This is a genomic window from Pedobacter mendelii (assembly GCF_014635725.1).
GTDB classification, from domain to species: domain Bacteria; phylum Bacteroidota; class Bacteroidia; order Sphingobacteriales; family Sphingobacteriaceae; genus Pedobacter; species Pedobacter mendelii.
In genome coordinates this window covers 1-57,671 of record NZ_BMDJ01000010.1, presented here as the reverse complement: position 1 = coordinate 57,671, position 57,671 = coordinate 1, and the positions used below count along the sequence as shown (strand labels likewise).

The window sequence follows — 57,671 nt, the reverse complement described above, 5'->3', positions numbered from 1 at the left end:
TAGAACAAGAATGTAAAATCTTATCAACCAATGTAGTTTTACCGTGGTCAACGTGTGCTATAATAGCTATATTTCTAATCTTTTGCATAAAATGCGCCTCAAATTTGGCGCAAAGATAGTGTTTAGAAATGGATTTTCTACTATATAGCTTGCTATTTAATGCTAAGATAATATTGTAATTATCTCATTTTTAATTAGAAAAGCAGCCAAACGATCTTTTCGGTTTGTATTCGTATTGTTTTCCATTCAAATCTATTTTATAAAAATTTAGACGGCACAAATATTTCAAAGTTGTAGTGAGGCAAAAAACTATAATGAGTGAAAAGCTAAACCGTTTTAAATATGTTGATATTAATCAATATTTTATAACTAAATGAAAAACAACACATTATAATAAAAATATTTTTTAACTTCAATAAACCTTAATTCTAAATTAATTATGAAAAGAACAATTATTTCTAGAGGCGCACTCCTAATTGCGTTATCTGCATTATCATTCCAAAGTTGTAACAGCGAAAAAAAAGCTGAAACAACGGATACAACAACCATTATCTCAACCGATACAACAATTGTAGATAGCACGGCTTCAATGTCAAAAAAAATGACAGACACTACAGACACAGGTGGCAGAGCAGGGCAAGCGCCACCAGCTGTTAAGAAATAAGATTTATAGATAGAGTTTTCAGCTATTTTCTGAATTTAATGCAACGTCTTCAGCCGTTTCTTTTGTCTGCAATTTTTGTTTACTTAAAAAGTGTTGTTCCCTGAATTTAGTTAGTTTGTTAATTAACCAATGCTCTACTCTATGATGCGTTGGCGTTAATAAAGAAGCAATAATCACAAAAACGATAATTTCGATGATTGGAGAATGATGTGATTTTTCGGCTACAAATGGATGAATAAACAAAGTAAGATATTCAAATAACATTAGTAAGGATAAAATACCTGAAAACTCTATTACTTTTTTTGAAACTTTCCTCCGGCTTAAAAATATACTTACAAAAAATAGAATTGGTATAAATATGCCGATGGCGAGTAATTGCAATTTTTGCTTCCTGTCTTCGGCCTCTTTTAATTTTGATTCTTCTATTTCCTTTTGCCGAAATTCTTCTGCAATTGTAATACTCTGAACTTCCTTCGCTCTTTCTTTACTGTCTATTGAATTAGAAAGGTTTACGGCAATTTCCTGATAAGCAAAAGCACTATCGATTTTATTTTCTCCTTTATATAGTTTTACAAGAAATGTACTTGCATCTACAGCTCTTGCGAAGAATTCATTTTTAATTGCTAAATCATAAACCTTTCTGGCATAATAAACCGCTGAATCAATTTTTCCTTCTTCTTTGTAAACCTTCGCCAAGCCCAAATTACATTCTGCCAAAGTGTTTAAATCACTTACTTTTTCTAAAATCGGCATACTCTTCCTGTAATAGTTGAGCGCATTTAAATAATCTTTGCGTTTCAAATAAATGTTGCCAAGGTTGTTTAATGATGTTCCGGTAATAAGATCGTTTTTTTGAAGCAGTGAGAGTTTGTAAGCACTACGTGTATAAATCATTGCTGATGAAAGCTGGTTAGATTTCTCATAAATATCTCCAATATTTAGTTTCGAATAAAGAATTAAACCTGCAAAACTATTCTTCTTGGCAATTTCTTCGGCTTTAAATGCATAAGAAAGTGCTTTTCCATATTCCTCTTCGCTACTATAAACCAGTGCCATACTAATATAAGTGTTGGCCATATTTTCAGGCAGACCTCTCTTTTCATGAATCTTCAGTTCTTCTATGAAATATTCTATAGCCCGGGGATAATTATGCAAAGAATGAAAAGCATTAGCCAAACCGTTTAGTGCCCATGATTCACCTTTTAAAAATTTAATTTTCTTTGCTAATTTATAAGCTTGTTGCGCAAGAATTAATGCAGAATCGGGTTTTGATTTATGATAAGAATAACTCAAATCATACAGTACGCTAACTCTTCCGCTATCTGTTTTTTGAGAAGCTAAATCTTTGTACAAACTATCCAAAACTTGTTTCTGAGAAAAACTTGTAACTGAAACAAATAAAAAAAGACTTAAAAGAGCTATTAATTTCATTTTTAGAGATTTATAAGTTAAATTTAATACATATAAATATGTTTATCCTTATAAAATCTGGATATTTTATAATCATAATCTTTTACTTTCTGCCTAATTTGTAAAAGACAGTACTCTAAAATTAATCTTTCTCGAAAATGAAAACACCCCTGTTTTTATCACTTTTATTTTTCTCCACTATATTGAGCTTTGCTCAAAATAAATATGCAGTTATTGTTGGCATTAATGAATACTACGATAAGCCCGGTGTAAAGAGCAATGAATACAGTTTAAAAGGCTGCGTAAATGATGCTATTAGCATGAAATCACTTTTAGTAAATCGCTTTACTTTTCCTAAAGAAAACGTAAAAACATTATTGAATGCTCAAGCTACACAAAAAACGTTTTTAGCTGCAATGGAAAATATCCTCGAAAAAAGTAAACCCGGAGATGTTGCTGTTTTCTTCTTTTGTGGCCATGGTGTTTATACAATCAATCCGGAAAATAAAGCCGACTCGGTTAAACAAGGTTATAATCAGGCGATTTGTATGAGCGATTTATATTCGCCAAACTATGAATGCCTGGTTAGAGATAATACCTTAAAGATACTTTTCAATCGATTTGTTCAGAAGAAAGTTACCTTAACCAGCATTCTCGACTGCTGTTACAGCGAAAATATCCCCATGGCACCACTACCACCCGTTTACCATAACCCTTACCGAGTGGTAGATGTTAAAACAAACAAAGTTGTTCCAACAGGCGTAATTGATTTAAGGTCATTTAAACTCAACAAAACCCTTACAATCGCCGACAAGACCATAATCGAAAGACCGTCAGAAACCCCTAATTCTCGTTTTGCGAATTTGGCTGCCTGTTCATGGGCAGAAAAGGCCGTAGAAATTTGGGATGAAGGGGGTAGGCCACATGGCGCATTTACCAAAACAATTATAAATATTTTCGAGAAAAGTAAAGTCGATTTACCCCTATCTGAAATTATTGCAAGGATAAAAAATGATATCGATGTGGTTCAGAATTTACAGCAAAGGCCCGGATTTCGCTATGATACACTATCGCGAGACAAATTAAATTTTATCGGCTTACCGGTTCAGTCGACTATTCCTTTACTGCAAACCCGGGTTGTTAGCAGCCTGCCCGGAAAAGTTATTGTAGATGTTGGCGCTAAAGACGACATTATGATTGGAAACATTTTTTCGACAAAAGACAAGGCGATTAGTTTTACGATTTCAAAGGTTTTTCCTGATAGCGCATTAGGTGTAATCGACCCAAAAATTACGATCAAGAAGGACGATGTGTTTTTTATTAGGGATAGATACCGGGTCTCTAATCCGATAATAAAAGTTTATGTTCCAGCATCAACACTTAAATCTGCAGCGTATATGGATATGTTTAATAAGCAGGTTTTGCCATTTACGAAAGAAAAAACATATCAGGATTATTTTAATTTTAACGACAACCAAACCGCAGCAACTTTCTTATTCAATAACCAGGAAAATTCGGGTCTGGAAATTTCAAAAATCATAAAGCAAAACGAGTTTTTTGTACTAATGGCTCTACCTTCAGATATCGCAAGCGCAATCAAATCTACACTCCTGAAAGAACAAAGCCTTAAACTTGTAAACACACCAGGTGAGTCAGATTTCGCCTTATATGTAAATTATGCAGCGATATCAGAGGATAATAAAAGCCCAAAATTCGTTTTCAGTTTCCGCAAGCCTTTGCCCGCCGATGTTAATGTAAAAAAGAATGCTGAAGTAGTTTTTTGGGCTGATAACGTAGCTTTTCCTAGTCTTAACCTAAACAAAACTCAGTTAAACCAGCTTAGTAAAGGCATACGGAAATTAAGTTATGCGGCTATTCGCAGCAGAGGAACTCAGTGGATTAATACATATCCGAGAAGATAGACATTATTTCATGAACCAGCTTTATTTAAGATACTTTAGTTTTGATTGAAGCTGGCAGGAATAATTACAAAATTAATGAGCTTTTAGTTTTCAGACTCAGAATAATACATCGAATTATAAGGATTTGATTTTTTTAGTGTTAACGCTATAGCTAACGTCATAAAAGTCTGATAAATAAGCCCGGCAACGCTAATGCCTCCCTCCTCTATTGTTACAACTGAAAATTTTTGTTGCAGAAAATACGTTAACCATGAAGAAATCAAACCAAGCATTAAAATCATTAAAACTTGAATAAATTTTATAGTTATATCTTTAATAGTTAGTTTAACAACAGTTGTAACCATTAAAAATGTAATTAAACCAACATACATAAAACTTAAATGTTCCAGTCCTAAATCCTCAAAGACCTGATAAAATATTGGACTTCCAACAAGAAAAATAAAAAAGAAAAGTACAAGTATTACAGCACCACTATATTTATATTTAAGATAAGCATGGTTAGTTATAATTAGAGAGGTTGCAAATAGAATTGGAAAAAGAAAAATGGCTGGAGGAAAAAAGAATGCCAATGGTGTATTTACAAAAGTCGTGATCCATAACCACAAAATTGTTTGTTTCTGCCTTTGATTAAGGAAAACATTTATTAACCTTAAATTTTTCAAACCTCAAATGCCCAGTTTAAAAATGCAGGCATTGCATTTTCCCAGGTTGGCACATCGTGTTTACCGCCAACTTTTTCGTAATAAAAAATATTTTCAGGTCGTTTGTAACCTTTCTTCATCAGTGATTTCACCACGTCGATGGTATCATCTATAGAATCAATAATCAAATTTTTATTACGATCTGCCTTTTCATCCTCCGTTCCTGTCATTAACCAGAATTTCATATCTGCTTTGGTAGAAGAGGTATCAATAAGCGAATGCATAATCCGGTCGGCATCGGTATAACCATCAGCCAAATCTTTTTTGCGCCACCAAAAAGCTCCGGAAAAAACACCAATTGAATCAAACACTGATGGATTGTTCCAGGCAATATCAAAAGCAGATAAGCCACCTAAAGAAAAACCACCGAAGGCAACTTTACCAGTTATTGGCATTGCAATTTTCTTTTTGACAAACGGAAGTAGTTCTTTTATAATAAAATCGCTGTAAAGATTGGCTTTCGCTCCGCGACCTTTAAAATCTGGAACACCCGCAACGCCATATTCCATTAATCGCTCTGAAGATGCTTTAATGGCAACTACAATTAACCTATGGTTTCTTTTATTTTGATGTGCTTCTTCTAAAATCCTTGTAAAATCCATTTTCGCTACATCCTGACCATCATTTAATAAAAGAAGTTCTATTTTTTCGTTGCCTAAAATACCTTCGGGCACATAAATATCTATATCAACCTCACGCTTTAAAAAAGCCGAAGGAACTTTAAATGAAATGGAATTAACTTTAACTGATAATATTGTTGTGTACATAATATTCAAACTCACTAAAATTAGGCATAGCCATAATTATTGCAAAGGTACAAATCCTTATAAATTATCAATTAGCAGCCATCAATTTTTACATTAAGCATAATTTTGATGCATTTAGATTCATTTTATTAAATTTAATTTATACCTTAAAACATTAAATTTTATTTATGGTTAAAGAAGAACATAAAAAGTGGTACAGCCCAAATTTAGGTACTGATATCGACATGCTCATCTTTGGTCACGGTGGTATCCCTATTCTACTGTTCCCAACAAGCATGGGTAGATATTTCGAAACTAAAGACTTCAAATTAATTGATTCTGTAGAAGGATTTATAAATGAAGGTCGAATTAAGATTTATTGTCCGGATGGTATTGATAAATTAAGCTGGTATAACAAAGGCGTACATCCCGCAGATAGAGTTAAAAATCATATTTGGTATGATAAGTACCTGCTGGAGGAGGTTGCCCCTTTAGCCAGACATGAAACCGGACATAGCAAAATCATTACTGCGGGTTGCAGTTTTGGAGGTTACCATGCTGCCAATTTTGCATTCAGGCATCCCTGGTTGGTTAGTCACATGTTTAGCATGAGTGGCGCATTTGATATTAGTGGCCAGATGGATGGGTTTTACAATGATGATGTTTATTTTAACAATCCTGTGGATTATTTGTTAAACAACAGCAACCCAGAGTTACATTATTTGAAAATAGTTTTAGGCACATCCGATAGAGATATTTGCCGCCCAGAAAACGAAAGACTGTCGCAAATTTTAGCTCAAAAAGGGATTAATCATTGGTTGGATGTAAGACAAAATGCCGATCATGATTGGCCAATATGGCGAGAAATGTTCCCGAATTATATTGCACAACTTTAAAAAATAAACGTTTTTCGTTGCTCGTTATTCGAAAAACGAATTAAAAAACAATTAAAACTTATGAAAAAAATAGGTATTTTATTTGGCCAGGAACGCTCCTTTCCTGAAGCCGTAGTAGAGAGAATCAATCAAAAAGCAGAAAAAGGCATTACCGCCGAACCTGTTCAAATAGAAAAAATACTTCAAAATTCACCATTAGATTACGCTGTAATTATCGATCGCATTTCTCAAGATGTGCCCTTTTATCGTGCATCATTAAAAAATGCGGCTATTACCGGAACTGCTGTTATCAATAACCCATTTTGGTGGAGTGCCGATGAAAAATTTTTTAATAATGCTTTAGCCGAACAAATCGGTGTGCCGGTACCTAAAACTGCGTTAATTCCATCAAGACAACATCCAACAGGTACAACAGGCGAATCGTTTTCTAATTTAACAATGCCTTTAAACTGGGATGCCATTTTTGAATATACTGGTTTTCCTGCTTATATGAAACCTTATGATGGCGGTGGATGGAGAGATGTTTACAAACTTCATGATAAGGAAGATTTTTTTGATAAACATGCCGGAACCGAGCAGTTAGTAATGCTTTTGCAGGAAGAAATCATTTTTGATGAATATTTTAGGTGTTACTGCATTGGTGGAAAGCATGTGCGCATTATGCAATACGAGCCTCGCAACCCACATCATTTACGTTACGCAGTAGATGGTAAAAGTCCAGACCCAAAATTGCTAAAAACTGTTGAAGAGTATACATTGAAATTGTGCCAATATTTAGGTTATGACTTTAATACAGTAGAATTTGCGGTGAGAGATGGTATTCCAATTGCTATCGATTTCTGCAACCCTGCGCCTGATGCAGATATTAAAAGCGTTGGTCAAGAAAATTTTGATTGGGTAGTAGAAACAACCGCAAACTATGCCATTGAGAGAGCAAAAGCACAAAAACCTGGTCAAGACAACTTAACTTGGGGGGAATACATAAAAGCTTCAGTAGCTGGCAGACCATTAATTGCAAAAGCAGAACCAAAGGTAAAGGCAGAACCAAAAGTAAAAGCAGAGAAAGCGCCTGAAAAGCCAAAAGCTGCACCAGCTAAAAAAGCACCAAAAAAATAAAAGGGATTTTAACCAAATATCACTAAAATGAATGAATTCACGCTTGGTATAGAGGAAGAATACATGGTAATTGATCCCGTTACCAGGGAGCTTACTTCGCATGACCAAAAAATTGTTGAGGCCGCACAAAAAATACATAAAGATCAGGTTAAGGCAGAAATGCATCAAGCTGTTGTAGAAGTTGGAACAGGTATTTGCAGGACAACAGAAGAAGCCCGTAAAGAAATTTCTCAATTACGATACACCGTTTCGCAACTTGCAGGAGAGCAAGGTTTAAGAATTGGCGCTGCAGGCACACACCCTTTTTCACATTGGGAAAAACAGTTAATAACAGAACATCCCCGTTATAACGAAATTGTAAATGAGTTGCAGGAAGCAGCCCGTTCAAATTTAATTTTTGGTTTACATGTTCATGTTGGTTTTCAATCTCGTGAATTGGCTATTCACATTGCAAATCAGGTACGATATTTCTTACCACATGTATTTGCATTGTCAACCAATTCTCCTTTTTGGGAGTCAAGAAACACCGGTTACAAATCGTTCAGAACTAAAATTTTCGATAAGTTTCCACGTACAGGCATTCCTGATATTTTTAACAGTATTGAAGATTACGACAATTACGTAAAACTCCTTATTAAAACCAATTGCATGGATAATGCAAAGAAAATTTGGTGGGATATTCGCGTACATCCATTCTTTGATACGGTAGAATTTCGTATTTGCGATTGCCCGATGTTAATTGATGAAACCATGGCTTTTACAGCTTTATTCCAAGCTTTATGTGCTAAATTGTATAAACTTCGTTTGCAAAACATGGAATTTATAAGTTATTCAAGAGCCTTGATTAATGAAAATAAATGGCGTGCGGCTCGTTACGGAATTGATGGAAATTTAATCGATTTTGGTAAAGAGATGGAAGTGAATTGCCGAAACTTAGTTTTAGAATTATTAGATTTTGTAGATGATGTTGTGGATGATTTGGGATGTAGAAATGACTTAAATTACGTCCATAAAATACTAGAACATGGCACAGGTGCAGATAGGCAGTTGGCGGTTTACGCACAAACTGGTAACTTTGAATCGGTAGTAGATTACATTACTACTCAAACACTTATAGGCGCTAAGTAATTTTACAATGGATAAAAGCAGTTTAAAGGTCGCCGTTATTGACATGAATAACGGCGCTCCAAATCAGGGTATGCGAGGAATTCAGGAAATTTTATCCCGGTTTGGCAAAGATCATAACATTAATCTTTCTTTCGATATTTTTGACTTAAGGCAGAAAGGAGAAATTCCAGGACTTGAGTATGATGCTTACATTTCGAGTGGTGGTCCGGGAAGTCCAATTGCAAGTAAAGGCGAACAATGGGAAAATGAGTTTTTTAATCTTCTTAATGAAATAGAAGCTTTCAATCTTAGTAACGACGATCAGAAAAAATATGCCTTTCTCATCTGCCATTCATTCCAGCTGGCTTGCAGAAAATTTGAGTTGGGAAACGTAACCGAAAGGCGTTCTAATGCTTTTGGAATTTTTCCAATTACATTAACTGATGATGGTGAAAAAGAGCAAATTTTTGAAGGCATTACAAACCCGTTTTTTTCTGTAGATAGCAGAGATTGGCAGGTAATCGAACCCGATTTTGCAGCTTTTGAAGCTAAAGGCGCTAAGCTATTGGCAATAGAAAAAGAACGAAAACATGTTGATTTAGAACGCTGTATGATGTCTATCCGCTTTACTGATGAAATTATAGGTACGCAATTCCATCCAGAAGCAGACCCCATTGGTATGAAAATGTATTTGCTGCAAGATGAAAAGAAGAAAGCAATTATATATTTGCATGGAGAACAAAAATATTTAGACATGTTAAATAGTTTGGATGATCCAACTAGAATTGTACTAACTCAAAGCGTTATTCTTCCTAACTTCTTAAACAAAGCAATAGGAAATTTACAAGAAGCATAAGCCCGAATTCATAACTAAAATTGAACTATTGATGAGCAAGTTAGATTTATTTTAATTTGCTCATTTTTTATAAACCGAATATTATGATACCTGCTCAACGCCAAAAGTACAACCAGCAATTTACTACAGAAAAGTATAAAAACTTCATAAATGAATTAGAAAGCGGCTTTAAAGAAATTCCATTTCGAGTTGCAGAAACACCTGTATTTGTACCTAAAGCTTTAAAAGAAAAACTAATTACAGCGGGTAAGGAAATTATAGAGCTGATAAAACAACCAAATTTTAAGGAATTAACTCAAAAATCTATACCATCAAACTGGAATGTTCCAAATGAAAATAAACAACCACATTTTTTAACTTTTGATTTTGGAATTTGCAAAAACGAAGCTGGTGAATTATCGCCAATGCTGATTGAAATGCAGGGATTTCCATCACTTTATGCTTTTCAAATACATTTAGCGAATACTTTTCGAAAATGTTTTGACATTGATAATTCTACAAACCATTTTTTAAGTGGTTTTGATGAAGAAAAATACATCAAACTTTTTAAAGAAGTTATCATAGGCAAGCATCAACCATATGAAGTTGCAATAATGGATGTTGATGCATTAAACCAAAAAACTGCTATCGATTTCTTTGTAACCCAAAAGATGCTTGGCATTAAAATCCTTGCCTTGGAGGATATTAAAAAAGTTGATAATAAACTATTTTACGAGGAAAATGGAAAACTCATTCAACTGAAGCGAATATACAATCGGTTAATTTTTGATGAAGTTGCTGATAACGAAGATATTTTTAAAAATAGTTTCGACCCGCGTGATAAATTGGAAATAGAATGGGTAACGCATCCAAATTGGTTTTACAGAATTAGCAAATACACCATGCCATTTCTTAAAAGCGAATTTGTACCAGAAACCAGATTTTTAAATGAGATTACAGAGATTCCTGCTGATTTGGAAAATTATGTGCTAAAACCTTTATTTTCATTTGCAGGTATGGGTGTAATTATCGATGTAACGGAAGCAGATATAAATAAAATCTCTGACCCTGAAAATTGGATTTTACAAAGAAAAGTAAATTACGAAGCAGTAGTTCAATCTCCGGATGGTGGTGTAAAAGTAGAAATTAGGATGATGTATTTATGGCCAGATGGTGGTCAGCCACAACTTTGCACCAATTTAGCCCGGTTAAGTAAAGGTAAAATGATTGGTGTAAGATACAATGCCGATTTTAATTGGGTTGGTGGCACCGTTGGTTTTATGGAAGAATAACTTTTCTTTTGACCGCAAAGCACTCAATGCTATAGCGCAGAGTACACAAAGTATCTTAATAGCTTTATTCCTATATATAAATTTGGTAAAAAATATCCATTAAACTTAGCGCTTCTTAGCGAAAACCTTTGTGTATTTTGCGGTTAAATATTGATAGAAATCCAATAATTTACATTCAACTGAACTCAAAAGTGTAAAAGCAACTTATATTTGTTTTATGAACACGCAAACAATTTTAGTCTTTTTGCTTTTTGCAGTTGCATTAATTTATGTTGCCCGTTTGGTTTACAAATCTGTACAGGTTAAAAAGGATGGTTGCGGTGGCAACTGTAAGTGTGGGGTTGATTTTTCTGATATCAAACCCATAAAAAAATAATACCACTACTTATGATCAATCAGTTTAAAAATTATTTTCAATCTAAAATAGAGATAACTGATGAGCAATTTGATAGCATTTCATCTACATTAAAAGTAAAAAAATTCGATAAAAACGAAATTTTGCAATACAAAGGCGATATGCTTAAATATGGCTTTTTTGTAGGAAAAGGCTTGCTTCGTTCTTATTCTATTGATACTAAAGGCAAAGAACACATTCTTCAGTTCGCTCCAGAAAACTGGTTTATTGCCGATAGAAACCAAATGCATGAAGAGCCATCAGATTTTTTTATCGAAGCAATTGAAACTACGGAATGTGTTATATTTCCTGATAATTTTATGAGTGAGGCATCGCGAAAGGTTCCATGCTTATTAGCATTAAATGTAAACATGCTTCATAATTCTATCCGTTTTATGCAAAAAAGAATAAATATGCTTTTGAGTGCAACGGCAGAAGATAGATATCTTGATTTCATAAAGCTTTACCCAAGCCTTACCCTACGCGTTCCGCAATGGATGATTGCATCCTATCTAGGTATAACCCCAGAATCATTAAGCCGAGTTCGAAAAGAATTGGCAAATAAACACTTCAGGCCTTCATAAATTTTGAATGTATGAATTTTGATTGAGTGAGTTATAAGGTTTGATAACATTCAATCTATCATTCTCAAATTCACTCATTTAATTACCATACATCAATTCAATATTCTTATCTGTGCTATACTTTTGTGTTGTTATTTTAAACACCTCAAAAATAAAATTTATGGCAACTACAAAATGGATTTTAGATCCAACCCACAGCGAATTACAATTTAAAGTAAAACACTTAATGATAACTACTGTTACCGGTAGCTTAAAATCTTTCACTGCAGATTTAACTTCAGAAGGTGATGAATTTGAAAACGGAGAAATTGCCTTTAGCGGAGAAATTGCTTCTTTAGATACAGGAAACACCGATAGGGATAATCATTTAAAAAGTGGTGATTTTTTCGATGCAGAAAAATTTTCGACAATAGAATTTAAATCTTCATCAATTGAAAAAGACGGTGTTGATTACCTGGTTACAGGCGATTTGACAATTAAAGGCGAAACAAAATCAGTGAAATTAACTGCTGAGTTTGGTGGTATAGCAACTGACCCATGGGGAAATACTAAAGCAGGCTTCACATTAAGCGGCAAAATTAATCGTTCTGATTTTGGCTTAACCTGGAATGCTGCCTTAGAAACTGGCGGAGTAATGGTTAGCGAAGAAGTACGCATTTTAGGCGAATTACAGTTCGTTAAACAAGCATAGAGTTTCGGGCATAGCTCTATATGCCCAAAACCCCTTGCCTTAATTATAAAAGGTAATGGAAACTAAACAAATCTCAAAAATACTAAAAGCACCGGCGCCACACATGGTTGGCGATGATTTTAGGGTACATAATTTTTTTCCCAAGGGATATAAAATTGATATGAATCCGTTTTTTTTAATGGATTATGGCTCTAAAATAGAATTTTCTGCAAGGAAAGAGCCTCGTGGAGTAGGAGTACATCCGCATCGTGGTTTTGAAACTGTTACCATTGCTTATCATGGGGCAGTTGCTCATCATGATAGTGCCGGAAACAGCGGTGTTATTTATTCTGGGGATGTACAGTGGATGACAGCAGCAAGTGGCATTTTGCATAAAGAATATCACGAAGAAGCTTATAGTTTAGCTGGTGGTCCTTTTCAAATGATACAGCTTTGGGTTAATTTACCAGCTAAAGATAAAATGAGTAAGCCAAAATATCAGGCAATAAAACAGGCTGATATGGCCAGCTTTAACTTACCAGAAAATGGTGGAAAGATTGAAATTATTGCTGGTAACTACCAAAACATTCAAGGTAATGCAAGCACTTTTACTCCTATTGAATTGTATAATGCAAGGTTAAATAAAGGCGGAAAAGCTGATTTTAACTTTTCGGCAAACTTTAATACCGGCTTCATAGTAATTGAGGGTAACATACAAATAAATAATACCGAAATCGTTTCTGCTGATAATTTCATCTACTTCAAAAACGAAGGAACCGAAATTAGTATCAAAGCTTTGGAAAATTCCGTTGTATTAATTTTAAGCGGTGAACCAATTAATGAGCCTATTACTCAATATGGTCCATTTTTAATGAATACGGAAGAAGAAATAAACGAAGCAATTTCAGATTATAACCAGGGGAAATTTGGTTATTTAGAAGAGTAAAATAGGTTTATAATTTATTTTTTTTGAGCCGGCATCTTTTTTATAATTTGTCGGCTTTATTGTATTTTCTTAAGTTTTGATGCTTAACTACTCAATATCTAAAATTACATTCTATTTTCATACAATCTTCATTTAGCATCATCATATTTGTTACATAAATCAGAACGGAAAAATGTCTGGAAAACAAGTATTTCAAACTGAGACTAAAAGACGCTGGCATGCTTTTACATGGGTTAGCAGATCATTTTTCTTGGTTTTTTTAGGTGCCATAATTTGTGTTGCCTTAACTTTATCATCAGTTCAATACCCTAATTTACCTTTTATAAATACAAATAGGACATTAACTGAAAAGCAATTAGAAAAGTTAAAAAAATCTCAGCAATACAAAGACTTCACTATCGAGAAATCGAAGTTGCAGAAAATCAAAAAGGACAGGGCGCAAAGAATTTTAACCAAGCATGGTGATAAAAAACGCATCAACATGGCATTTTATGTTAGTTGGGCAGGAACTGTTAACAAATCATTACCTGATCTTAAAAGGAATATCGGTCATTTAGATATGGTTGCAACAGAATCTTTCTTTCTAAATGGCGATTCGATTGTAGATAAAGCTGATACCGCAGCATTAAGAGTAATTCATGAAGGTAAAAAAACAGCCATTGCGGTAGTTTCTAACTTCAATAAAGATCACTGGGATGGTGAAGCAGTTAGAAGATTATTGGTTGATATGCCTGCACAGCAAAAACTAATTTATAATCTGATAAGCATTACGAAAAAGTATGGGTATAAAGGCATAAATATAGATTTTGAAGAATTAAACCTCGAAAATCGTGATGGTTTTAATAATTTTATGAAAAACCTTTACGCACAATTTCATGCCGAAAAATTAATTGTTTCTCAGGATATTTCTCCTGAAAATGATGATTATAGTCCTGAAATATTACAAAACTACAACGATTATATTGTGCTAATGGCCTACGATCAGCATACTGAAAGTAGTAATGCCGGCGACATTTCACATCAGGAATGGGTTGAAGAAAAGCTGGATGATATTTGTAGTAAAATGGATGCCAGCAAAGTGATTTTAGCTTTGGCTTGTTACGGTTATGATTGGCCGGATAAAAGCATGGGTACATCAGTTACTTACGAAACAGCAATGACACTAGCTGTTAATTACAAAAGCAAAGTAAACTATAATACCGCTTCTGCTAACTTAAATTTTAGCTATAAAGATGGTAGTGGTATAAACCATAAAGTTTATTTTACTGATGCAGCAACTAACTTTAACTTAATTCGAAAAGCGGATGATTGGGATATTGCTGGTATTGCTTTGTGGCGATTAGGATCTGAAGATAAACGTCTATGGCAATTTATTTCTAATGATTTGAGCTTAAAATCTTTAAAGAAAAAACCTATAGATTTTAGAAAAATATCACCACTAACCATGGGTGGAATTGCATATATCGGTGATGGTGAAATTCTTGATTTAATTTCAACACCTAATCCTGGTACTGTTAGATTTACACTTAATAAAGATGATTTTACAATCGCTAATCAACAATACATGCGTTTGCCAACACAATACGTAATTAAAAGGTTTGGCGAAGCAGATAAAAAAATTGTTTTAACATTCGATGATGGACCAGATCCGGTTTACACACCACAGGTATTAAGCATTCTTAAAAAAGAAAATGTACCAGGCTGTTTCTTTGTAGTTGGAATTATGGCCGAGAAAAACATGGAATTATTAAGGCAAGAATATGATGATGGTTATGAAATCGGAAACCATACATTTTTCCATCCTGATATGTCTTCCATCGGACCAAGGAGAGTAAAATTTGAGTTAAATGCCACTCGCCGCTTAATTGAGGCCGTTACAGGTCATAGTACCATTTTGTTTCGGGCGCCATTTAATGCCGATGCCGAACCTCAAAATACCTCAGAGATTTTGCCAGTGGCACAAAGCAGAAAAGAAAATTACATCAACATTGGAGAGTTGATTGATCCAGAAGATTGGGAACCAGGCAAAACCGCAGACCAAATTTTTAATGACGTTGTTAAACAAAAAGACAATGGCAACATCCTTTTATTACATGATGCAGGCGGAAATCGCGAAGCTACTGTTGCTGCTTTGCCAAGAATTATAAAATACTTTAAGCAAAATGGTTACACTTTTACTACTGTTGGCGATTTAATGGGTAAGAAGAGATCTGAATTGATGCCTGCTGTAAAATCAAGCGCAAATAGTGGTTTTCTTAGTTCTGGAGATTATTTTTTTATTAATTTCTTTTACTACGGAAATATGATTTTAAATATCATATTTAGTGTTGCCATCGTTTTAGCAATTCTAAGAACGATTTTTATTACCTATTTAGCAATCAGGCAGCGAGAAATATCTAAACGAAATGCTTACAAACTCATTAAAAATCCATCAGAGAAAGTAAGTATCATTATTCCAGCTTATAATGAAGAGATAACGGCTTTACAAACCATTAATAGTTTATTAAAGACAACGTATCCCAATTTTGAATTAATATTTGTAGATGATGGCTCCAAGGATAAAACCTTTGAAATTATTAATGAACATTTTGGCCATCATCCACTAGTTAAGGTTTACCGAAAAGAAAATGGTGGTAAAGCTTCTGCTTTAAATTATGGCATAACAAAAGCAAGTGCAGAGTTTATAATCTGTATTGATGCAGATACGCAACTAAAAACAGATGCTGTAAATGAACTAATGCGCTATTTTTATAGTCCAAAAATTGCTGCCGTTGCAGGAACCGTAAAAGTAGGTAATGCGCACAACATCATTACAAAATGGCAGTCTATCGAATACATAACCGCTCAAAACATGGATCGCCGTGCTTTCGATTTATTAAATACAATTACTGTTGTTCCTGGTGCAATTGGCGCTTTCCGTAAAGATGTAGTTTTAGAAGTTGGTGCATTCACAGTAGATACGCTAGCTGAAGACTGTGATCTTACAATGCGCATTTTAAGAGCAGGTTATAAAGTTAAAAATTGTGATGTTGCAATTGCCTACACAGAAGCGCCTGAAACAGTAAACATGCTTTTAAAACAACGGTTTCGTTGGAGCTTTGGTGTAATGCAGAGCTTTTGGAAAAACAGAAAAACGCTGTTGAACAAAAAATACGGTTACTTCGGTATGGTTGGAATGCCAAACATCCTGATTTATCAAATCATTTTACCACTGTTTTCGCCACTGGCAGATTTGTTTATGCTGATATCTTTAATCAGCGGATTCTTTTCTTTAAGTGCGATAAATAACTTAACACTTACAGGTTTCTCTGGAATTTTAAGCCTGCATAATGGTTTTGGCCAGGTATTATTCTATTATCTAATTTTCATTTTTGTAGATATGATCTTCGCTGCAATTGCCTTTAAAATGGAAAATGAGAAATTCAAAAACCTGTTGTACATTTTCCCTCAACGTTTTTTCTGGAGGCAGTTAATGTATCTGGTTTTATTCCGTTCTTTCCGCAAAGCGATAAAAGGAGAGTTAGAAACCTGGGGAACACTTAAAAGAACCGGGAACGTTAAGGAAGCAACAACTTAGTAAGCTGTGTATAAATTTTTGTCACATGAGCTTGTCGAATGCATCAGAAGGTACTTTTTGTAAGACCTTCGACAGGAGGATGACATTTCGTATTTATGATAAAGCCTCTTTTGATTTTTTTATCAAAAACTATATTTTTTCAATCAAACAAACAGCATAGGCAACAACACCTTCTTCTCTACCGACAAAGCCCATCAACTCATTTGTAGTTGCTTTAATTGATATCTCTTCGGTAGAAATACCAATGGCAGCCGCAATATTTTCTTGCATTGCAGGTATATGAGGATTAATTTTTGGTGCTTCTAAACACAGCATTGCGTCAATGTTACCAACTTGCCAGCCTTTTTCGGTTAATAATTCAACAGTTTCTTTTAACAAAACTATACTACTAATGCCTTTCCAGCGGTCATCAGTGTTTTTAAAATGAAATCCAATATCTCGTAAATTCGCTGCGCCTAAAAGGGCATCGCAAATAGCATGTAATAAAACATCAGCATCCGAATGGCCAAAAGCGCCCTTATGATGTTCGAGTGTAACACCCCCAACCACAAAAGGATGTTGATCTTTTAACTGATGGACATCAAATCCAAAGCCTACTCTGATTTTCATAAAAATGATTTTTAAAAATTATTGCCACGAAATTGACTAAATAAATCTGAATTGAGTTTTATTTTAATCCTTTTTTATCACCGAAATTAAACAAAAGGCTAAAACGCAATGTATTCGCCAGCGGACTTGTTTGTGCGTTTGCAATTAGGTAAGCGAAATCAATATTAAAAACATTGTATTTTAAGCCTGCGCCTAATGTAAAGTAGCGACTATCACCTTTCTGTGGACTCTGATAATTATAACCTCCCCGAATAGCGAACTGTTGATTGTACCAATATTCAAAACCTGTAGAAATTCCAACTTCTTTTAATTCTTCACTAAAACCTCCTGGTGCATCAGAAAACGACCCAAATATACCTGCAGGAACTGAACGATTTGGATCTTTACCGCTTACGATATTATTATTCGAATCGTAAATCGGTTGGGTTGGAACCAAAAGCTTGTTAAAATCTAAAGCCAGCGTAAAAGTATTAAAGTCATCGATAGCAATCGTTCCTGCGCCTCCTAATTTAAAATTAGTTGGCAGAAAATAATTTTCTCCACCGTCAGAATAATTCATTTTAGTGCCAATATTTGAAATGTTTGCACCTGCAGAAAGAATTGTATTCTTATCGAATAAAGTTGTGGAAGTCTTATACAAACCAGCAATATCAATCGATACGGCATTTCCGCCGCGAACTTGACCTGTTGAAGAGAACTGACCAGAAGCTAAATTAGAATAGATGTATCTTAACGAGCTTCCTAATGAAAACTCCTTACCAAAAGAACGGGCAAAGGTAAAATCTAATGCTAACTCATTAGGGTTTGATATTCCTAAATCTTGTTGATTAATATCAGTTAACTGAATTTGACCTAAAGAAAAATATCTTAGAGATGCTCCAATAGTATTTCTGTCGTCTAATTTATAAAAACCAGAAACATATGCTAGGTTAATATCAGGAACCAGGCTTTTTAACCATGGGCTATAAGAAAGTGCAAAACCGTATGGCTTATCTAAAAAGGCAAGTTTTGCGGGATTTATACTTGCAGAATTTACATCCCCTGTAACAGCAACACCTGCATCTCCCATCGCCCCTGCCCTCGCATCTGGTGTAATTAATAAAAATGGAACTGCAGTAACAATATTATTAGATTCACTACCATTGGTTTGGGTACCTGAAATAGTTGCCTGGGCATTTGCCTTACCAAATACTAGAGCAACAGATAATACAGAAAAAGCAAGTTTACCGATGTACTTGAAATTCATCCTTAAAGGTACGTGATTTAAGATTTTTGGTAAGTTAATATTTTTGTAGAATATATTTATCAAACGTAGTAACTGTAGTTATATTTTACAGTAAACTTACTATTTTTCGCAATTCTACTAACTAAATCTACGCCTTTTCTTTTGAATTTTTTATACCATTTATCAATCTTTGATTTTATTACTGCTATAACATTTTTTAGTTCTTCTTTTTAAAAAAATTATTAAGCTTATCATTAATTGCATCTTTAACTTTTTCTGTAGCATCTGCTTTTACTGTATCTATTTTCGCCTGTACCCTGGTTTGCATCTCGGCCTTCTTATCTGCGATTGTACTATTAATTACATCTTTTACTAAAGTTTTGGTATCGCCTGCGCCATATTTTAAATTAATTGTTGGTTTTAAGAATGTTCCGGCTAATACTGCATTCACCTTTATAGTTTCACTTATTGAAACATTTGTACCTACTTTATTATTTAACTTCGCAATCATTGCATTAGCCGTTTCATTTGCTTTAGCACCAAGCATTGCACGTGGTAAATTCAAGCCTAAGTTATAATCCATAGTTTGATCTAAGCCGTTCGAACCCTGAACATTCATCACGATTCCATCCTTTTTTACATCAAAAGGCGAAACATTTAATCTTCCATCTTTAATTTTAAATTTAGTGATTACGTTATTTAGCTCTAATCTTTTGAATTTATCAGAGCCCAAAGAAGAAGCCAATCTATTTAAGGGTTCGAAACCATTTACTACCGCTTGTACAATATTTGTTAAACCTTCAGCATTAATGCTAGAATAAACAGGCATCATATGTTCATCCAAATCAGAATCGAATTTAAGGTTTGTGGAAAATTTTCCCTTCGTATATTTTGCTACAGGAGCAAGTAATTTAACCGTATTAAAGGAAGTAAAGGCTTTCTGAATATCCATTTTTTCGATATCAAAATTTACATCAACCTTCGGTTTTTTAAGATCTAAAGTTGTATAAGAACCATTCATTTTCAACGCCCCATCGAGCATATTCATACCCATATCTTTAAAAGTGATGGTTTTATTTTTTACTAGCAAAGCACCTTGCGCATTGGTAATATCATAAGTGTCGTACAAAACTCTGCCTGCTTTTGCCGTAACCGTAAAATCGATATTTCCTGGCACTTCAAAAATAGAAAGTTTTGTATCTGATTTAGATTTATTGGCAGCTTGATCAACTGTTGATTTCGAACCCATTAATTCATTAACATCAATCAAATTTGAAGACATATTAAAGTTGCCCCGTAAAGACTGATTTTTTTTGAAAAAATAGCTTAAATAATTGTTGAGTGATCCGCTTGCCGCAAAGTCACTTTTTCCAACTTTTGCAACTAAATTACTAAGCGTAATATTTTTCGGACTAAAAATCATTTTTGCGGTTGGTACACTCACTGGCATTGGAACATTTTTACCTGCGTAATTAAAATTACTCGCTAGCATTTGTCCTGATGCTTTAAAATCTTCATACTTGCCTTTATCAATCGAAGATTTTCTACCTACTGCCTGAACATCAGCGTCTAAAATCCCACTCAACGTCATATCTTTCATTGGAAAAATAGTTGTCAGTTGTTTTAAGTCAAGCTTTCCTTTTAAAGCCATATCTATGAACGGATCAGAAGTTGGATTCTTCAGTAATAGCCGGCCATCGACTGGAGCGTTTCCAAATTCAAGATGAAAAGCTGGCACATTTACAACGGTATGATCAATAATACCATCAGAATTAATTATCTGCGATTTAACCTGAATATTATTAATAGCTGAAGGCAGTGTACGATATTTGATCGTACCGTTTTCGATAGCTAAATTCACATTAAAAGCAGGTAATGATTTATCATTGTAGGTTCCCTTTGCCGTTCCATTTATAGCAAATTTACCCGTTGCTTGCATATCTTTAAAATTGTACGTATAAATTGCAGGTATAAGTGAGAGAAAATTTTTAAGTTCAGATTGTTTTGCATCAAACTTAAAATCCATTACCATATCTTTCGAATTTGGCATTGCCAGATATCCTACAGCCGATAAAATCAATTCGTTTAACTTAATCTTATTCTCTGCAAAAGTAAATTTCATGTTTTTCATATCAATATTGATAGGTAGATCTGCATCTAATTTTACCCTATTTAAATATGGAATTCCGCCATATTTAACGGTAAGTTTTTGTATATCCGATTGAGTTTTTAGTGTAAATAGATCTTGTGTAAAATCACCACTCCCTACATGATTTAAACTATCTAGTTCCATGAAAAAACCAAGTGATGCATCGTCGTAAACTATTTTACCATTTTCAATTTCATATTTTTGCAGTGCTACTTTAAAAGCAGTTTTTGATGTATCAGTTGTTTTAGATACAGAATCAGGCTTCATTATGTCCCAATTTGCTTTTCCACTTTTTAAAACATGAGCAAAAATACTTGGCTCATCTAATTTTATAGATTTGATTTCATAAGTATCTCCTTTAAAAACGCTCAATAAATTAACATTTAATTGAAATTGTTTAACATTTGCCAATGTATCTTTAGCAAAAAGATCCATCCCAATTATGGTTAAATTGTTGATTTTTATACCCAAGCTGGGGAATGAAGTGATTAAGCTTAAATCCATACCTTTAAAATCTACTTTTGCATTAACACTATTATTTATCGAAGATTTAATTTTAGACTCGATTTTCTTTTTGAAAAATATTGGAACGGCAGTTGCAGCAGCGATAAGGATAATAAATAGGGCAACGATAGTAAAGGCAATTTTCTTTAGCATGATTTAATCATTTAAAATTAAAATGTTTGGAACTATACGTAACGCAATAAACACACCAAAACTTGAGTAAAACCCACATTAATATTGCCTAAAGAAGTATTTTAACGTTTGCACAATACATTAAATATTAATTCGTTTTGCTTAAAAAAACATATTCAAAACATTTATTAACTCAAATTTTACTAAATCATATAAATTTCCGTAAATTTATCTGTTGAATAAGCCCTAATTCACGTTATAAAGCATTTATGAAAAAACTATTACTATATTCTTTTTCTTGTTTTGCACTTGCAACTATCCTTTCTTCGTGTGGAGGAAATAAGGGTGGTGCATCAAGTAAAACCGGGATTCCGTATGCTGATAAGAACAATAAAACTTACGGCAGTTTCGCTGTAGCCAGCAATTATAAGCGTGCACCTGGTCCAGGGTTAATTCCTATAGAGGGTGGTGTACTGGTTGTTGGTGGAAGCGCAATTGAAGTTCCAGGTGTTGAGCCAAATATTTACAACTATAAAAGACAAGTTACCGTTCCTTCATTTTATATGGATGAAACTGAAGTTTCTAATACAGATTGGTTAGAATATTTGCACTGGATTAGAACGAGCTACCCTGAAGATCGTGAATTTTATTACAATGAACTTCCTGATACTTTAGTTTGGCGCAGAGCTTTGTCATATAACGAACCTTATGTAGATAACTATCTACGTCACCCTGCTTACAGAGATTACCCTGTAGTTGGCGTGAGTTGGGAACAGGCTTCTCGTTTCTGCGAATGGAGAACTTCGCAGGCAAACGAATACATTTTACGCCAAAAAGGTATTTTAACGGATTACAAAACTTTAGCTAGTAATAATAAAGCAGGTGGTGGAAACACAACAACAGGAGCTACGACTGCAGCCAGACCAGATAAACCATTTAATACTGATGCATATTTAAACGGACAATACGACGATAAAGGTAAAAATGCACCTAAAGATTATAATGCAAAAGCAGGTGCATCTATCGGGGCCGCAGGCGGAAGAGGTGGAAACGCAGTTCCAACAAGAAATGCAACCTTAGAAGATGGTGTAATTATGCAACCTTATCGTTTACCAACAGAAGCAGAGTGGGAATATGCTGCCTTAGGTTTAATTGGTAATACTGAATACGAAAACATTAATCAAAATAAAATTTATCCATGGAATGGTTTAGGTGTTAGTTCAGCAAGTAAAAAAACCAGAGGTTTAATACAAGCCAATTTTAAAAGAGCACAAGGAGATTACATGGGTGTTGGCGGCTCATTAAATGATAAAGGTGATTTAACAGTACCGGTTATATCATACAATCCAAATGATTTTGGTTTATATAACATGGCTGGAAATGTTAATGAATGGGTAAATGATGTTTATCGTACAGGAACATTTACTGATGCGGAAGCTTTTAATCCATATCGCGGTAATCAGTTTCAGGATAAGCAACTTGCTGATGCTGCTAATGGCAAAATTGCATTAGATAAATATGGTAAACCGATTAAAGAAAATGCTTACTCTGGCAAGAAACTAACCTGGGCAGAAAAACAAGCTTTAGCTAAAAGATCAGATTCGATTTCAAAATCCCCTGATCCAAAAACTATGGTAACAACCTATCAAGCTGACGAAAGAGGTTATCGTGACAGACAGAATAAATTATTAAATGAAGAAGGTGTTTCTTTAGTTAACGATAAATCCAGAGTTTACAAAGGTGGCTCATGGAATGATATGCCATACTGGTTAAACCCGGCAACACGCAGATTTTTGCAACAAGACGATGCTTCAGCTGAAGTAGGTTTTCGTTGTGCCATGACCATGCTCGGTGCTCCGGAAATCAGTACTGCTGGTAAGAGAAATTTTAAACAGGCAAAAGCTAAACCTTTTAATCCAAAAAGATAAAAAACCAAAAAAATCCCGATGCAAATCGGGATTTTTTTTGAAAAGCTATTTATATTATTTGAATTGAATCAGTATCTGATTCTTTTCCACCTTTTCCCCTTTCTTTATCAGCACTTTTTTTACAATGCCATCAGTTGATGATTTTAGAATATTTTCCATTTTCATGGCTTCTAATACCAACAAATTATCACCTTTTTTTATTTCAAAACCTTCCTCAACCATTACGTTTAAAACCAAACCTGGCATTGGTGCTTTTATTTCAGCTACTTTATTTGCTGCTAAATTATCAAAGCCTAGTTGCTTTAATAATTGATCGAACTGATCTGCTACTGAAACCTGATAAATATTTCCATTAACTTTAATAAGACAAATCTTATCAGCTCTATTAAGTTCAACAATTTCTGTATTGAATGATTTATTTTCATAAATAACATTCGCTAAATTATTTCCTAAATCACTAATATCAATTTTTATTACCTCACCATTAATTAATATATCAGACCCTTTTTTATCAACATCAAATTGAAATTTATCATTAACTTTTACCTTATACATTTTTATTGAGTTAAAGCATACTGAACTAAATTAGCGCCCATTTTTAGCGCTTTTGTCCTCGTTTCCTGTGTATCTTCAGGATAAGTCCCGAAATCTTCCCATCCATTACCTAAATCGCATTCGAAAGTGTAATAACAAACTACTCTTCCTTTATAAATTAACGCAAAACCCTGTGGCCTTTTATTATCATGTTCATGAATTTTTGGTAACCCATTAGGGAATTTAAATTTCTGATTGTATAAAACGTGATTAGCAGGTAATTCTACAAATTCTAATTCAGGAAATACTTTTTTCATCTGTGGTCTGATAAATTTATCAAGCCCATAATTATCATCTATATGCAAAAAGCCACCTCCTGTTAAATACTGCCTCAAATTTTTAATTTCTTGGTCGTTAAAAACAACATTACCATGGCCTGTCATGTAAATAAATGGGTAATTAAATATTTCTTTACTGCCAGCTTCAACAATACTTTCTTCTGCGTAAAAATTAGTTTTAAGGTTTGCATTGCAAAATGCAATAAGATTTGGAAGTGCCGTTCTGTCCGCATACCAATCTCCACCACCACTATATTTTAGTTTTGCCATACGGTAAGAAGGAACAGAGCTGAAAGACAAAAGACCAAAGACTAAAGCCAAAAGACTAAAGCCTAATAGCACCCTTAATTTAGAAAACTGAATATTACGAATGGAAAATCTCAAAAGTTTAGCGATTAAGGTGATTAATTTCGAAACAAACAGATAATGCGGCGGTTTCGGTTCTCAATCTGTTATCACCTAAAGTTAGGGCTTTAAAGCCTTTATTCAAAGCAATATTAACTTCATCGGATGTAAAATCTCCTTCGGGACCAATTAAGATTAAGTATTTACCATTTGGTTTAACCAAATTTGATATGTAATCTTTTCCTTCATTATCATTACAATGTGCGATTAATTTATCTCCTTCGACAGGAATTTTCATAAATGCATCATAAGAAATTGCATCATTTAGTTTAGGATGATAAGCTTTTATTGATTGTTTAACAGCTGAGGTAATCACTTTATTTAGCCTATCTTCCTTTACAATTCTACGTTCTGATCTATCAGAAATAATGAGCGTAATCTCATCAATGCCAAGTTCAGTTGCTTTCTCTAAAAACCATTCGATGCGGTCGATATTTTTTGTAGGCGCAACAGCTATATGTAAATAGTGATTTCTTTTTTGGAATTCAGTTTCTACCTTTAAAATAGATAGACTTACTTTTTTAGGATTATCAGATGTGATTTGAGCCGTATAAAAACTGCCTTTACCATCTACAAGATTTACTAACGAACCAACAGGCAAACGCAAAACCCTTACGCAATGTTTACTTTCTTCTTCGTTAAGGGTGTAGGTATTTTGGGTTATGTCAGGAGTATAAAAAATATGCATTGTTGAAATTAGTGATTATCAACCATATCTGATTTATTAATAACCAATTCTAACTTAATTGTTTCGATATTTTGTTCTGTTTTTTTAAGAATGGTAAACAAATAACCATAAGACTCATTACTTTCTCCAACTTCAGGAATGCGCTCGAATACGTGAGAAACTAAACCACCAATCGTATCAAAATCCTCGTCTTCAGGCAAATCGTGAGGTAAATGCTCATTTACATCATAAACTGTTGCAAAGGCATTTACGATAAATTCGTTATCAGATATTTTTTCTACTAAAGGTTTCTCCTCATCGTATTCATCTTGAATCTCCCCAACAAGTTCCTCAACAATATCTTCAAGTGTTACCATACCAGCAGTACCGCCAAATTCATCCAAAACGATTGCAATCTGAATGCGATTGCTTTGCAATTCACTCATTAAATCGTTAATCTTTTTTGTTTCAGTAACGAAATATGGTTTACGAATGATATCGTTCAATGTCCAATGTTGATTACCAGCAGCAACTAAAGGCAGAATATCTTTTGCATGAATAATACCAACAATTTTATCCATGATTTCATCATATACAGGCAAGCGGGAATATCCTTCTTTAATAATTGTATCAATAACTTGTTCTTTTTGGGAAGTTAACTCTACACCAGAAATTTTGGTTCTTGGCACCATGATATTTTTAACAACTCTTTCATTAAAATCGAATACGTTTTTAATTAATTCGTGTTCATTATTATCCAAAGCACCACTTTCTTTTCCCTGATCTAACAAATATTGTAACTCCTCGCTACTATGCAAAGATTCGTGTCCTGCTGAGGTATCAATACCAAATGGTTTTAGAATAATGGCAGCCAAGTTATTTAATGTCCAAATAAATGGTTTAAAAACAACGTAAAATATTTGAAGTGGAATAGCTATAAACAGCGTTGTTGCAACAGGCCTTTGTATTGCAAATGATTTAGGTGCTAATTCACCAAAAACGATGTGCATAATGGTAATAACAGAAAAGGCTACCACGGTTGATGCCGAATGAATAAACGCATCGCTAAAGCCCCAATGTAAACTATCAAAAAGGTTTTTAAATATTGTATGCATAACGCCTTCACCTACCCAGCCCAAGCCAAGTGATGCAAGCGTTATACCAAGTTGTGTTGCGGCGAGGTATCCATCTAAATTATGGATAATACCTTTTGCCATTTTACCAACGCGACTGCCAGACTTTGCTTTAATTTCTATTTGAGATGCCCTGACTTTAACAATTGCAAACTCTGCAGCAACAAAAAATCCATTTAGTAAAACTAAAAATAATGCGAAGAATAGTCTCCATCCAACTGAAGCGGTATCAGGCTCCTGTAAAGCAACCAAAACTACATTTGTTGGCAGAATTGCACTTAGCTCTAAATTTAAAAACAAACAGACCGTGGGTAAATCCATTAAGCTAATTCTCTAAATGTTGTGTTATAAAGTTCTATGCTTTCTTTAATTACTTTATGTGCATAACGAACACCAAGTAAATGTTCGATGGTAACGTTTTTCTCTTCTAAGGCTTTATAATCTTGAAAGAAACGAACTATTTCTTTCATTTGGTGTGGTGGCAATTCATCTAAATCATTAATATAATTTACTGACATGTCGTGAGCAGCAACAGCAATAATTTTATCATCCTGTTCGCCATTATCCACCATGTGCATTACACCTACAACTTTAGCTTCAATTAATGTCATTGGGAAAACATCAACTGAACAAAGTACTAAAATATCTAATGGATCTTTATCATCGCAATAGGTTTGTGGGATAAAGCCATAATTTGCAGGATACATCACTGATGAAAAAAGAACCCTGTCCAACTTAATTAAACCCGATTCTTTATCTATTTCATATTTGGCTTTTGAGCCTTTTGGAATTTCAATGATTGCATTTACAACTTCCGGAACGTTTTTACCCGGAGATACACTATGCCATGCGTGGTGATCGTCTTTTGCCATTTTTAATTTAAATCTGTCTTTTCCTCTTCAGAACTATTAACTTTACTTTTCACAAAGGTAATCAATAAAGGGATAGTTGTTATAATGATGAAGCCAATAATAATATATAATAAGTAATTGTTTATTTCTTCTTTAAATTTTATTCCTAAAAAATACCCCAATAAGGTTAATGAACATGCCCATAAAATACCTCCAACGATGTTGTAAAATGCGAACTTTTTAAAATCCAACCTAACAACCCCAGCAAAAATCGGTGCAAAAGTTCTAACTATAGGAACAAACCTACCCATGATAAGCGCAAAAGCGCCTTGTTTATTATAATAAGCCTCTGCAGACTTCAAATATTTTTTCTTAAAAAAGAAACTGTCTTTGCGATGGTATAATGTTGGCCCAGCTTTGTGTCCAAACCAATAGCCAATAAAATTACCCAATATTGCAGCGATACTTAAGGATATAATCAGAGTAATTATGTTAACATCAAGTTGTTTATTAGCAACAAACATGCCTGCCAGGAATAATAAATAATCACCAGGAAGAAAAAAGCCGAAAGCTAAACCTGTTTCTGCAAAAATTACAAACACAACAAGATAAAAGCCACCTTCTCTCAATAAAGTTTTGGGGTCAATTAAATGCTGTAGGCTATTCCAGAAATCCTGCATATTTCGATTATTCGTAAAACTACAAATAATTTTTAAAGAAAAATGAGTGGGCGTTATTATTATAGGCAAAGATTATAATTTGAAACTTTTTAAGTAGATATAAAACACCATTTCATCATCCTGATTCTAAATTTATCTACCTTAATTAGGGTGTTATGATAATTATATAATAATTAAACTAGGTTTTAATAGTGATAACAAATTTATAGTGTATACCTGTAATGACGATTCATTTTTTACACAATACTTAAAAATTAGTTATTGAAAAAAAAATTGTACAAAGTATGTACAGACAACACTAATAAGAAACTCTTAGAATATTTTTATTCACACTAAAGAAAAATCAATAACTACACTTCAAAAAATTTCTGATATTGAAATAAAATTAAAAGACAGTTCTTATTTCATCAGAATTCACAAATCTTTTATAATATCTATAAAACACATAGAAAAACTTAAATCAGATTTTATCTATCTCAAAAATGGAACACAATTATCTATAGGCGTTAGCTATAGAGTGCATATTAATGAATATTTAAACTTGATATAGTTCTTATATCAGGTTTAAAATAATAGCAGGATAAATACCTAAAATTAACGTAATCGCTACCGACACCAATAATACTACTTTATATTGAGCCGGTGTAGAAAGTTCGATTTCTGCTCCATCTTTAAACCACATGGCCACTATAACCTTGAAATAATAGTAGAAACCTATTAATGCATTTAAGATTGCAAAAGCAACTAATATCATATGATAATCGCCCATTACATTTAGGAACATTAAATACTTACCGATGAAGCCTGCGGTTAGTGGAATACCTGCTAATGATAACATGGCAATAGTTAACGATATAGCTATTAAAGGATTTTTCTTTCCTAAGCCATTAAAACTTTCAAAGCTATCGCTACCTGTTTTTTGTTTAACCAAAATTAAAACTGCGAATGCAATAATTGAAGCAAAAGTATAAGCCGCAGCGTAAACCAAGACGTTGTTTTCAGAGTTTTTAGTTAAAACGATTAAAGAGAATAACATGTAACCTGCATGAGAGATACTCGAATAAGCTAACATGCGCTTAAAGTTTTTCTGGAACAAGGCTGTAACGTTTCCTATGAATAGGGTTAAGCAAACAATAACCATTAAAGGAACAGCATAAAAATCATGAAGTGGTGCAAAAGCGCCAGCAAATAATCTTAAAAATGCAGCAAAACCAGCAGTTTTAACCACGGTACTCATGAAGGTCGTAATCAATGTTGGCGAACCCTCATAAACATCTGGAGTCCAGAAATGGAAAGGTGCGGCACCAACCTTAAAGCATAAGCCTATCATCATCAATATTACACCCGGATAGAAGATTGGCGAGATTGATTTGCTATCGATTAAATAATCTTGAATTTTATCTAAATCGAATGAACCTGTCGCACCATAAATTAAAGTGATACCGAACAACAAGAAACCTGTTGAAAAGGCTCCCATCAGGAAATACTTCAATGAGGCCTCATTTGATGCAAAATCCCTTTTACGAATACCCGCAAGAATATATAAACTTACCGACATAATTTCTAACCCTACAAATAACATCGCCATGTTTTTATACGATACCATCATGATCATCCCAGCAAGGGCAAAAAGAATTAAGGTATAGTATTCGGCTATGTTATCACTTTTTGCGTGGAAATAGTTTTGGGTTAATAAGAAAATCAATAATGTTCCAATGATGCAAACACCTGAAAATGCCAAAGCAAAATTATCAGTTTGCATCATTCCGAAATGAACAGCATTGCCATTCCACGCAGCAAGAGTAAATCCTAACGCAGTAAGTAAGCCAACAACGGTAAGCGGTAATAGTGCTTTATTTGCTTTAAACAAACCTGCATAAAGCACAATAAAAGCTGTTATACTAATGGTTATTATAATATTCATTGCTTATTTTACTGATGTTAATTTTTGATTTATCTGTTCTAATAAATGTTGTACAGATGCCTCTGTTAAATGCAATAATGGTTTTGGATAAACACCTAAAATGATAATTAATGCACAAATGATATAAAGAACCAATTTTTCAGTTCCCTTAATGTCGGTGAAAGTAATGGTTAACTCGTTTGTCTTGCCAAGCATTACGTTCTGATACATACGCAACATATAAACTGCTCCGAAAATGATGGTTAATCCGGCGATTGCTGCTGCCCAGATGCCGTAATTATAAACACCCATCAATAATAAAAATTCACCAATGAAACCATTCGTTCCTGGTAAAGCTACAGTTCCTAAAACGATGATAAGGAATGAAATCGCCAGCTGAGGTGCAACTTTAGCAATACCGCCTAGTTCTTCAATTTTGTAGGTTTTCAATCGAGAGAAGATAATATCTAAAACGAAAAATAAACCTACAACATTAATACCGTGACTTAACATCTGAATCATTGCCCCTTGCATACCTTGTTGATTCAATGCGAAAATACCAGCAGAGATTAATCCTACGTGAGCAATAGAAGAGTAAGCAACCAAACGTTTCGCATCTTTTTGAGTGAAAGCAATTAGTGATGCGTAAACGATACCTATTATTGAAAGTATCATCGCTAAACAAGACCAATCCTGAACACCTGTTGGCACAATCGGCAATAACCATCTGATAACACCATAAATACCCATTTTCAACATGATACCTGACAACAACATCGTTCCTTGAGTTGGCGCAGCTGTATAGGTATCAGGCTGCCACGTATGGAAAGGGAAGATCGGCATCTTAATTGCAAAGGCAATAAAGAAAGCCCAGAAAATCCATCCTTGTTGTGCGCTATCTAAGTTTAAAGCATAAAACGCTTGAATATCGAAATTTTGAGCAGGGTTTTGTAGGTACAAATAAATTATCCCCATCAACATAAACAAAGAACCTGCAATCGTGTAAACGAAAAACTTCATGTTGATGCGAACTCTATCTTTTCCACCCCAGAATGCACAGATGAAATAAATTGGTATTAATGCAGCCTCCCATCCAATGTAGAATAAGAAAGCATCCATTGCCGTAAATACCAATAATAAGCCTGCTTGCATGAATAAAATTAATGCATAAAAAGCAGCAGGATTTTTATAATCGTGTCTGTAACTCGAAAGAATAATAATTGGCACCAATAAGTTAGTAAGCAATACTACCAACATGCTAATACCATCAATGCCTGCATGAAAGCGAATGCCTAAATCTGGAATCCATGGTAAATTTGCCTCGAATTGTGTACTTGAATTTGGTATAAAATTACAAGCGATAAACAGAGCCAGCCCTAAGGAAACAACCGAAACTACGGTTGAAACTATTTTAGCAGTCTTACCCGAAAATGCTGTAATTAGAGCACCAACAAGCGGAAGAAATATAAGTAGTAAAAGTTGTTCCATTATTTATTTTTGAACCCTTTTTATATGTAATAAAATGTATAAGCAAGCAATGCGATGATACCAAATACCATCATAAATATATAGAAACCAACGTTTCCACTTTGTAATAAACGAACACCTTTACTGGCCTCATTTGTACTCCATCCTAATCCGTTCACAATTCCATCGATGAATTTTGTATCGATAATTCTGTAGAAAAATCTTGAAAAAGCATCCAAAGGTTTTGTGATGATAAAATCGTAAATCTCATCCAAGTAAAATTTATTGTACGATAATTTCGCAAGCACCGAACGTGGCGCTTCATCAGCAACTGGAACGCGAGCGCCTTTTACGTATCTGGTATAAGCGTAAAACAAAGCGATTATTGCCACTAAAACCGATACGGCCATTAAGGTAAATTCTGTTGAATGACTTAAATCTAATTCATGTTGCGCAACTACGGGTGATAACCAATGTGCCAACCACTCGTTTCCACCGAAAACGTGAGGGATGTTAATTGCTCCACCAATCGCAGCTAAAATTGCCAAAATGATTAATGGAACGGTCATCGCTTTTGGCGACTCATGAACGTGACTTTCTGCGTGATGTGTTCCTCTGTATTTTCCAGAGAAAGTAAGGAACATCATTCTGAACATATAGAAAGAAGTTAAGAATGCTGTTAGCACGCCAACTCCCCAAAGAATTGGGCTGTATTGGTAAGCATTTGCTAAAATTTCATCTTTCGAGAAGAAACCTGAAAATGGTGGTAAACCTGCAATTGCAATCGTACCAATCATCATGGTTAAGAAAGTAATCGGAAGTTTCTTCCTCAATCCACCCATGTGGCGCATATCTTGTTCGTGGTGCATGGCATGAATAACCGAACCTGCACCCAGAAATAATAATGCTTTAAAAAATGCGTGGGTTAATACATGGAAGAATGAACCAGTATAAGCACCAACGCCTAAGCCTAAAAACATATATCCTAATTGAGATACAGTTGAATAAGCCAGTACTTTTTTGATATCTGTTTGTGTTAATGCGATAATTGCTGCTACTAATGCTGTGGCAATACCTACGATGGCAATGATATGCTGTGTAAGTGGAGCAAGGTCAAATAATACACTCGACCGGGCAATCATATAAATACCCGCCGTTACCATTGTTGCTGCGTGAATTAAAGCAGAAACCGGTGTTGGTCCGGCCATAGCATCAGGTAGCCATGTAAATAATGGCAACTGTGCTGACTTACCGCAAGCGCCAATAAATAATAAAATCGTAATTAAAACTAATGTATTGTTTCCTGGCAACATGTTTGCAGCCTGAGGAAAGATTTTAGAAAATTCAACGCTTCCGAAGAAATTAAACATTAAGAAAACACCTAGCAAAAAGCCTAAATCGCCAATACGGTTCATTACAAAAGCTTTCTTGGCTGCCGATGCGTAAGCAGTGTTTGTATACCAGAAACCGATTAGTAGGTAAGAGCATAAACCTACGCCCTCCCATCCGATAAACATAACGATGTAGTTTGAACCCAATACCAATAATAGCATGAAGAAAACAAACAAGTTTAGATAAGAGAAAAACTTACCTAATCCCTCATCATCGTGCATATAGCTGGTAGAATATAAATGGATTAAAAAACCTATTCCTGTGATAATCAAAAGCATGATTGAACTCAGCGGGTCAACCAAAAATGATAGAGGAATATGTAAGGTTCCTGCGCTGATCCAATCGAATAAAAATACTTCGTGAGATTTTTGTGTATCGCCTTGTAAACTAAAGAAAATAACTATGCTGATGATGAAGGAAGCTAAGATTACGCCACTCCCAATGATACCAACAAGTCCTTTAGATAAAGAGTTTCTGCCCAGTCCGTTAATTACAAATCCTAAAAAAGGGAGTAATGGAACTAACCAAATCAATTGTTCTATTGTCATTCTTAATATATATTTACCACTTAAGGCGATTTAAAACATTAATATCTATCGATTTCGTATTTCTATAAACCATTACAATAATCGCCAAACCAACTGCAACTTCTGCAGCTGCGAGCGCCATAATAAAGAACACGAAAACCTGTCCGGACGGGTCATTGCTGTGAACTGAAAAAGCTGTTAAAAGCAAGTTTACGGCATTCAACATTAACTCAACCGACATAAAAATCACGATTGCATTTCTGCGGGTTAGCACGCCAATTACACCTATTGTGAAAATAATAGCACATAAATAGATATAGTGGTTTAATGGAACGCCTGCCATTTGTGTAGTTAAATTTTCCATTATGCCTCTACCTCATCTCTTTTAGATAATAAAACTGCTCCAACCATTGCTGCCAACAGTAATAGAGATGATAATTCAAACGGTAATAAGAATGGCCCGAAAAGCTCTTTACCCAAATTTTCTACCAATCCTAATCCTTGGTTTTTTAAAATTAAAGGACTATTAATGCTGGCTGCTTTAAAAGAACCAACTAAGGTTACTATTAAACAACATCCTGCAACTACGCCTACGATTTTAATCAATGGAGATTTTGATGGCTCGGTTTCCTTATTCAGGTTGAGTAACATCAGTACGAATAAGAATAATACCATAATGGCACCCATGTAAACGATAAAGTTTACAACGGCCAAAAATTGAGCATTCAACAGTACGTAATGTACCGTAAATGTGAAAAAGGTAAGGATTAAGTAAAGTACGCTATGGATTGGATTTTTTGCAAAAATCACCATAAGCGAAAAGATGATACTTAATGTGGCTACGAAATAGAATACCTGTGTACTCATTAATTTATTATTTTAAAACTCCTCGTCATTGCGAGGTACGAAGCAATCTTATTAGTTTAACGTCTATCGCATTAGGATTGCTTCGTTCCTCGCAATGACGGCAAAATTAAATTATTTTTTCATCTCCAATGGAGCCTCTACCAATTTATCTTTTCCGTATATGAAATCCTTACGTAAATAATCAGCTGGCACAATTGGTCCATCTAAGTAAATTGCCTCTTTAGGACAAGCTTCTTCACATAATCCACAGAAAATGCAACGCAACATGTTGATTTCATAAGTTGCGGCATATTTTTCTTCACGGTATAAATCTTTCTCTTCAGGCTTGCGTTCTGCAGCAATCATAGTAATTGCTTCGGCAGGGCAAGATAATGCACATAAACCGCAAGCTGTACAACGCTCTTTTCCGTTCTCATCACGTTTCAGAGAGTGCATACCTCTAAAGTTTGCAGAGAATTCACGCTCTACTTCTGGATATCTTATTGTAGCCTCTTTTTTGAATAAGTGGCTGATGGTAATGCCCATACCTTTCGCAATTGCAGGTAAGTACATTCGTTCCATAAAGCTCAAAGGCTTTTGCTCCAGTACTTTTTTCTTGTTACTTAATGATTCCATAACCCCAAATCCCCAAAAGGGCTTTTAAATGCATGTGTAAATCTATGTATAAACCTTAATGGTTTTTAAACTTTGTTTTTCCGCTTTGCCCTACCCCTTTAGGAAGTTGGAGGCTAGAACTTCTCAATAATCGCAATCACAACTCCAGTTATAATAATATTGGCAATAGCCAAAGGTATCAAACCTTTCCAACCCAAATTCATCAATTGGTCATAACGGAAACGAGGGATTGTCCAACGTACCCACATGAAGAAAAATATAAAGAAGAATATTTTAGCGAATAAAATAGCTGTTCCGAATAGTGGTGCCCAGGTTGGCCCCAACAAAGTTGCCATGTAATCCATTCCCGGATAGTTGTAACCACCGAAATATAATGTTGCCATTACTGCCGATGAAACAAACATATTAATGTATTCAGAGAAAAGGTAAAAACCTAGTTTCATCGAAGAATACTCTGTGTGATAACCACCAATTAACTCTGTTTCACATTCAGGTAAATCGAATGGCGCACGATTGGTTTCGGCGAAAGAACAAACCATAAAGATTAAAAATCCTAACGGCTGATATAGAACATTCCAATGCCAGCCATGTTGCTGCTCAACAATAGTTTTTAAGCTTAAAGTATTCGTCATTAAAAGCAAAGCGATAATTGATAACCCCATTGCTATCTCATAACTGATATTTTGTGATGCAGCACGAATGGCACTCAATAATGAATATTTGTTATTGGATGCCCAACCACCAATCATTACTCCATAAACACCCAATGATACTACTCCGAAAATATATAAAACACCTACGTTAATATCAGAAACTTGCAAAGGGACAACTTTACCACCAATTAACATCGGGCTTCCCCATGGAATTACTGCTGTACCTATACAAGCACAAAGTAATGCCAAACCCGGACCAGCGATGAATAACCATTTGTTTGATGTTGTAGGAATAATTTCCTCTTTCATAAACATCTTTAATCCATCGGCTAAAGGCTGCAAAATACCAAAAGGACCAGCTCTATCCGGCCCCAAACGGTCTTGAAGATAAGCCGCAACCTTACGCTCAGCATAAGTAGAATACATGGCAATTACCAAGCTGATACCGAAGATTACCGCTACCAGAATAAATTTTTCTATGATAAAACCTGTATCCATTAGTATTTAACTGTTTTATGTAGTTCAATTTCATTTGCAGCTTGCAAAGCCAAATTTGGCTGAATTACATGCAAAGGTTTTAATGTTTCGTAGTGGTTTGATGCTATTACAGAAGTATCATCAATGTGTGTAGGATGTTCGATTGTCCAATCTGAGGTCGCTTTTTTATCAAAACGACAAGTATTACAGATGAATTCTTCTACTTCACCAAATTGATCTTTACGAGCCGTAACACGTAAAACGTCTTCTCCTTTATACCAAAGTGTTACCTTACCGTTGCATTTTTCATGATCGCAATTGCGATGTGCATCAACTGGTTTGGTAAACCAAACACGGTTTTTAAAACGGAAAGTTTTGTCTGTTAAAGCACCTACAGGACAAACATCGATTACATTTCCAGAGAAATCATTATCAACAGCTTGTTGGATATAAGTAGAAATTTCTGAGTGGTCGCCACGATTTAAAATACCATGAACCCGTTTATTTGTAATTTGGTCAGCAGTAAAAACACAACGATAACACAGAATGCAACGATTCATGTGCAACTGGATTTTATCACCAATATCAATACGGTCAAAAGTACGACGCTCAAACTCATAACGAGTTTTTTGCAAACCGTGCTCGTAACCTAAATTTTGCAAATCACATTCACCTGCCTGGTCGCAAACAGGGCAATCTAACGGATGGTTAATCAATAAAATCTCTACCACACCTGCACGTGCCTCTAAAACTTCTGGAGAAGTAATATTTAACACTTCCATACCATCCATTACTGTTGTACGGCAAGATGCAACCAATTTTGGCATTGGCCGAGGGTCTTTTTCCGAACCTTTTGTTACCTTAACAATACAGGTACGGCATTTACCACCACTGCCCTCTAACTTAGAATAATAGCACATCGCTGGCGGAACAATATCACCTCCAATCTGCCTCGCAGCATTTAGGATAGTGGTTCCGTTATCAACCTCTAATGTTATCCCGTCTATCGTAACCTTAACTTTTTCACTCATGGTTAATGATAATCTTTATTTTTTTATTTCTCCTCGGTCTTTGTCCCCACAGACCGAAAAGTTTTATCTAATGGTCTGTGAGGACACAGACCATGGCTAATTATTTTTCTTCCGTTACCGGCGCTTTTTCAATCGGAGCCGCATAATTTGCGATGCCATAGTTTTGCGTCTGGCTTTTAATTGGTTCTTTAATGTGCCACTCAAATTCATCTCTGAAATGACGAATTGCACTCGCCACCGGCCAAGCTGCTGCATCACCTAATGGACAAATCGTATTTCCCTCTATTTTGCGTTGAATATCCCAGAGCAAATCTACATCTTCCATTTTACCATGGCCATGCTCGATTTTGTGCAATACCTTTTCCATCCATCCCGTACCTTCACGGCATGGCGAGCATTGTCCGCAACTTTCGTGATGATAAAAACGAGAAAAATTCCAAGTATTTCTAACAATACACTGGTCTTCATCAAAAGCGATAAAACCTCCCGAACCCAACATGGTTCCAGTAGCAAATCCACCTTCTGATAACGACTCGTAGCTCATTAAGCGAGGCTCGCCATTAGCTAACTTCAAAGTTAAATTTGCCGGCAAAACCGGAACTGATGAACCACCAGCAACTGTAGCTTTCAATTTTTTACCATTAGCAATACCACCGCAATACTCGTCAGAATATATGAATTCTTCAACTGGTAAACCTAATTCTATTTCATAAACACCTGGTTTAACTAAGTTACCAGATGCTGATATTAATTTTGTACCCGTACTTCTACCGATACCAATTTTTGCATATTCTTCACCACCATCGTTGATAATTGGAACAACTGCAGCAATTGACTCTACGTTATTTACAACTGTAGGGCAACCATATAAACCTGCAATGGCCGGGAATGGTGGCTTAATTCTTGGATTGCCTCTTTTACCTTCAAGTGATTCTAACAATGCGGTTTCTTCTCCACAAATGTAAGCTCCACCGCCTGGCTGAACATATAATTCTAAATCGTATCCTGTTCCTAGTATATTTTTACCCAACCATCCGGCAGCTTTTGCTTCGGCAATTGCTTTTTCCAAGATGCGAATTTGAGGCATCATTTCTCCGCGAACGTAGATGTAGGAAACCTTTGCGCCCAAGGCAAAACTAGCAACAATCATCCCCTCAATTAAAGCATGAGGAATGTGAGTCATTAAATAGCGGTCTTTGAACGTTCCCGGTTCAGATTCATCAGCGTTGCATACCAAATAACGTGCAACACCTTCTGGTTTTGCCAAAAAACTCCATTTCATCCCTGTTGGGAAACCCGCACCACCACGACCGCGTAAGCCCGATTTTTTCACTTCTTCAACAATCTCTTCAGGTGTTAAAGTTTTAAGGGCTTTTTCCACAGCACGATACCCTCCTTTTTGGCGATAGACCTCAAGTGTATTGATGCCTGGTACGTTAATATGCTCAAGTAATAGTTTGCGACTCATTTTATCTACCCCTAAATCCCCTAAAAGGGCTTTTCTCCCTCGTTTTTAAACTCCCCCTTCAGGGAGCCGGGGTTATTTATTTTTTAAATCTTCAATCAATTTATCTACACTAGCCACAGTAAGGTTTTCGTAGAAAGTGTATTCCGGACTAATTTGTAATACCGGACCGAAACCACAGGCTGCTAAACATTCAACTCCTCTAAAGCTGAATAAACCATCGTCAGTAACTTCACCTTCTTTTACCCCCAATTTATGTTCTAAGTGGTCTAATATTTTTTCAGCACCAACTAAGCAGCATGGGCCTGTGCGACAAACTTCCAAAGCATATTTACCTTGGGGTTTTAAAAAGTACATGCTATAAAAGGTAGCTACTTCGTAAACTTCAATAGGCTGGATTTTTAAATATTCAGCAACTTTATCCATTGCGGAAGTACTTACCCAAAGAAATTCTGCCTGCACCAAGTGTAATAGCGGCAGCAAAGCTGATTTACTCTTATCTTCCGGATAGCGCGTTATCACATCATCAAACTTGGCTAACAATTCTGATGAAAACACTACAGGTTTTTGTTCTTCTATTTTAAGCATCTAATTCTCCTGCAATAATATTCATACTACTCATGTTTATAATGGCATCAGATAATAACATACCCTCACTCATTGATGCAAACATTTGGTAATTTACAAAACTTGGTCTGCGGAAGTGCAAGCGATAAGGTGTACGCCCTCCATCATTTATTAAATAAAAACCCAATTCACCATTTCCACCTTCTACAGCATGATAAACTTCAGCTTTTGGAGCATCAATTTCACCCATCACAATTTTAAAGTGATAGATTAGTGCTTCCATATTATTATAAACTTCTTGTTTTGGTGGAAGATAAAATTCAGGAACGTCTGCATGAAAAATACCTTTAGGTTCTGATTTTATTTTTTCTAAAGCCTGTTCGATAATGCGAACACTTTGCCACATTTCTTCATTACGCACCAAATACCTATCATAGATATCGCCACTTGTACCAACCGGAACTTCAAAATCGAAATCTTGATAAGAAGAGTATGGATCGCTCACACGAACATCATAATCTACTCCGGTCGCACGTAATAGCGGGCCGGTCCAACTATATTCCAAAGCAGTTTCTTTAGTTACTTCTGCAACACCTGCTGTTCTGTCTATAAAAATACGATTACGGCTCAAAAGGTTTTCAAACTCTCTTAAAGCCACAGGGAATTCTTTTAAAAATTTATTAATTTTTGCGAAAGCGATTTCGTTAAAATCTCTTTCAAAACCACCAATACGACCAATATTTGTTGTTAAACGAGCGCCACAAACTTCTTCAAAGATTTCGTAAATATGCTCGCGGAACTGGAAAAGGTAAAGAAAAGTCGTTGTTGCTCCAGTATCCTGACCTATAATTGTATTACAGATAATATGATCTGAAATGCGTGAAAGCTCCATGATAATTACCCGAAGATAATCTACACGTTTTGGTAATTTAATATTCAATAACTTCTCAACCGTCATATGCCAGCCCATGTTATTAATGGGCGAAGAACAATAGTTTAAACGATCGGTAAGTGGTGTAATTTGATAGAATGGGCGATGCTCGGCAATCTTTTCGAAAGCACGGTGGATATACCCAATTGTAGAAACGCCGCTTACAATCCGCTCGCCATCTAATTGCAAAACGTTTTGAAAAACGCCGTGTGTTGCAGGGTGGGTTGGACCTAAATTTAAGGTTACCAGCTCACTTTGCGGGTCGTTATCTATAAATACCGGATGGTTATGATTCATATGTTACCTTCCAAAAAATTCGTCTTTTTTATCTACTCTATTTGGGTCTTCCAAAGGATACTGTTTCAACATCGGATGAACACCTAAATCATCCATATTTAAAATACGGCGTAAATCAGGATGGTCTTCAAATTTAACCCCAAAAAAATCGTACGTTTCTCGCTCCATCCAATTTGCTCCTTTCCAAACCGTTGTTGCAGTTGGAATAGTTGGATTTTGCTCAGAAGTGAAAACCTTAATTCTAATTCTAATTTTCTCTACCATATTATGTAGATGATAAACAACGGCAATACCATGATCTTTTTCAGGATAATGAACCGCAGTAATATCAGTAAGGAAATTAAATTTCAATTCTTCTTTAAGATATGAAAGCACATTGATGATAACATCTTTATAAGTTACAAAAGTTAATAAACCATAAGGCTCAGAAACTGCAGTCACCTTTTCGCCAAACTTCTCAGTCAGCTTAACGTGGATGTTGTTATTTAGTGTCGTTTCTTCCATTATTTAATACCATATTGACCTAAAAGTTCTTTATAATAATCAGAGTTTCTTCTTCTTCCTGATTCATTTCTAACTAAATCCTGAATACGTTGAAAACCGTCTAAAATAGCTTCTGGCCTTGGTGGACAACCCGGAACGTAAACATCCACAGGAATAACTTCATCAATACCTTGTAAAACAGAATAAGTATCGAATATACCCCCACTACTTGCACAAGCACCAACAGCCATTACCCATCGTGGTTCTGCCATTTGGATATAAACTTGTTTCAACACAGGTGCCATTTTCTTAGCAATAGTACCCATAACCATTAAAACATCTGCCTGGCGAGGAGAAAAACTCAAACGCTCTGCACCAAAACGACCCAAATCGTAGTGAGAACCCATGGTTGCCATAAACTCAATTCCACAACAAGAAGTTGCAAAAGGCAATGGCCATAATGAATTCGAACGAGCCAAACCAATCACTTTGTCCATCGAAGTGGCAAAGAAACCTGATCCTTCAATTCCAGGAGGCGCATCAACTATATTAATTTCACTCATGTCTATAAACAAAAAATGCTCATTCCTTTGCAGAATGAGCAACAAATTTACAATATTTTAAAGGCAAATTAAGTAGTATAACTTGATTTAGAACCTTTCTAAATAAATTGAAAGTTCTGGAGTAAGTGTAGTTGATACACTTCAATTTTCAGTACACAGTTTTCGGTTTTCAATAGCCTATAAATTATCAATTGAAAACTGGTAACCGCCAGCTGATTAGTTCCAGTCTAAAACTTTCTTCTTAATTACATAAACAAAACCTAATAATAATGTTCCCATGAAGATAAACATCTCTATCATCCCATCCATTTTTAAAGCTCTAAAATTTACTGCCCAAGGGTACATGAAGATTACCTCAATATCAAAAAGCACGAATAATATAGCTACCACAAAATATTTAATGGAGAAAGGTTGACGAGCATTACCAATAGACTTAACACCTGCCTCAAAAGTTTCTAGTTTATCGCTTGTTTTCCGTTTTGGCCCCAAAAAGTGTGTTGCAACTAATGTAGTTACAACAAAACCTAATGCAACAATTACTTGAAATATAATTGGTAAAAAATCTATTGATGTACTTTGCGCTTGCATAATCTTTATTTTTCTGATGCAAAAGTAAAAGAAAAAGGCAGAGTAAACAAACTCTGCCTTTTCTAAATTATTTAACTGTTGTAATTATTTACCTTTTCCTTTTGGAGCCGGTGCTGCTAATTCTTTCAATTTAGCCGCTGCAAACGTTCCGGTTGGATATACAGCTACACTTTTGTCGAAATATTCTTTTGCTTTTGCTTTGTCAGTATTGAAATAGTAACCGCCAAGGTTATCATAAGCTTCAGATAATTTCTTTGCATTAGCTGTAACCAATTCTGGTTTCTCAGTTACTTTTTGAACAAAAGTTTCAAAGAATGGAACTGCTAATCCCTTAGGAGCTTTTTCATCATCTAATAGATTATTAATACGTGCTCTGTATAAATAAGCATCAGTGGTTTCAGGTGCAAGTTGTGCAACTTTCGCAATAGAAGAATCAGCTTTTACAAGAAGATCTTTTGATGGGTTTTTCTTTGCAGAATACTGAGATGCATATTCAAAGTAATAAGCTAACCCGTCATAGAAATAACTATATAAAACACCTTTAGAATTAGGTCCTGCAGCAATTACTTTATCATAAATTTGAGCAGCTTTAGCATATTTTTTAGCATCGAAGAATGTCTTAGCAACTTCAGCTAACGCATCGGTATTTGCGGAGTCCTTTTGAACGGCTTTAGTAATATTTATCAAAGCTAAGCTATCCTGACCAGCTTTTAATTGAGCTTTACCTAAATAAAGATAATCAAAACCTAAAAGCTGCGTAGTATCTTTCTGTTTTGCAAAATATTCAGTCATATTCGTTAATGCCTGCGGATAGTTTTTATTTTCGTAAGCAGACCATCCTTTTAAACGAGAAACAATAGGTGCTTTTTGATTATTTGCAGGAACCTGAATTGAAGACGCAACTTGTTCTAATGCCGGGAAATCCTTCGCATAGAATAAGAATTGCATGTAACGCAACTGGGATTCTAATGATTTATCAGTTAAATCAAGGTATTTCTTGTAAAACTCAACACCTTTAGCTGCTTTCTCTTTATCTGTACCAAAACTACTCCACTGTAAATATAATTCACCTAGTTCACGGTAAGCAGGGCCGTAATTAGCGTCTGCTGCAATTACTTCTTGAAGTTCCTTCTCACCTTCGGCAAATGCACGAGATTCTTTATACATTTTACCTACCTGAGTTTTTGCTCTTCTATTAGTTGGGTCGATACTTCCAACTGTAAAGTATGGTGTTAAAGCTTCAGAGTTTTTCTTTTGTAACGCATAAGCATCACCTATTGCAATAAACACTTCAGCATCTTTATCCTTTGAATCTAATTCATCAGCTTTAGTAAGATTTGCAATTGCATTTGCGAAATCAGGTTTAGAAGTAACATCACCTGGTTTATCTTGGGCTAAATACGCTTTACCAATTGATAAATAAGTTTTATAATCTTTAGGAGCCACGGATAGCGCTTTATCAAAATTAGTTTTAGCAGATGATGGGTTATTAGATAGTAAGTCTGCTTCGCCCAATCCGGCATAATTTGATGCGTTTTTAGCATCAGCTGCTACGCCCTTATTAAAAACTACTCTTGCCGAATCAATATATCCGGTTTTTAAATAAACCAGTCCTAGGTTATAAAAATTATCACCATTAGATGCCTGGGATGTTGTTAGTGATTTAAGCATTGATGATGCTTTTTGGTATTGTTCAGCATCAATTGCTTTTTTCGCATCGCTTAAACTTTGAGCAAAAACTGCAGAACCCATCAACACCAAACCTACATTTAAGGTTATTGCTTTCTTTGAAATTTTCATAGTTCTTTAATATGTTTTTTTAATGGTTGTAAAGTTTACATAAGCCATGTAACCTTCATCTGATATTCTATTTATTAATTTTTGATTGCTTTTAACAATCATGGTTCTATTTATTGCCTTTCGTTATATTTAATGTTCTTGGCATAAGCTTATGTGGCGCTAAGGCTGATTTAAGCACAATTAACTGCCCCCTCTGACTTCGTAACCATACAGCAAACCCCGTGCCTAAACCATCTCTACCTTCACAATCAATTATATTTATGTTTCTCAAAAACGGATAATCGCCATTAATTAAGTTTATTTGAGTTGGTTGGTAGTATTTGTCGGCTCCAGGTTTCCCTTTGGAATTTTTTACGCCTAATGTTTTTATTTTATCTTGATACTTCAAAAATTCAGGATTTCTGTCAGAAACCCAGTTAACGCCTAAAATACCAATAAAATTTTTATCTTCCGCAATTAGCTTAATCACCTCATTACTTGAGTTTTTTGAATAAACACCACTAGCAGGAAACTGGCTTATATTGGCCAGTTGCATGAAATATTGAAATGTGCTGGAATAAGCGTTATCAAATATTAATTTTCTTCCCGAACCCTTACCCTGTAATATATCAACAACATCTTTAACGTTAATTGTACTGTCAATATTGTTTTTATTTGTAATTAATGCTATCCCATCAACTGCAAACCTGGATGTATTGATTTTAATACTTCTTTGGTTATAGTATTTTTCTTCCGCTTTTGTTAGCATCCTTGGCAAAACAATTACCCTTGCCGTATCGTTTAAAAAAGCTGGTAATAGCTTTAATTCAGGCTTAAAAATTGTAATAAATGTTGCCTGTGGATAATCCATTTTAAATACATCGATTTCTTGCTGAACAATTGGCCCAACACTTTCATCAACAAGTATTTTTAAGCTTCCACTTGTACGGGTTTCTTCAACTTTAACTTTTTTCTCTTTACGATTGCAAGAAAAAAGGGTTAGTACAACAAATAATAAAAGAATGTTTCTCATTAATAACTAGTCTCGCCTTCCAAGGCTTAATAATCTTACAAAAGCATAAATTATTAAAAATATTCCAATACCTATTTTATACGGCCTTCCGATGTTTAAAGGTAAATTTGCCCAGAAAATACATGCCAAGCCGATACCTAAGTAAAACACAAACATGATAAGCCCTAAAATGAGCAAAAACCGCTGTTTAGGCGATTTTTGCTTAAAAATATCAAAATTTAACATTTACTAATTAAGCGTAAAATTAATATTGATGTTGTATTTTACACGTACAGGTTTACCATTCTGGATTCCCGGAACCCAACGAATACTATTTTTTAGTACACGTTTTGCTTCCTCATCAGTTCCGCTACCTAAACCGCGGGTAACCTGAATATCTGTAAGTTCACCATTACGCTCAACAACAAAAGATAAATAAACTTTACCCTGAACATTGTTTTCCTGAGCCATTGGAGGGTATTTAATTGCTTTACCTAAATATTCATAAAACTTTTTCATACCTCCTGGATAATCCGGTTGTTTCTCAATGCTAACAAAATCATAAATTTTATTATCATCAACAGCAACTGCAGCCTCACGTTTAGGACCTTCACCAACTGGCTCGGCAATAACGATGTCAGCAGTCGGGTCACCTTTAATATCTTTCTGACCTGGATCTGCCTCTTTCAATTTTTCAACTGTAGGAGGTTCCTCATTTACTTCGATATCCGGTTTTACAATCGGAGGTGGCATTTTCACCTGATCCACTTTTGGTGGTGGTGGCTCTACCGGTGGTGGTGGCGGTGTTTCTGGGTTAACCGGTGGTGGTGGAGCTAAAACCACTTCTTGTGCTTTCAACTGCTCTTCTTCCGGAATTGCCCCTTTAATTAAACTGTAGATTTTTGGAGCGAAAAACATCACCAAGAATACAACTGAACCCCACAACAGGGCTTTCGCTGTATTACTAGCACTACCTTTTCTTAATTGGTAAGCGCCATAAGCTTTGTTTTTATCAGCAAAAACGACTTCCAGCCATTCTTTTCTAAATATATCTAACTTTGACATAATTCCTGATTTTATTAATTATAAAATTCCCTGCTCTTTCATGAAGGCCTTTTCACTATCTAAGATATTATCATCATCAATCTGACGAGATTTAACCTTAAGAATTTCCAATTCATCCATCATATCAACGAAATTTTTAAAGTTTGAGCCAGATGTAGGCTTTACCAAAACGGTAAATTCTCCTGCAACACCCGAAGCGTTTGCTTTAGTTCTATTTTCGTTAATTGATTTTTCAATTTGAGAAAAGGATTCGATTGTTGGAGCACTTTTTCCAGCTTCCCCCATATACCAGGCTACTTTATCGTTTTTACCCAATAAAACAGTCATGGTTTTGGTTGCTTTTAGTGCCAATCTGTTCTCTGGCAAATCATCTTCCTTATCTGGCTTGGTAATATCCATTGCTTGCGGCGTAGATATCGATGTAGTTAAGATAAAGAAAGTAACCAAAAGAAACATTAAATCCACCATCGGAGTCATGTCGATCCTTGGTGTGGCTTTCTTCCCGCCTGTGTTTAATTCTGCCATTTCTTAATTCGTCTTTTTAGCCTCTGCGTTTGTAACTAACAGAAACTTGTTAACCTTTTGTTTTTGCAAGATATCAACAACCTTCTTCACTGTAGGATACTCCTCTTTGGAGTCTCCTTTAATACTGATTCTCATATCAATATTGTTCAGTTCTTTAGTCGCTTTACGGGCATTTAAAACCCAAGCGTTTAATTGATTGTCTGTAGAATCTGTAGGGATACCTGTTTGTACACCTGGCTTCATGCGCTCATCGCCTGCCATTGCGATAAACTGTTTTAAGCTAGATACAGGAACGCCAAATGATGAGATTGAAGAAAATCTTTTAATCTCATCTGGTGTGAAAGTAACTTTATACTGTTCACCCATTAATTCTAAAGTTCTTGCCCTTACTTTATTTCCTGCTACTTCAAAGAAAACCTTTTTTTGGCCAATTGTTAATATGGCATTATTTTCTGCTGGCACCTTAAATTCATACGTTGATGAAGGAGTAGATACCGCCAGTGGTTCTGGTTGCCTTGCTGTAGCAGTTAAAATGAAGAAGGTAAGTAACAGCGCAGCAACATCACACATGGCGGTCATATCTGTTACGGTACTTGTTCTTTTAACTTTAATTCTAGGCATAATTTTTTTACTAGTTTTTAATAATGATGATCTTTTTTCCGGTTTTCCATAAAACCGGTAAAAATTATTTCAAAATTCTTACTTATGTGAACTAGCGTATGTTTGAACGATGCTAAATCCTGCTTCGTCAATTGCATAAGTTAATTTATCAATTTTAGAAGTTAAGATGTTGTACATAATAATTGCTAAAGTAGATACAGCGATACCCGTCATTGTATTAATTAACGCCTCAGAGATACCTACCGCTAATGCTGATTGATCTGGAGCACCGGAGTTTGCTAAACCAGCGAATGCACGAATCATACCAGTTACAGTACCTAATAATCCGATTAATGTACCAATTGATACTAAAGTTGCAATAATTGTTAAGTTTTGCTCTAACATTGGCATTTCTAAAGCTGTAGCTTCTTCAACTTCTTTTTGGATAGCAACGATTGATTGCTCAACATCCATATTTGTATCAGCTTCAACTTCACTATATTTTTTCAAGCCAGATTTAATCACCGCAGCAACTGAACCTTCTTGTTTATCGCATTCTGCTTTAGCAGCTTCGATATTACCCGAGTTTAGTAATCCTTTTACTTTAATGATAAAAGTATCTAAACTAGTTTTACCGCTTGCTTTACCGATTACAATTAAACGCTCGATAGAGAAAACAATTACAGTTAATAATAAACCGATTAGAACGGCTACGATTGGACCACCTTTATAAGCTGTACCCGGATAGTTATTAGGTAATGGTAAATTGTTGTGGTCTCCTCCGATAAAGTTGCTAGAAGCTCCTAATACGAAATTCCAGATCACAAATCCAATAACGATACAAATTGGAATTACAAGTGTTGCAAATACATTTGAAGCGCTTGACGAGCTTTCTTTTTTAACAGTTGTTGGTTTTGGTGCGTTTGCCATTTTTTTTTAATTTTTAGTTTTAGTTCTTGTTTTTAATTTTTAGCTTTTTTTACTTTTGTAATAAGCACAACGTAAGTTTACTTGGTTTTGTTGCGAAAACAAATTTATAAATTGATTTTAAATTACAAATTAATAAATCAATAAACAATTAAATCGTTACTTAACTTTTTAGTTTACGGTCGATACTTGGGCATATAACAAAAAAATTGCCTCAGCCGGAGGCAATTCTTTCACAATAAAAACTAAAAAAAAATCGAATTGCAAATTTTTTGGCTAAAAAATGCATTTAAAACTGCATTTAACACATTTTTAACGCTTCTTGTATGAATTTTGGTTCATTTGCCTCTTCAAACTGTTTAAAATTCTTTGTAAAAGCATCTGCAAGTTCATAGGCTTTCAAAAAGTATTCTTCTTGATTATTCCATGTTTTGGACGGGTCTAATATTTCATCAGGAACGTTAGGGCAATGTAAAGGCATCATTAATTTAAATACATGGTGCTGTTTATAATTGTTGTGATTAAGTTCTCCGTTTAAAGCGGCAGTAATCATTGCTCTTGTATAACTTAATTTCATGCGTTTACCAACCCCATAAGCTCCACCACTCCAGCCTGTATTAACAAGCCAAACATTTACGTTTTGCTCTTCGATTTTTTTGCCTAATAATTCAGCATATTTTGTAGGATGTAAAGGCAGAAATGCTTTACCAAAACAAGCAGAAAAAGTTAATTGAGGCTCCGTTATACCTGTTTCTGTACCTGCAACTTTTGCTGTGTAGCCACTTAGGAAGTGAAACATTGCCTGTTCTGTATTTAATTTCGATATTGGTGGCAATACTCCAAATGCATCAGCAGTTAAAAAAAAGATGTTTTTTGGTGCTGAAGCAACTGAAGGTAAAACAGCGTTATCAATATAACCAATTGGATAAGCAACTCTGGTATTTTCCGTTTTTTCGATATTTGAAAAATCAACCTCATTACGCTCTGGATAAAAATTAACATTTTCAAGTAAAGAACCAAATTTTATGGCTTTATAAATTTGAGGCTCTTTTTCTAAAGTAAGATCAACGCATTTTGCATAACAACCTCCTTCAAAATTGAAAATAGAATCTGTACCCCATCCATGTTCGTCATCTCCTATCAATGCTCTTTTCGGGTCGGCAGATAAAGTGGTTTTACCAGTTCCGGAAAGGCCGAAAAAAATTGCAGAGTCTCCTTGCTCGCCAACATTTGCCGAACAATGCATAGAAAGCGTATTTTTATACACCGGCAATAAAAAATTTAAAACTGAGAAAATTCCTTTTTTAATTTCGCCTGTGTAGCCTGTTCCGCCAACTAAAATCATTTTCCTTGTAAAATTGATGATTGAAAAGTTTTCTTGTCTGGTTCCATCTACAGCGGGATTAGCAAGAAAGCCAGGTGCCGCAATAATTGTCCACTCGGGCCTTATGCCTAAATCTTTTTCTTCAGGTCGAATAAAAAGATTTTTAGCAAAAAGGTTTTGGTACGCCGTTTCGGTTATAACTCTTATTGAAATGGAATAATCCGGATTGGCACATGCAGATGAATCCCTTACAAAAATTGTTTTTTGATTTAAGTAATCTGTCATTTTCATTAACAGACCATCAAAATTTTCAGGACTAAATTTGATGTTAACATCGCCCCACCAAACAACATCATCGGTAATATCATCGCAAACAATGAATCTATCCTTAGGCGATCGGCCAGTAAATTTTCCGGTATCAACCGCCAAAGCACCTGATGATGCTAAAGTACCTTCATTATTTTGCAGGGCTTCCTTTACTAATTCGGCAGCTGACAATTGATATTTTACACTCAAACCCGACTTCAGATTTAAATAGCTTAAATCTGGTGCTTGTAGTTCCATTTTGCTCATAACAATAAGTTAGTTAGTGGGAGCAAATGTATATAGATATTTTATAAAAAAACTAATTTTTAAAAGGCTATTTTTACATATTGTAGCTTATACACTATGACATAAAACACTGTAAACAAACGGTTTAAATACCAAAAAAAGCTATCTAAAATATTAAAAAAATACACTAAGCAATGAAATTATCCACCAGCTTTTTTTACTTTATATCCTTCTTTTTGTAGAACAAGCATAACCTTATCTCTTACATCTCCCTGAATAAGAACTTCTCCTTCTTTAACTGAGCCACCAACACCACATTTATTCTTGAGCATTTTACCCAAAACTTCTAAATCTTCGGCTTTTCCTTTAAAGCCTGTAATTAGCGTTACAGCTTTGCCTCCGCGATTTTTCTTATCGAGCATTATCCTTAAATCTTGTTGTTGATTTGGACTTGTTACAGTATCATCAACCTCTTCTTGGTATTCAAATTCAGGATTTGTTGAATACATAATTCCTCCTAAATCACTTAAACTATTTTTTTTTGGTTTCATAATTTTTTTAGAAGCCGGTTATGGAACAATTACCTCTAACGATAGCGGATTTACTGCAATTTCTATTTCTTTACCCATTTTTAAAGGTTCTCCATCAACATGAACCGGACCATCTTTTTGACGTGTAATTCTGATATTTTTTCCTTTGATAATTTCTATCATATCTGACTTTTCTGCAGTTCCCTTTAACATAACGTAACTTAAAATGGGTAATTTTATTATGGAGAAAGGTTTTATTATACAAACATCAAGTAAGCCATCTTTTACTGAAGCATTTGGTGAAATATAAACATCATTACCATATTGAGAGGAGTTTGCAATGGTTACAGCAAAAGCTTTTCTTACGTATTCTACTCCATCAATATTTAAATTATAAATTTCGTCATTATAACTAAAAACCTCTTTCAAACTTAGCTTTACATAGCCTGCCAAACCACGTTTTTTATCTTTAGAAAAGGCTGAGCTCAAATGTGCATCAAATCCCAAACCTGCCAGGTTAAAAAAAGATTTATTATTAAAAGTAGCAGAATCAATTTTATCTGTTTTTAAATTATTAATTACTAAAATTGCTTCTTTTAAATTCCGCTGTGGAATATTTAAAAACCTGGACAAACCATTTCCGGAGCCAAGTGGAATAATTCCCATAATTTTTTTGTGTTCGAGTACCTTAGTCGCAACCTCATTGATTGTTCCATCACCTCCTGCTGCCACAATTATGTCAAAATTTTTATTTATTGCTTCTTCTACAATTTCGGTTGCATGGCCAATGTATTCGGTCAGTCGGAAGTTTGCATTGAACTTTTCCTTATCCAAATACCTGTCTATAAGTGTTGGAATAGTAGATTTTGCCTTCCCACCGGAGATAGGATTAATAACGAATAAAATGTTGATTTTAACTTGCAAAGCTTAAGATTGAGGTTACAAAATAATCTATAATTTTTGAAATAAAGAAAATATGCTAATTTTGTATTAATTAAAGTGGACTGATTTGCGATGTTTCTATAACTGGAACGGGATTGCTACCACTCAAAAAAAAGTGCTAATACCTACCTATATACAAGCAAACCTGTTTACAGGGAACATTAGCGCTTATTAAATTGTTTAATTTCATCTTAATTTATTTAATAAATGTCGTATTTATTTACTTCAGAATCTGTATCTGAAGGTCACCCTGATAAAATTGCCGATCAAATTTCGGATGCTTTAATTGATAACTTTTTAGCTTTTGATGCTGAATCGAAGGTTGCTTGCGAAACTTTAGTAACAACCGGGCAGGTTATTTTAGCAGGTGAAGTAAAATCAAAAACTTATTTGGATGTGCAGCAAATTGCTCGTGATGTAATCAAGAAAATTGGTTACACTAAAAGTGAATATATGTTTGAGGCTAATTCTTGCGGTATTTTATCCGCAATTCATGAGCAATCTCAAGATATTAATCAAGGGGTAGACAGAACGAATAAAGAAGAGCAAGGTGCTGGAGACCAGGGTATGATGTTTGGTTACGCAACTAACGAAACTGAAAATTATATGCCACTGGCTCTGGATTTATCTCATGCCTTATTAATAGAATTAGCTAATTTGAGAAGAGAAAATGCTGAAATTAATTATTTGCGTCCGGATGCAAAATCTCAAGTAACCCTAGAGTATTCTGATGACAATAAGCCCCAACGAATTGACGCTATCGTAATCTCAACCCAACATGATGATTTTGTTAAGCCTAAATCTAATTCAAAAGAAGATAAAGATGCTGCAAATGAGGAAATGCTGGTAAAAATTAAAAGTGATTTAATTTCAGTTTTAATTCCCCGAATTAAAGCAAAATATCCACAATATGCCCATTTATTTAATGATGAAATCACTTATCATATCAATCCGACAGGTGTTTTTGTTATCGGCGGACCTCATGGCGATACCGGTTTAACAGGAAGAAAAATTATTGTTGATACCTATGGTGGAAAAGGTGCTCACGGTGGTGGTGCATTTTCGGGTAAAGACCCCAGTAAGGTTGATAGAAGCGCAGCTTATGCAACTCGCCACATTGCAAAAAACTTAGTTGCCGCTGGTTTAGCCGATGAAGTTTTGGTGCAGGTAAGTTATGCGATTGGCGTTGCAAAACCTACATCAATAAATGTTGTTACTTATGGCACTTCTAAAGTGAATTTAACTGACGGAGAAATAAGTAAAAAAGTAGAATCTATTTTTGATATGCGGCCTTACTTTATTGAGCAACGCTTAAAATTAAGAAACCCTATTTACAGCGAAACTGCTGCTTATGGCCACATGGGTAGAAAGCCTGAAACAGTTACAAAAACTTTCAGAACACCAAATGGTGAAGAAAAAACGGTTACTGTGGAGTTATTTACCTGGGAAAAATTAGATTTCGTAGATAAGATTAAAGCTTCATTCAGTATTTAAATAACCATATTTCATACAAAAGCCCCGGTGTAAGTCGGGGCTTTTTTTTACAAGCCGTTTGTTTTCATAAAAAAGGCAATCAAGTTTCTCCAATCACCTAAATAAGTTATTACGAACAATTACTTTACTGATTCAATAACACCGCAACCAATTCTTGGCCCTGAATTACCTGTTGGTTGGGTAGTGTAATCATCAGTTCCACCATGAACAATAATGCCACGACCAATAATACTTTTTAAGTCGCCATCTTTCACATTCCATCTATCAGTAGTTACAGATACTGTTCCATGCCCTTTAGAATCTAATTTAATATTGCCGATATCGCCAGAGTGATAGGCTGCAGAACCCCATTTACCATGATTCTCTTTAGTAGGATTCCAATGACCATGCGTATTCATACCCATATCACCACAGTCACCATGCTCGTGGAAGTGTACGGCTACGTTACTATCGGCCTTTGATGTAAAATTTATTTCTAAATCCATTTTTATTTCTCCGTTGCTTAATTCGTAAAATTTAGCATTACCAATGGTTTTGGTATTATCAGCAGTTTCCGTTAGTGTAGCGGCTGCAATTTCTTTTTCTGTTTTAGTACATGCGCTTAAAAAAGCCATGCTCGCAACAGCAAATATTAAAAGATATCTTTTCATAATATATAATTTAGTTTGATGATTAACAGATTGACAATCATTTAGTTTTCAATATAAATAAAATAGCAAAACCATTTACGTTACCGCTTGTTTGATTAATACTAAAATCTTATAACTATGGAACAGCCAACTGTAATGAATACTTTGAGTCAAATTTTAGAGAAATTGAGGCTGAAAGGAAAAGATAACGAATTAAAAATGACTGATCATGGCAAAATGCAAAGCCAGGCTGGTAAAATTTATAAACCCGAAGATTTAACAATAGTAAAAACTTATAGATTTGAGGGGGATTCAGATCCGGCAGATAATTCAGTTCTTTATTTATTAATGGATAAGGATATGCAAATCGGTTACATTATTGATGCTTACGGCATATATTCGGATAATGATGGGCCAGGTTTTGACGATTTCTTAAAGAAAATCCCAACCGAAAACAGGGATGAGCAGGAATTATTTAATTAAATAAAACCTACATATAATTTTAGAGGCGCATACATATCTGTGCCTCTTTTTTGTTTACAGATTTTTATACCAATTAACTTCATTTTACAAAACAACTAAATAACTTTGATTTTAAAATAAACAATTCGTTTTATAAAGTTTTACATCAGAATATTAACTTTATGCTCTTATCAATTCATCCTTGAAAATATTTAATTTAGTTTTTTGTATTCTATTTTTAGTTTCGGCAGCGCTTCAATACAATGATCCTGATCCGTACATTTGGGCACCAATTTATCTTTACGGCGCATGGTTATGTTATCAAGCCTTTATAGGAAAATACAATTTAAAAGCTTATCTATTTGGCATTGGTATTTATGTAGTTTATGCATTGTATCTGTTATTTGATAAAACTGGAGTGCTAAATTGGTATGAGGAGCATGATGCGGAAAGCATAGTACAAAGTATGAAAGCAATAAAGCCTTGGATAGAAGAAACTCGTGAATTTGGTGGGCTTATAATTCTTATTGTAGTTTTATCAATTAATTACTTCTTTTATCGGAAAAGCCGGTTAATTGGTTAACGAATTTCATTTCGCCATCATTTGATGCTCTAAAGATTGAAGCCAAGTGCTTTTACGCTCAACTATATCAAATGCATAAGTTATTAAAACGAATACGACTAATGCAATAAGAAAAGACACCATCATTTTGTTACTCGATTCAAGTTGATGAGGTGTTCTACCTTGACCCATAATTCTGTTTTAGAGGAGTAAGAATTAAAAAAAATCTATTTTTATTCAGATTTAGCGACGACAATAATATGTATTTGTTTGCACGTAAATCAGGTATTTTCGAAAAAATCGATAAATCGCAGCTAATGGTAGATGAAATCATTTGTTTAATAGAAAACCAATTTAATTCTTTGTATTTGCAAGTTTAAAATGCTGATAGTTCAAAACTTTTTACAATAAAAAAGGTTAATCAAAAACTAATTTTAAAATCTTTGAAAAATTTCAAAACCATAGCCATATTAGGTGGAGGACCGAGTGGCCTATTCATGTTAAAAAGAATTGTAGAATCGGGTTACACCGCCATTAGTATAGATATTTTCGAAAAAAACGCTCAGCTTGGCGCCGGAATGCCTTATAGCAACATGGGTGCAAATGATGAACATATTACAAATGTATCAGGAAATGAAATACCTGAGTTAGTAACATCAGTTTCAGAATGGGTTACCAAATTACCGCAAGAAACTTTAAACCGTTTTAACATAAACCCTGAAAAGTTTAATGATTACAAAGTAATGCCACGATTACTTTTCGGGCAATACCTTTCAGCACAGTTTGATTTATTGAAACAAAAAGGAAAAGAGCTTGGGATAGCTATTGATATTCAACTAAATACTGAAGTTACCGACATAATCGATCATCCTGAAGAGGATACGGTATCGGTAGAATTTAAGGATAAGCCAAGCAGAAAATATGATAATATTATTATTTGTACGGGACATAACTGGCCTAAAAAGAACGAAGGGAAAATACCAAATTATTATGATTCCCCATATCCACCAGCAAAATTAAAGTTTAAAGTAAATCATCCGGTAGCCATAAAGGGCTCATCACTTACCGCAATTGATGCAATAAGAACTTTAGCCAGACATAACGGTGATTTTGTCTTAGACGGTTCTGGCAAATTAAAATACAACGTTTCAGAAGATAGTAAGGATTTTAAACTGGTTATGCATTCTCGCAGCGGTATGTTGCCAGCAATAAGATTTCATCTTGAAGATTCTCACCTTTTAAAGGATTCTATTTTACCAAAAGAGGAAGTATTAGCGAACCAAGCACAAAATGATGGTTTTTTATCTCTAGATTTTGTATTTGAAAGAAATTTTAAACAAATGTTTATTGAAAAGGAGCCAGAATTTTATGCCAAGATTAAGGATATGAGCATAGAAGACTTTGTGGCTTCTATGATGGCTTTAAGAGAAAACCTGGAACCATTCCAACTTTTAAAGGCTGAGTATATCGAAGCTGAAAAATCAATAAAACGCAAGGAGTCTGTTTACTGGAAAGAAATGTTGGCAGTACTAAGCTTTGCTATGAATTACCCTGCAAAACATTTTTCGGCCGAAGATATGTTAAGACTTCAAAAAACACTAATGCCATTAATTTCAATCGTAATTGCTTTTGTTCCTCAAAGTTCGGTTGAAGAAATGATAGCATTGCATGATGCAGGAGTTTTAGAACTGATATCTGTAGGTGATGACAGTAAAGAAGAACCAAACCATGCGGAAGGTGGCGCAATTTATCATTATACTACTGATGAAAATCAAAAACAATCTGTAAACTTTAAAACTTTTGTTGATTGCGTTGGTCAGCCACACCTTCCCTTTAAAGATTTTCCTTATAAAAGTTTGTTGGGTAACGAAACCATAAGCAAAGCAAAACTCAAATTTAGATACGCAGACAAAGCACAAAAAGCTTTTGGCGAACAACAGGAGAATGTAGAAAGGTATAACCACGAGGATTATTATTTAATTGTTCCTGGCATTACTATTAACGATAATTTCCAAGTAATGGACAAATATGATGCTTTAAACGAGCGGATTTATATTATGGCTGTTCCTTACATCGGTGGATATAACCCAGATTATTCTGGCCTGGATTTTTGTGAAGCTGCTTCAGCAACAATTGTTAAAAGTTTGCTCAAACCTGAATAGCAGTTAAGTGTTACCTTTATTCTTTCACATAATTTAATTAAGATGAATACTGAGCATTTTCCTGTACCCAAACTATATATGCTATTACTAGGTTCTAAAGCACCTAAAAGAAATGTAGAACAACATGATTATTTTTTCGGTATTGCTACATCCTTAAAAGAACTTGTGCCACAGATTAAAGCATTTTGGCCAGAAGCTGGCACAAGCATACACGTAGACGGCTGGCGGGAAGTAAATCATGTTGAAGGCTATTCTGTTAAAATTATTCCAAGGGGTAAAACTTCCCTTCCATCGGTTAATAAATTATTTTTCATTAACCTTGGTGGTTATCAATCTAATATTTTAGAAGAACAGCATTATGTTGTGTTAAGCGTAAACTCCGATCGGGCACATGCTGTTAAAGAAGCTAAGAAAACTGTTTTTTTTAAAACCAATACCATTAAAGGTGCAAATTCTCATATTGACGAAAAGTATGGAATTGATGTTGATGATATTTACAGAATCGAGGATATTCTGGATGTAAAACAGAAGGAAGAATACCACATTCAGATTGAACCGGAAAGCAACTTACCCGAAGATGAAATACATTTAGGGTATTTTAAGCTGGATAAGCTATAAATGGATACTTAGAAAACAAAAAACCTTTAATCTTGAAGGTTTCTGGTGATCCCGCTGGGATGTGAAATTCATTCAATTTTCAGCGTTAATCTGATTTTCTCCGAAATACTTCCCTAATAACTAATTTTCAATCAAAAGTTGATCATAAATGTTTTCTAACTTTTTTAGGTGCATTTAAGGGTGACCATGTAACGATCTGCTTAAATTTTGGAATCAACAGTGATTACATTAAAAAAGAATTGCAGCAAATAATTGCTAATTTTCTTGAAGTGAATAAATCCGTAAATAAAATAAAAACAAATGAAAATCAATTAATTTTTCTTTATTATCCAAACAATTCATATATCACCCACAAAGTATCATTACCCCAAACAGATATACATTATCAAAAAAATTGAGATGAGCCTAAGAGTGGCAATATCAGAATGCATGTTAGAGGAGTTAAGTTCAATAGATGCCTCAAATATAATTTATACTCTTATTTTATATCTTCATATATGTTTAACTAAAATTGCTTTTCCCAATTGTAATCAGTAAGTTAATCTGCACAAAAATCGGCAATTAAGAATACACCAAAAACGGCAACAAGAGTGCGCAAAAAAACGGCAGGATAATTAAACCCCACCGTTTAATACGACCTTCATCGG

General features: G+C 34.7%; 57 protein-coding genes (1 of these 57 running past the window's edge). 19 read left to right on the top strand and 38 right to left on the bottom strand.

Annotated features, from left to right (window positions below):
- Window positions 1-88 carry the 5' end (the start) of a translational GTPase TypA gene (typA, locus tag IEV50_RS15740; RefSeq protein WP_188416136.1) on the bottom strand. It extends 1,718 nt beyond the left edge of the window, so 88 of the gene's 1,806 nt are visible here — the first part of the coding sequence; the start codon lies at window positions 86-88; the stop codon falls past the left edge of the window.
- Window positions 89-439: 351 nt separating this feature from the next.
- Here typA and IEV50_RS15735 point away from each other — a divergent pair, with 351 nt between their 5' ends.
- Window positions 440-664: a hypothetical protein gene (locus IEV50_RS15735; protein WP_188416128.1), complete on the top strand. Its 225-nt coding sequence runs from the start codon at window positions 440-442 to the stop codon at window positions 662-664.
- An 18-nt stretch (window positions 665-682) separates the two neighbouring features.
- Here IEV50_RS15735 and IEV50_RS15730 read toward each other — a convergent pair whose 3' ends face one another.
- Window positions 683-2,095: a tetratricopeptide repeat protein gene (locus IEV50_RS15730; protein ID WP_188416126.1), complete on the bottom strand. Its 1,413-nt coding sequence runs from the start codon at window positions 2,093-2,095 to the stop codon at window positions 683-685.
- Window positions 2,096-2,232: 137 nt separating this feature from the next.
- Between IEV50_RS15730 and IEV50_RS15725 the strand changes: the two genes are divergently transcribed.
- Window positions 2,233-3,996 (top strand): caspase family protein, encoded by a 1,764-nt coding sequence (locus tag IEV50_RS15725; protein WP_188416124.1) that lies wholly within the window; start codon window positions 2,233-2,235, stop codon window positions 3,994-3,996.
- Between the two features lie 83 nt (window positions 3,997-4,079).
- Here IEV50_RS15725 and IEV50_RS15720 read toward each other — a convergent pair whose 3' ends face one another.
- Both IEV50_RS15720 and IEV50_RS15715 read right to left on the bottom strand, forming a co-directional pair.
- Window positions 4,080-4,658: a hypothetical protein gene (locus tag IEV50_RS15720; RefSeq protein WP_188416122.1), complete on the bottom strand. Its 579-nt coding sequence runs from the start codon at window positions 4,656-4,658 to the stop codon at window positions 4,080-4,082.
- Window positions 4,655-5,464 carry an alpha/beta hydrolase gene (locus IEV50_RS15715; RefSeq protein ID WP_229746764.1) on the bottom strand — a complete coding sequence of 270 codons (810 nt, stop codon included), beginning with the start codon at window positions 5,462-5,464 and terminating at the stop codon, window positions 4,655-4,657. The genes IEV50_RS15720 and IEV50_RS15715 overlap by 4 nt, the downstream gene beginning before the upstream one ends.
- A gap of 167 nt (window positions 5,465-5,631) precedes the next feature.
- Here IEV50_RS15715 and IEV50_RS15710 point away from each other — a divergent pair, with 167 nt between their 5' ends.
- The 10 genes from IEV50_RS15710 (at window position 5,632) to IEV50_RS15665 (ending at window position 16,860) form a co-directional block, all read left to right on the top strand.
- On the top strand, window positions 5,632-6,339 hold the full coding sequence (locus tag IEV50_RS15710; protein WP_188416121.1) for an esterase family protein: 708 nt from the start codon (window positions 5,632-5,634) through the stop codon (window positions 6,337-6,339).
- A 60-nt stretch (window positions 6,340-6,399) separates the two neighbouring features.
- Window positions 6,400-7,455: an ATP-grasp domain-containing protein gene (locus tag IEV50_RS15705; protein WP_188416119.1), complete on the top strand. Its 1,056-nt coding sequence runs from the start codon at window positions 6,400-6,402 to the stop codon at window positions 7,453-7,455.
- Between the two features lie 27 nt (window positions 7,456-7,482).
- Window positions 7,483-8,583 carry a carboxylate-amine ligase gene (locus IEV50_RS15700; RefSeq protein WP_188416117.1) on the top strand — a complete coding sequence of 367 codons (1,101 nt, stop codon included), beginning with the start codon at window positions 7,483-7,485 and terminating at the stop codon, window positions 8,581-8,583.
- Window positions 8,584-8,590: 7 nt separating this feature from the next.
- Entirely contained in the window at window positions 8,591-9,418 is an 828-nt protein-coding gene (locus IEV50_RS15695) for a type 1 glutamine amidotransferase (protein ID WP_188416115.1), read from the top strand.
- Between the two features lie 83 nt (window positions 9,419-9,501).
- Window positions 9,502-10,689: a hypothetical protein gene (locus IEV50_RS15690; RefSeq protein WP_188416113.1), complete on the top strand. Its 1,188-nt coding sequence runs from the start codon at window positions 9,502-9,504 to the stop codon at window positions 10,687-10,689.
- A 217-nt stretch (window positions 10,690-10,906) separates the two neighbouring features.
- A complete protein-coding gene (locus IEV50_RS15685) occupies window positions 10,907-11,065 on the top strand; it encodes a FeoB-associated Cys-rich membrane protein (RefSeq protein WP_188416111.1) in 159 nt (52 codons plus the stop codon).
- A gap of 11 nt (window positions 11,066-11,076) precedes the next feature.
- A complete protein-coding gene (locus IEV50_RS15680; protein ID WP_188416109.1) occupies window positions 11,077-11,667 on the top strand; it encodes a Crp/Fnr family transcriptional regulator in 591 nt (196 codons plus the stop codon).
- Window positions 11,668-11,827: 160 nt separating this feature from the next.
- Window positions 11,828-12,358 carry a YceI family protein gene (locus IEV50_RS15675; RefSeq protein ID WP_188416107.1) on the top strand — a complete coding sequence of 177 codons (531 nt, stop codon included), beginning with the start codon at window positions 11,828-11,830 and terminating at the stop codon, window positions 12,356-12,358.
- Between the two features lie 55 nt (window positions 12,359-12,413).
- Window positions 12,414-13,283, top strand: coding sequence for a pirin family protein (locus IEV50_RS15670; protein ID WP_188416105.1), 870 nt, complete (start codon window positions 12,414-12,416; stop codon window positions 13,281-13,283).
- Window positions 13,284-13,455: 172 nt separating this feature from the next.
- On the top strand, window positions 13,456-16,860 hold the full coding sequence (locus tag IEV50_RS15665; RefSeq protein ID WP_188416103.1) for a trifunctional glycoside hydrolase family 18/polysaccharide deacetylase/glycosyltransferase family 2 protein: 3,405 nt from the start codon (window positions 13,456-13,458) through the stop codon (window positions 16,858-16,860).
- A 129-nt stretch (window positions 16,861-16,989) separates the two neighbouring features.
- Here IEV50_RS15665 and ispF read toward each other — a convergent pair whose 3' ends face one another.
- The 3 genes from ispF to IEV50_RS15650 all read right to left on the bottom strand — a co-directional run bounded on the left by ispF (window position 16,990) and on the right by IEV50_RS15650 (window position 21,500).
- Window positions 16,990-17,469 carry a 2-C-methyl-D-erythritol 2,4-cyclodiphosphate synthase gene (gene ispF, locus IEV50_RS15660; RefSeq protein WP_188416101.1) on the bottom strand — a complete coding sequence of 160 codons (480 nt, stop codon included), beginning with the start codon at window positions 17,467-17,469 and terminating at the stop codon, window positions 16,990-16,992.
- A 58-nt stretch (window positions 17,470-17,527) separates the two neighbouring features.
- Entirely contained in the window at window positions 17,528-18,715 is a 1,188-nt protein-coding gene (porV, locus tag IEV50_RS15655) for a type IX secretion system outer membrane channel protein PorV (RefSeq protein WP_188416098.1), read from the bottom strand.
- A gap of 196 nt (window positions 18,716-18,911) precedes the next feature.
- Window positions 18,912-21,500, bottom strand: coding sequence for an AsmA-like C-terminal region-containing protein (locus IEV50_RS15650; RefSeq protein WP_188416097.1), 2,589 nt, complete (start codon window positions 21,498-21,500; stop codon window positions 18,912-18,914).
- A gap of 248 nt (window positions 21,501-21,748) precedes the next feature.
- Between IEV50_RS15650 and IEV50_RS15645 the strand changes: the two genes are divergently transcribed.
- Window positions 21,749-23,407 carry an SUMF1/EgtB/PvdO family nonheme iron enzyme gene (locus IEV50_RS15645; RefSeq protein WP_188416095.1) on the top strand — a complete coding sequence of 553 codons (1,659 nt, stop codon included), beginning with the start codon at window positions 21,749-21,751 and terminating at the stop codon, window positions 23,405-23,407.
- A gap of 54 nt (window positions 23,408-23,461) precedes the next feature.
- Here the strand turns inward: IEV50_RS15645 and IEV50_RS15640 are convergent, their stop codons facing one another.
- The 6 genes from IEV50_RS15640 to IEV50_RS15615 all read right to left on the bottom strand — a co-directional run bounded on the left by IEV50_RS15640 (window position 23,462) and on the right by IEV50_RS15615 (window position 28,015).
- Window positions 23,462-23,962 (bottom strand): acyl-CoA carboxylase biotin carboxyl carrier protein subunit, encoded by a 501-nt coding sequence (locus IEV50_RS15640; RefSeq protein WP_188416086.1) that lies wholly within the window; start codon window positions 23,960-23,962, stop codon window positions 23,462-23,464.
- Between the two features lie 2 nt (window positions 23,963-23,964).
- Window positions 23,965-24,549: a DUF4159 domain-containing protein gene (locus tag IEV50_RS15635; RefSeq protein WP_188416408.1), complete on the bottom strand. Its 585-nt coding sequence runs from the start codon at window positions 24,547-24,549 to the stop codon at window positions 23,965-23,967.
- Between the two features lie 118 nt (window positions 24,550-24,667).
- Complete coding sequence (locus IEV50_RS15630; RefSeq protein ID WP_188416085.1) at window positions 24,668-25,372, bottom strand: 16S rRNA (uracil(1498)-N(3))-methyltransferase; 705 nt, start codon at window positions 25,370-25,372, stop codon at window positions 24,668-24,670.
- Window positions 25,373-25,380: 8 nt separating this feature from the next.
- A complete protein-coding gene (locus IEV50_RS15625) occupies window positions 25,381-26,805 on the bottom strand; it encodes a hemolysin family protein (protein WP_229746763.1) in 1,425 nt (474 codons plus the stop codon).
- Window positions 26,805-27,356: an inorganic diphosphatase gene (locus IEV50_RS15620; RefSeq protein ID WP_123203820.1), complete on the bottom strand. Its 552-nt coding sequence runs from the start codon at window positions 27,354-27,356 to the stop codon at window positions 26,805-26,807. The genes IEV50_RS15625 and IEV50_RS15620 overlap by 1 nt, the downstream gene beginning before the upstream one ends.
- A 2-nt stretch (window positions 27,357-27,358) precedes the next feature.
- Window positions 27,359-28,015 (bottom strand): DedA family protein, encoded by a 657-nt coding sequence (locus IEV50_RS15615; protein WP_188416083.1) that lies wholly within the window; start codon window positions 28,013-28,015, stop codon window positions 27,359-27,361.
- A gap of 319 nt (window positions 28,016-28,334) precedes the next feature.
- On the opposite strand from IEV50_RS15615, the gene IEV50_RS19950 reads away from it, so the two are divergent.
- Window positions 28,335-28,565 carry a LytTR family transcriptional regulator DNA-binding domain-containing protein gene (locus IEV50_RS19950; RefSeq protein ID WP_188416404.1) on the top strand — a complete coding sequence of 77 codons (231 nt, stop codon included), beginning with the start codon at window positions 28,335-28,337 and terminating at the stop codon, window positions 28,563-28,565.
- 3 nt (window positions 28,566-28,568) lie between these two features.
- Here the strand turns inward: IEV50_RS19950 and IEV50_RS15605 are convergent, their stop codons facing one another.
- From IEV50_RS15605 to IEV50_RS15495, 23 genes are all read right to left on the bottom strand, one after another.
- The gene (locus tag IEV50_RS15605; RefSeq protein WP_188416081.1) at window positions 28,569-29,939 is read right to left on the bottom strand and encodes an NADH-quinone oxidoreductase subunit N; all 1,371 of its coding nucleotides are present in this window, start codon (window positions 29,937-29,939) and stop codon (window positions 28,569-28,571) included.
- A gap of 3 nt (window positions 29,940-29,942) precedes the next feature.
- The gene (locus IEV50_RS15600; protein WP_188416079.1) at window positions 29,943-31,406 is read right to left on the bottom strand and encodes a complex I subunit 4 family protein; all 1,464 of its coding nucleotides are present in this window, start codon (window positions 31,404-31,406) and stop codon (window positions 29,943-29,945) included.
- Window positions 31,407-31,426: 20 nt separating this feature from the next.
- Window positions 31,427-33,325, bottom strand: a complete 1,899-nt coding sequence (nuoL, locus tag IEV50_RS15595) for an NADH-quinone oxidoreductase subunit L (RefSeq protein WP_371870274.1) — start codon at window positions 33,323-33,325, stop codon at window positions 31,427-31,429.
- A 13-nt stretch (window positions 33,326-33,338) separates the two neighbouring features.
- Window positions 33,339-33,668, bottom strand: coding sequence for an NADH-quinone oxidoreductase subunit NuoK (gene nuoK / locus IEV50_RS15590; protein WP_010601897.1), 330 nt, complete (start codon window positions 33,666-33,668; stop codon window positions 33,339-33,341).
- Entirely contained in the window at window positions 33,668-34,171 is a 504-nt protein-coding gene (locus IEV50_RS15585; RefSeq protein ID WP_188416077.1) for an NADH-quinone oxidoreductase subunit J family protein, read from the bottom strand. The genes nuoK and IEV50_RS15585 overlap by 1 nt, the downstream gene beginning before the upstream one ends.
- A gap of 111 nt (window positions 34,172-34,282) precedes the next feature.
- Window positions 34,283-34,786 (bottom strand): NuoI/complex I 23 kDa subunit family protein, encoded by a 504-nt coding sequence (locus tag IEV50_RS15580; RefSeq protein ID WP_188416075.1) that lies wholly within the window; start codon window positions 34,784-34,786, stop codon window positions 34,283-34,285.
- Between the two features lie 113 nt (window positions 34,787-34,899).
- Window positions 34,900-35,937, bottom strand: coding sequence for an NADH-quinone oxidoreductase subunit NuoH (gene nuoH / locus IEV50_RS15575; RefSeq protein ID WP_188416073.1), 1,038 nt, complete (start codon window positions 35,935-35,937; stop codon window positions 34,900-34,902).
- Window positions 35,937-36,947, bottom strand: coding sequence for an NADH-quinone oxidoreductase subunit G (locus tag IEV50_RS15570; RefSeq protein WP_188416072.1), 1,011 nt, complete (start codon window positions 36,945-36,947; stop codon window positions 35,937-35,939). The genes nuoH and IEV50_RS15570 overlap by 1 nt, the downstream gene beginning before the upstream one ends.
- Window positions 36,948-37,047: 100 nt before the next feature.
- Window positions 37,048-38,415, bottom strand: a complete 1,368-nt coding sequence (gene nuoF / locus IEV50_RS15565) for an NADH-quinone oxidoreductase subunit NuoF (RefSeq protein ID WP_188416070.1) — start codon at window positions 38,413-38,415, stop codon at window positions 37,048-37,050.
- Between the two features lie 72 nt (window positions 38,416-38,487).
- Window positions 38,488-39,000: an NADH-quinone oxidoreductase subunit NuoE family protein gene (locus tag IEV50_RS15560; protein ID WP_188416068.1), complete on the bottom strand. Its 513-nt coding sequence runs from the start codon at window positions 38,998-39,000 to the stop codon at window positions 38,488-38,490.
- Window positions 38,993-40,207, bottom strand: a complete 1,215-nt coding sequence (locus IEV50_RS15555) for an NADH-quinone oxidoreductase subunit D (protein ID WP_188416066.1) — start codon at window positions 40,205-40,207, stop codon at window positions 38,993-38,995. Before IEV50_RS15555 ends, IEV50_RS15560 begins: the two co-directional genes overlap by 8 nt.
- Window positions 40,208-40,210: 3 nt before the next feature.
- Window positions 40,211-40,711, bottom strand: a complete 501-nt coding sequence (locus IEV50_RS15550; RefSeq protein ID WP_188416064.1) for an NADH-quinone oxidoreductase subunit C — start codon at window positions 40,709-40,711, stop codon at window positions 40,211-40,213.
- Complete coding sequence (locus IEV50_RS15545; protein WP_029282020.1) at window positions 40,711-41,253, bottom strand: NADH-quinone oxidoreductase subunit B; 543 nt, start codon at window positions 41,251-41,253, stop codon at window positions 40,711-40,713. Before IEV50_RS15545 ends, IEV50_RS15550 begins: the two co-directional genes overlap by 1 nt.
- A gap of 216 nt (window positions 41,254-41,469) precedes the next feature.
- Complete coding sequence (locus tag IEV50_RS15540) at window positions 41,470-41,841, bottom strand: NADH-quinone oxidoreductase subunit A (RefSeq protein WP_188416062.1); 372 nt, start codon at window positions 41,839-41,841, stop codon at window positions 41,470-41,472.
- An 84-nt stretch (window positions 41,842-41,925) separates the two neighbouring features.
- Window positions 41,926-43,641, bottom strand: coding sequence for a tetratricopeptide repeat protein (locus IEV50_RS15535; protein ID WP_188416060.1), 1,716 nt, complete (start codon window positions 43,639-43,641; stop codon window positions 41,926-41,928).
- A gap of 106 nt (window positions 43,642-43,747) precedes the next feature.
- Window positions 43,748-44,653, bottom strand: a complete 906-nt coding sequence (locus IEV50_RS15530) for a PstS family phosphate ABC transporter substrate-binding protein (RefSeq protein ID WP_188416058.1) — start codon at window positions 44,651-44,653, stop codon at window positions 43,748-43,750.
- Window positions 44,654-44,881: 228 nt separating this feature from the next.
- On the bottom strand, window positions 44,882-45,697 hold the full coding sequence (locus tag IEV50_RS15525) for an energy transducer TonB (protein WP_188416055.1): 816 nt from the start codon (window positions 45,695-45,697) through the stop codon (window positions 44,882-44,884).
- Between the two features lie 18 nt (window positions 45,698-45,715).
- Window positions 45,716-46,222, bottom strand: a complete 507-nt coding sequence (locus tag IEV50_RS15520) for an ExbD/TolR family protein (protein WP_188416053.1) — start codon at window positions 46,220-46,222, stop codon at window positions 45,716-45,718.
- Window positions 46,223-46,225: 3 nt separating this feature from the next.
- A complete protein-coding gene (locus IEV50_RS15515) occupies window positions 46,226-46,843 on the bottom strand; it encodes a biopolymer transporter ExbD (RefSeq protein ID WP_188416051.1) in 618 nt (205 codons plus the stop codon).
- Between the two features lie 78 nt (window positions 46,844-46,921).
- Entirely contained in the window at window positions 46,922-47,752 is an 831-nt protein-coding gene (locus IEV50_RS15510; protein WP_188416049.1) for a MotA/TolQ/ExbB proton channel family protein, read from the bottom strand.
- A gap of 298 nt (window positions 47,753-48,050) precedes the next feature.
- The gene (gene pckA / locus IEV50_RS15505) at window positions 48,051-49,646 is read right to left on the bottom strand and encodes a phosphoenolpyruvate carboxykinase (ATP) (RefSeq protein WP_188416047.1); all 1,596 of its coding nucleotides are present in this window, start codon (window positions 49,644-49,646) and stop codon (window positions 48,051-48,053) included.
- 179 nt (window positions 49,647-49,825) lie between these two features.
- Complete coding sequence (locus tag IEV50_RS15500) at window positions 49,826-50,176, bottom strand: translation initiation factor (RefSeq protein WP_188416045.1); 351 nt, start codon at window positions 50,174-50,176, stop codon at window positions 49,826-49,828.
- A gap of 18 nt (window positions 50,177-50,194) precedes the next feature.
- Window positions 50,195-51,079, bottom strand: a complete 885-nt coding sequence (locus tag IEV50_RS15495; protein ID WP_188416043.1) for a diacylglycerol/lipid kinase family protein — start codon at window positions 51,077-51,079, stop codon at window positions 50,195-50,197.
- A gap of 225 nt (window positions 51,080-51,304) precedes the next feature.
- Here IEV50_RS15495 and metK point away from each other — a divergent pair, with 225 nt between their 5' ends.
- Window positions 51,305-52,591, top strand: a complete 1,287-nt coding sequence (gene metK, locus IEV50_RS15490) for a methionine adenosyltransferase (RefSeq protein WP_188416041.1) — start codon at window positions 51,305-51,307, stop codon at window positions 52,589-52,591.
- Window positions 52,592-52,710: 119 nt separating this feature from the next.
- On the opposite strand, the gene IEV50_RS15485 is transcribed toward metK, so the two are convergent.
- A complete protein-coding gene (locus IEV50_RS15485; RefSeq protein ID WP_188416038.1) occupies window positions 52,711-53,241 on the bottom strand; it encodes a superoxide dismutase family protein in 531 nt (176 codons plus the stop codon).
- 117 nt (window positions 53,242-53,358) lie between these two features.
- Between IEV50_RS15485 and IEV50_RS15480 the strand changes: the two genes are divergently transcribed.
- A complete protein-coding gene (locus IEV50_RS15480) occupies window positions 53,359-53,703 on the top strand; it encodes a hypothetical protein (RefSeq protein WP_188416036.1) in 345 nt (114 codons plus the stop codon).
- A 181-nt stretch (window positions 53,704-53,884) separates the two neighbouring features.
- Complete coding sequence (locus IEV50_RS15475) at window positions 53,885-54,265, top strand: transmembrane 220 family protein (RefSeq protein ID WP_188416034.1); 381 nt, start codon at window positions 53,885-53,887, stop codon at window positions 54,263-54,265.
- A gap of 6 nt (window positions 54,266-54,271) precedes the next feature.
- Here IEV50_RS15475 and IEV50_RS15470 read toward each other — a convergent pair whose 3' ends face one another.
- Window positions 54,272-54,436, bottom strand: coding sequence for a hypothetical protein (locus tag IEV50_RS15470; RefSeq protein ID WP_188416032.1), 165 nt, complete (start codon window positions 54,434-54,436; stop codon window positions 54,272-54,274).
- A gap of 251 nt (window positions 54,437-54,687) precedes the next feature.
- Here IEV50_RS15470 and IEV50_RS15465 point away from each other — a divergent pair, with 251 nt between their 5' ends.
- Window positions 54,688-56,406 (top strand): FAD/NAD(P)-binding protein, encoded by a 1,719-nt coding sequence (locus IEV50_RS15465; RefSeq protein ID WP_188416030.1) that lies wholly within the window; start codon window positions 54,688-54,690, stop codon window positions 56,404-56,406.
- A 42-nt stretch (window positions 56,407-56,448) separates the two neighbouring features.
- Complete coding sequence (locus tag IEV50_RS15460) at window positions 56,449-57,024, top strand: DUF1543 domain-containing protein (RefSeq protein WP_188416028.1); 576 nt, start codon at window positions 56,449-56,451, stop codon at window positions 57,022-57,024.
- The last annotated feature ends 647 nt before the right edge of the window (window positions 57,025-57,671 follow it).

Bases quoted from the DNA above. Each gene is read 5' to 3' on its own strand.
- IEV50_RS15735 (WP_188416128.1), top strand. From the start codon at position 440: ATGAAAAGAACAATTATTTCTAGAGGCGCACTCCTAATTGCGTTATCT.
- IEV50_RS15730 (WP_188416126.1), bottom strand. From the start codon at position 2,095: ATGAAATTAATAGCTCTTTTAAGTCTTTTTTTATTTGTTTCAGTTACA.
- IEV50_RS15725 (WP_188416124.1), top strand. From the start codon at position 2,233: ATGAAAACACCCCTGTTTTTATCACTTTTATTTTTCTCCACTATATTG.
- IEV50_RS15715 (WP_229746764.1), bottom strand. From the start codon at position 5,464: ATGTACACAACAATATTATCAGTTAAAGTTAATTCCATTTCATTTAAA.
- IEV50_RS15710 (WP_188416121.1), top strand. From the start codon at position 5,632: ATGGTTAAAGAAGAACATAAAAAGTGGTACAGCCCAAATTTAGGTACT.
- IEV50_RS15705 (WP_188416119.1), top strand. From the start codon at position 6,400: ATGAAAAAAATAGGTATTTTATTTGGCCAGGAACGCTCCTTTCCTGAA.
- IEV50_RS15700 (WP_188416117.1), top strand. From the start codon at position 7,483: ATGAATGAATTCACGCTTGGTATAGAGGAAGAATACATGGTAATTGAT.
- IEV50_RS15695 (WP_188416115.1), top strand. From the start codon at position 8,591: ATGGATAAAAGCAGTTTAAAGGTCGCCGTTATTGACATGAATAACGGC.
- IEV50_RS15690 (WP_188416113.1), top strand. From the start codon at position 9,502: ATGATACCTGCTCAACGCCAAAAGTACAACCAGCAATTTACTACAGAA.
- IEV50_RS15685 (WP_188416111.1), top strand. From the start codon at position 10,907: ATGAACACGCAAACAATTTTAGTCTTTTTGCTTTTTGCAGTTGCATTA.
- IEV50_RS15680 (WP_188416109.1), top strand. From the start codon at position 11,077: ATGATCAATCAGTTTAAAAATTATTTTCAATCTAAAATAGAGATAACT.
- IEV50_RS15675 (WP_188416107.1), top strand. From the start codon at position 11,828: ATGGCAACTACAAAATGGATTTTAGATCCAACCCACAGCGAATTACAA.
- IEV50_RS15670 (WP_188416105.1), top strand. From the start codon at position 12,414: ATGGAAACTAAACAAATCTCAAAAATACTAAAAGCACCGGCGCCACAC.
- IEV50_RS15665 (WP_188416103.1), top strand. From the start codon at position 13,456: ATGTCTGGAAAACAAGTATTTCAAACTGAGACTAAAAGACGCTGGCAT.
- ispF (WP_188416101.1), bottom strand. From the start codon at position 17,469: ATGAAAATCAGAGTAGGCTTTGGATTTGATGTCCATCAGTTAAAAGAT.
- porV (WP_188416098.1), bottom strand. From the start codon at position 18,715: ATGAATTTCAAGTACATCGGTAAACTTGCTTTTTCTGTATTATCTGTT.
- IEV50_RS15650 (WP_188416097.1), bottom strand. From the start codon at position 21,500: ATGCTAAAGAAAATTGCCTTTACTATCGTTGCCCTATTTATTATCCTT.
- IEV50_RS15645 (WP_188416095.1), top strand. From the start codon at position 21,749: ATGAAAAAACTATTACTATATTCTTTTTCTTGTTTTGCACTTGCAACT.
- IEV50_RS15640 (WP_188416086.1), bottom strand. From the start codon at position 23,962: ATGTATAAGGTAAAAGTTAATGATAAATTTCAATTTGATGTTGATAAA.
- IEV50_RS15635 (WP_188416408.1), bottom strand. From the start codon at position 24,549: ATGGCAAAACTAAAATATAGTGGTGGTGGAGATTGGTATGCGGACAGA.
- IEV50_RS15630 (WP_188416085.1), bottom strand. From the start codon at position 25,372: ATGCATATTTTTTATACTCCTGACATAACCCAAAATACCTACACCCTT.
- IEV50_RS15625 (WP_229746763.1), bottom strand. From the start codon at position 26,805: ATGGATTTACCCACGGTCTGTTTGTTTTTAAATTTAGAGCTAAGTGCA.
- IEV50_RS15620 (WP_123203820.1), bottom strand. From the start codon at position 27,356: ATGGCAAAAGACGATCACCACGCATGGCATAGTGTATCTCCGGGTAAA.
- IEV50_RS15615 (WP_188416083.1), bottom strand. From the start codon at position 28,015: ATGCAGGATTTCTGGAATAGCCTACAGCATTTAATTGACCCCAAAACT.
- IEV50_RS15605 (WP_188416081.1), bottom strand. From the start codon at position 29,939: ATGAATATTATAATAACCATTAGTATAACAGCTTTTATTGTGCTTTAT.
- IEV50_RS15600 (WP_188416079.1), bottom strand. From the start codon at position 31,406: ATGGAACAACTTTTACTACTTATATTTCTTCCGCTTGTTGGTGCTCTA.
- nuoL (WP_371870274.1), bottom strand. From the start codon at position 33,325: ATGACAATAGAACAATTGATTTGGTTAGTTCCATTACTCCCTTTTTTA.
- nuoK (WP_010601897.1), bottom strand. From the start codon at position 33,668: ATGGAAAATTTAACTACACAAATGGCAGGCGTTCCATTAAACCACTAT.
- IEV50_RS15585 (WP_188416077.1), bottom strand. From the start codon at position 34,171: ATGAGTACACAGGTATTCTATTTCGTAGCCACATTAAGTATCATCTTT.
- IEV50_RS15580 (WP_188416075.1), bottom strand. From the start codon at position 34,786: ATGGAATCATTAAGTAACAAGAAAAAAGTACTGGAGCAAAAGCCTTTG.
- nuoH (WP_188416073.1), bottom strand. From the start codon at position 35,937: ATGGATACAGGTTTTATCATAGAAAAATTTATTCTGGTAGCGGTAATC.
- IEV50_RS15570 (WP_188416072.1), bottom strand. From the start codon at position 36,947: ATGAGTGAAAAAGTTAAGGTTACGATAGACGGGATAACATTAGAGGTT.
- nuoF (WP_188416070.1), bottom strand. From the start codon at position 38,415: ATGAGTCGCAAACTATTACTTGAGCATATTAACGTACCAGGCATCAAT.
- IEV50_RS15560 (WP_188416068.1), bottom strand. From the start codon at position 39,000: ATGCTTAAAATAGAAGAACAAAAACCTGTAGTGTTTTCATCAGAATTG.
- IEV50_RS15555 (WP_188416066.1), bottom strand. From the start codon at position 40,207: ATGAATCATAACCATCCGGTATTTATAGATAACGACCCGCAAAGTGAG.
- IEV50_RS15550 (WP_188416064.1), bottom strand. From the start codon at position 40,711: ATGGAAGAAACGACACTAAATAACAACATCCACGTTAAGCTGACTGAG.
- IEV50_RS15545 (WP_029282020.1), bottom strand. From the start codon at position 41,253: ATGAGTGAAATTAATATAGTTGATGCGCCTCCTGGAATTGAAGGATCA.
- IEV50_RS15540 (WP_188416062.1), bottom strand. From the start codon at position 41,841: ATGCAAGCGCAAAGTACATCAATAGATTTTTTACCAATTATATTTCAA.
- IEV50_RS15535 (WP_188416060.1), bottom strand. From the start codon at position 43,641: ATGAAAATTTCAAAGAAAGCAATAACCTTAAATGTAGGTTTGGTGTTG.
- IEV50_RS15530 (WP_188416058.1), bottom strand. From the start codon at position 44,653: ATGAGAAACATTCTTTTATTATTTGTTGTACTAACCCTTTTTTCTTGC.
- IEV50_RS15525 (WP_188416055.1), bottom strand. From the start codon at position 45,697: ATGTCAAAGTTAGATATATTTAGAAAAGAATGGCTGGAAGTCGTTTTT.
- IEV50_RS15520 (WP_188416053.1), bottom strand. From the start codon at position 46,222: ATGGCAGAATTAAACACAGGCGGGAAGAAAGCCACACCAAGGATCGAC.
- IEV50_RS15515 (WP_188416051.1), bottom strand. From the start codon at position 46,843: ATGCCTAGAATTAAAGTTAAAAGAACAAGTACCGTAACAGATATGACC.
- IEV50_RS15510 (WP_188416049.1), bottom strand. From the start codon at position 47,752: ATGGCAAACGCACCAAAACCAACAACTGTTAAAAAAGAAAGCTCGTCA.
- pckA (WP_188416047.1), bottom strand. From the start codon at position 49,646: ATGAGCAAAATGGAACTACAAGCACCAGATTTAAGCTATTTAAATCTG.
- IEV50_RS15500 (WP_188416045.1), bottom strand. From the start codon at position 50,176: ATGAAACCAAAAAAAAATAGTTTAAGTGATTTAGGAGGAATTATGTAT.
- metK (WP_188416041.1), top strand. From the start codon at position 51,305: ATGTCGTATTTATTTACTTCAGAATCTGTATCTGAAGGTCACCCTGAT.
- IEV50_RS15485 (WP_188416038.1), bottom strand. From the start codon at position 53,241: ATGAAAAGATATCTTTTAATATTTGCTGTTGCGAGCATGGCTTTTTTA.
- IEV50_RS15480 (WP_188416036.1), top strand. From the start codon at position 53,359: ATGGAACAGCCAACTGTAATGAATACTTTGAGTCAAATTTTAGAGAAA.
- IEV50_RS15470 (WP_188416032.1), bottom strand. From the start codon at position 54,436: ATGGGTCAAGGTAGAACACCTCATCAACTTGAATCGAGTAACAAAATG.
- IEV50_RS15460 (WP_188416028.1), top strand. From the start codon at position 56,449: ATGAATACTGAGCATTTTCCTGTACCCAAACTATATATGCTATTACTA.